This is a genomic window from Pollutibacter soli, from assembly GCA_029269725.1.
GTDB lineage: Bacteria > Bacteroidota > Bacteroidia > Chitinophagales > Chitinophagaceae > Pollutibacter > Pollutibacter soli.
This window is the reverse complement of the sequence record JARJHS010000006.1, coordinates 346,027-403,697: the sequence shown is the minus strand read 5'-3', so window position 1 is coordinate 403,697 and position 57,671 is coordinate 346,027. Positions and strand designations below refer to the sequence as shown.

General features: G+C 43.0%; 36 protein-coding genes (2 of these 36 only partly in view). 26 read left to right on the top strand and 10 right to left on the bottom strand.

The features are described from left to right. The 8 genes from nuoL to P2W82_RS16720 all read left to right on the top strand — a co-directional run. On the top strand, positions 1-1,858 hold the 3' portion of the coding sequence (gene nuoL, locus P2W82_RS16755; RefSeq protein ID WP_336517066.1) for an NADH-quinone oxidoreductase subunit L. 74 nt of this gene lie to the left of the window's left edge; only the last 1,858 of its 1,932 coding nucleotides appear in the window; its start codon lies beyond the left edge, outside the window; its stop codon occupies positions 1,856-1,858. A gap of 3 nt (positions 1,859-1,861) precedes the next feature. Then, positions 1,862-3,349: a complex I subunit 4 family protein gene (locus P2W82_RS16750; protein WP_336517065.1), complete on the top strand. Its 1,488-nt coding sequence runs from the start codon at positions 1,862-1,864 to the stop codon at positions 3,347-3,349. Between the two features lie 16 nt (positions 3,350-3,365). Beyond that, positions 3,366-4,766 carry an NADH-quinone oxidoreductase subunit N gene (locus P2W82_RS16745; protein WP_336517064.1) on the top strand — a complete coding sequence of 467 codons (1,401 nt, stop codon included), beginning with the start codon at positions 3,366-3,368 and terminating at the stop codon, positions 4,764-4,766. 13 nt (positions 4,767-4,779) lie between these two features. Then, positions 4,780-5,169, top strand: a complete 390-nt coding sequence (locus tag P2W82_RS16740; protein ID WP_336517063.1) for a hypothetical protein — start codon at positions 4,780-4,782, stop codon at positions 5,167-5,169. Positions 5,170-5,555: 386 nt separating this feature from the next. After that, entirely contained in the window at positions 5,556-5,807 is a 252-nt protein-coding gene (locus P2W82_RS16735; protein WP_336517062.1) for a hypothetical protein, read from the top strand. Between the two features lie 29 nt (positions 5,808-5,836). Next, positions 5,837-7,630, top strand: a complete 1,794-nt coding sequence (locus P2W82_RS16730) for a chloride channel protein (RefSeq protein ID WP_336517061.1) — start codon at positions 5,837-5,839, stop codon at positions 7,628-7,630. A 351-nt stretch (positions 7,631-7,981) separates the two neighbouring features. Continuing rightward, complete coding sequence (locus tag P2W82_RS16725) at positions 7,982-8,851, top strand: aldose 1-epimerase family protein (RefSeq protein ID WP_336517060.1); 870 nt, start codon at positions 7,982-7,984, stop codon at positions 8,849-8,851. A gap of 286 nt (positions 8,852-9,137) precedes the next feature. Continuing rightward, the gene (locus tag P2W82_RS16720) at positions 9,138-9,809 is read left to right on the top strand and encodes a hypothetical protein (protein ID WP_336517059.1); all 672 of its coding nucleotides are present in this window, start codon (positions 9,138-9,140) and stop codon (positions 9,807-9,809) included. A 30-nt stretch (positions 9,810-9,839) separates the two neighbouring features. Here the strand turns inward: P2W82_RS16720 and P2W82_RS16715 are convergent, their stop codons facing one another. From P2W82_RS16715 to P2W82_RS16700, 4 genes are all read right to left on the bottom strand, one after another. Then, entirely contained in the window at positions 9,840-10,784 is a 945-nt protein-coding gene (locus tag P2W82_RS16715; RefSeq protein ID WP_336517058.1) for a transglutaminase family protein, read from the bottom strand. 8 nt (positions 10,785-10,792) lie between these two features. Then, complete coding sequence (locus P2W82_RS16710; protein WP_336517057.1) at positions 10,793-11,734, bottom strand: alpha-E domain-containing protein; 942 nt, start codon at positions 11,732-11,734, stop codon at positions 10,793-10,795. Positions 11,735-11,757: 23 nt separating this feature from the next. Further along, positions 11,758-13,212: a circularly permuted type 2 ATP-grasp protein gene (locus P2W82_RS16705; RefSeq protein WP_336517056.1), complete on the bottom strand. Its 1,455-nt coding sequence runs from the start codon at positions 13,210-13,212 to the stop codon at positions 11,758-11,760. 258 nt (positions 13,213-13,470) lie between these two features. Further along, positions 13,471-14,121, bottom strand: coding sequence for a 3-keto-disaccharide hydrolase (locus P2W82_RS16700; protein ID WP_336517055.1), 651 nt, complete (start codon positions 14,119-14,121; stop codon positions 13,471-13,473). A gap of 165 nt (positions 14,122-14,286) precedes the next feature. Here P2W82_RS16700 and P2W82_RS16695 point away from each other — a divergent pair, with 165 nt between their 5' ends. From P2W82_RS16695 to P2W82_RS16655, 9 genes are all read left to right on the top strand, one after another. Further along, on the top strand, positions 14,287-14,814 hold the full coding sequence (locus P2W82_RS16695) for a hypothetical protein (RefSeq protein ID WP_336517054.1): 528 nt from the start codon (positions 14,287-14,289) through the stop codon (positions 14,812-14,814). Between the two features lie 143 nt (positions 14,815-14,957). Beyond that, the gene (locus P2W82_RS16690; protein ID WP_336517053.1) at positions 14,958-17,501 is read left to right on the top strand and encodes a phosphocholine-specific phospholipase C; all 2,544 of its coding nucleotides are present in this window, start codon (positions 14,958-14,960) and stop codon (positions 17,499-17,501) included. A gap of 1,478 nt (positions 17,502-18,979) precedes the next feature. Further along, a complete protein-coding gene (locus P2W82_RS16685; protein WP_336517052.1) occupies positions 18,980-20,005 on the top strand; it encodes a bestrophin family protein in 1,026 nt (341 codons plus the stop codon). Positions 20,006-20,119: 114 nt separating this feature from the next. Continuing rightward, a complete protein-coding gene (locus P2W82_RS16680; protein ID WP_336517051.1) occupies positions 20,120-20,545 on the top strand; it encodes a hypothetical protein in 426 nt (141 codons plus the stop codon). 244 nt (positions 20,546-20,789) lie between these two features. Next, on the top strand, positions 20,790-21,689 hold the full coding sequence (locus P2W82_RS16675; protein ID WP_336517050.1) for a TolB family protein: 900 nt from the start codon (positions 20,790-20,792) through the stop codon (positions 21,687-21,689). A gap of 469 nt (positions 21,690-22,158) precedes the next feature. After that, a complete protein-coding gene (locus P2W82_RS16670; protein ID WP_336517049.1) occupies positions 22,159-24,273 on the top strand; it encodes a M28 family peptidase in 2,115 nt (704 codons plus the stop codon). An 832-nt stretch (positions 24,274-25,105) separates the two neighbouring features. After that, positions 25,106-25,618: a transposase gene (locus tag P2W82_RS16665; protein ID WP_336517048.1), complete on the top strand. Its 513-nt coding sequence runs from the start codon at positions 25,106-25,108 to the stop codon at positions 25,616-25,618. A gap of 132 nt (positions 25,619-25,750) precedes the next feature. Next, on the top strand, positions 25,751-25,906 hold the full coding sequence (locus P2W82_RS16660; RefSeq protein WP_336517047.1) for a TMEM175 family protein: 156 nt from the start codon (positions 25,751-25,753) through the stop codon (positions 25,904-25,906). Continuing rightward, the gene (locus tag P2W82_RS16655; protein ID WP_419555722.1) at positions 25,884-26,246 is read left to right on the top strand and encodes a TMEM175 family protein; all 363 of its coding nucleotides are present in this window, start codon (positions 25,884-25,886) and stop codon (positions 26,244-26,246) included. The genes P2W82_RS16660 and P2W82_RS16655 overlap by 23 nt, the downstream gene beginning before the upstream one ends. Before the next feature lie 187 nt (positions 26,247-26,433). Here the strand turns inward: P2W82_RS16655 and aspS are convergent, their stop codons facing one another. The 3 genes from aspS to P2W82_RS16640 all read right to left on the bottom strand — a co-directional run bounded on the left by aspS (position 26,434) and on the right by P2W82_RS16640 (position 35,516). Beyond that, the gene (gene aspS, locus P2W82_RS16650; protein WP_336517045.1) at positions 26,434-28,260 is read right to left on the bottom strand and encodes an aspartate--tRNA ligase; all 1,827 of its coding nucleotides are present in this window, start codon (positions 28,258-28,260) and stop codon (positions 26,434-26,436) included. Positions 28,261-28,426: 166 nt separating this feature from the next. Next, positions 28,427-28,849: a hypothetical protein gene (locus P2W82_RS16645; RefSeq protein ID WP_336517044.1), complete on the bottom strand. Its 423-nt coding sequence runs from the start codon at positions 28,847-28,849 to the stop codon at positions 28,427-28,429. Between the two features lie 493 nt (positions 28,850-29,342). Further along, entirely contained in the window at positions 29,343-35,516 is a 6,174-nt protein-coding gene (locus P2W82_RS16640; RefSeq protein WP_336517043.1) for an alpha-2-macroglobulin family protein, read from the bottom strand. 443 nt (positions 35,517-35,959) lie between these two features. On the opposite strand from P2W82_RS16640, the gene P2W82_RS16635 reads away from it, so the two are divergent. The 3 genes from P2W82_RS16635 (at position 35,960) to P2W82_RS16625 (ending at position 40,912) form a co-directional block, all read left to right on the top strand. After that, a complete protein-coding gene (locus P2W82_RS16635) occupies positions 35,960-38,218 on the top strand; it encodes an ATP-binding protein (RefSeq protein WP_336517042.1) in 2,259 nt (752 codons plus the stop codon). Positions 38,219-38,251: 33 nt separating this feature from the next. Then, positions 38,252-40,363 carry an ATP-binding protein gene (locus P2W82_RS16630; protein ID WP_336517041.1) on the top strand — a complete coding sequence of 704 codons (2,112 nt, stop codon included), beginning with the start codon at positions 38,252-38,254 and terminating at the stop codon, positions 40,361-40,363. A 360-nt stretch (positions 40,364-40,723) separates the two neighbouring features. Beyond that, positions 40,724-40,912, top strand: a complete 189-nt coding sequence (locus tag P2W82_RS16625) for a hypothetical protein (RefSeq protein WP_336517040.1) — start codon at positions 40,724-40,726, stop codon at positions 40,910-40,912. 324 nt (positions 40,913-41,236) lie between these two features. On the opposite strand, the gene P2W82_RS16620 is transcribed toward P2W82_RS16625, so the two are convergent. Next, positions 41,237-44,662, bottom strand: coding sequence for a DUF7133 domain-containing protein (locus P2W82_RS16620; RefSeq protein WP_336517039.1), 3,426 nt, complete (start codon positions 44,660-44,662; stop codon positions 41,237-41,239). 424 nt (positions 44,663-45,086) lie between these two features. Next, a complete protein-coding gene (locus P2W82_RS16615; RefSeq protein WP_336517038.1) occupies positions 45,087-46,781 on the bottom strand; it encodes a ligand-binding sensor domain-containing protein in 1,695 nt (564 codons plus the stop codon). Positions 46,782-47,222: 441 nt separating this feature from the next. Between P2W82_RS16615 and P2W82_RS16610 the strand changes: the two genes are divergently transcribed. From P2W82_RS16610 to P2W82_RS16585, 6 genes are all read left to right on the top strand, one after another. Further along, entirely contained in the window at positions 47,223-48,080 is an 858-nt protein-coding gene (locus P2W82_RS16610) for a winged helix-turn-helix domain-containing protein (RefSeq protein ID WP_336517037.1), read from the top strand. 525 nt (positions 48,081-48,605) lie between these two features. Continuing rightward, the gene (locus P2W82_RS16605) at positions 48,606-50,579 is read left to right on the top strand and encodes a tetratricopeptide repeat-containing sensor histidine kinase (protein ID WP_336517036.1); all 1,974 of its coding nucleotides are present in this window, start codon (positions 48,606-48,608) and stop codon (positions 50,577-50,579) included. Positions 50,580-51,061: 482 nt separating this feature from the next. Beyond that, on the top strand, positions 51,062-53,626 hold the full coding sequence (uvrA, locus tag P2W82_RS16600; RefSeq protein ID WP_336517035.1) for an excinuclease ABC subunit UvrA: 2,565 nt from the start codon (positions 51,062-51,064) through the stop codon (positions 53,624-53,626). 103 nt (positions 53,627-53,729) lie between these two features. After that, positions 53,730-54,569, top strand: a complete 840-nt coding sequence (locus tag P2W82_RS16595) for a hypothetical protein (RefSeq protein WP_336517034.1) — start codon at positions 53,730-53,732, stop codon at positions 54,567-54,569. A gap of 316 nt (positions 54,570-54,885) precedes the next feature. After that, positions 54,886-55,086 (top strand): hypothetical protein, encoded by a 201-nt coding sequence (locus tag P2W82_RS16590; protein ID WP_336517033.1) that lies wholly within the window; start codon positions 54,886-54,888, stop codon positions 55,084-55,086. 16 nt (positions 55,087-55,102) lie between these two features. Beyond that, complete coding sequence (locus P2W82_RS16585) at positions 55,103-55,909, top strand: hypothetical protein (RefSeq protein WP_336517032.1); 807 nt, start codon at positions 55,103-55,105, stop codon at positions 55,907-55,909. A 697-nt stretch (positions 55,910-56,606) separates the two neighbouring features. Here the strand turns inward: P2W82_RS16585 and P2W82_RS16580 are convergent. Next, positions 56,607-57,671 carry the 3' portion of a glucosidase family protein gene (locus tag P2W82_RS16580; RefSeq protein ID WP_336517031.1) on the bottom strand. 966 nt of this gene lie beyond the right edge of the window, so 1,065 of the gene's 2,031 nt are visible here — the last part of the coding sequence; its start codon lies off the right edge, out of view; it ends in the stop codon at positions 56,607-56,609.

The window sequence follows — 57,671 nt, the reverse complement described above, 5'->3', positions numbered from 1 at the left end:
CGGAAACTTTATTAAACGATGGGCAGGGGCCATCGGCACCGGGGCGATACTTGTTTCTGCTGGAGCAGCTTTACTGACAGCGTACGACTATTTCTTTGTGTATGGCGGTAGTGGTGGCGCTTACAGGAAAATACTGGTTACAGAATATGAGTGGCTGCAATTCACGCCGGAAATTTCAATTAAAATGGGATTGCTGCTTGATCCGGTTGCGGTCATGATGATGGTGGTGATTAGTTTTATCTCCCTGATGGTGCACAGCTACAGTATCTGTTATCTGAAAGGGGAGCAACGATTTAATATATATTTTTCATACCTCGGTTTATTTACATTTTCCATGCTGGCGCTGGTGATGTCGTCAAATATTTTCCAGATGTATATTTTCTGGGAATTGGTCGGCGTCTCCTCATTCCTGCTGATTGGTTTTTATTATCAAAAACCTTCTGCAGTTGCAGCGGCAAAAAAAGCGTTTATCATTACACGATTTGCAGACCTTGGATTACTGATCGGAATTCTGATTCTTGCTTTCGAAGCGAAATCACTGGATTTTGAGGCGATCATCGGACAATTTGGTCATGGTAAATCAGCATCAGTTTCTACCTCATCTGCATGGCTCGGTATTTCTACCATTTCCTGGGCCATGCTGCTGGTTTTTATCGGAGGCGCCGGTAAGAGCGCGATGTTTCCATTGCATGTGTGGTTGCCCGATGCGATGGAAGGTCCGACACCTGTTTCAGCATTGATACATGCCGCAACGATGGTGGTGGCGGGCGTATTCCTGGTAGCAAGATTATTCCCCGTCTATTATTTTTCAGCTCCTGAAATACTAAACCTGATTGCATATGTCGGTGTGTTTTCTGCATTGATTGCTGCAATTATTGCATGTACTCAAACAGATATTAAAAGAGTATTGGCTTATTCCACGATGTCACAGATCGGGTTCATGATGTTTTCTCTTGGCGTTTCCGGTTTTGGCGAAGAAGGGCTTGGTTTTACAGCATCTCAATTTCATCTGTTTACACATGCATTCTTTAAAGCGCTTTTATTTCTTTGTGCAGGACTTGTGATTCACGAAGTGCACAGCAATGAAGTAAGTAAGATGGGTGGCTTGAGAAAAAGTATGCCACTGACACATATCAGTTTCCTGATTGCCTGTCTTGCAATTGCTGGCATTCCGCCGTTTGCAGGTTTTTTCAGTAAAGAAGAAATTTTGCTCGCAGCATGGGAGCGAAACAAACCGGTGTATTGGATCGCGCTTTTTACTTCTGCCCTGACTGCATTCTATATGTTCCGATTGTATTTCCTGATTTTCAGAAATAGCAATAAACATCTTCATCAACCTGAACACAGAGAAGGAAGCGCAGGACAAATGGTACCGCTTTTTGTACTTGCAGCCGGTTCTGTGGTGTTGGGGCTTATTCCTTTCGGAAGATTTGTTAGTTCTGACGGACGACCTTTAGCCACAGAACTTCACCTTGTGTTTTCGATAGCGCCTGTTCTGCTTGCAATATTAGGGGTGTCGACAGCTGCGTGGTTGTATAATGCACCAGGCAACAGACCGCAGGAAGTTTCACAACGCCTTGGAAATTTGTACAAAGCAGCATATCATAAATTTTATATCGATGAGGTGTGGTTGTTCCTGACGAAGAAAGTTATCATGAATGGTATCGGAAAACCCGCTGCATGGTTTGATAAAAACGTTGTTAATGCACTTGTGAATTTTTCCGGCAATTCAACAATAGGACTTGCCAGCAAAATAAAAAAATTGCAATCAGGGAAAGTGCAATTGTACGGGATGGTATACCTGTTCACCGTAATTGCATCTGTATTGATCATTATTTTTTTTATAAACAGAAACTAATAAATGTTGCCGCTCTGGTTATTACCTGCTCTACCGGTTATCACAGCATTGCTGGTAATTCTTTTGCCTGCAAAGCACACGAAGTTCGTGAGTTTGGCGGGTACAATATTGCAAATGATGGCGGTGGCTTTACTGACTGTTTCATTTGCGGAGCAACGAAGGGAGGGAAACAGCAGCTTATTTCTTTTTGATGAAAAAATAGAATGGTTCAGCAGCTGGAACGCGAGTCTGCATTTTGGAGTTGACGGCATCAGCGTTGCAATGATCCTGCTGACATCGCTCGTAGTGACTGCAGGTATTCTTGTTTCATGGAACATCGAAAAGCAGGGGAAAGAGTTTTTCATTTTGCTTCTACTACTTGCGTCGGGTGCATATGGATTTTTTATTTCGCTGGATCTTTTCACACTTTTTTGTTTCCTCGAAATTGCTGTTATTCCCAAATTCATGCTGATCGGTATATGGGGAAGTGGTAATAAAAATTACAGTGCAAATAAGCTAGCGTTGATGCTGATGGCAGGCTCTGCACTGATCCTGGTTGGCATTCTATTTATGTATTACCAGATGCCGATCGGAAAAAGGAGTTTTGACTTCGTAACCATTCTATCAAATCCACTTCCTCTACAATCACAATTGATTTTATTTCCGTTGGTATTTGTTGGCTTTGGCATTTTTACTGCCATTTTTCCATTTCATACCTGGGTGCCGGACGGTCACTCGTCTGCACCCACTGCAGGTTCCATGTTTCTTGCTGGAATCTCCATGAAGCTCGGAGGCTATGGTTGTCTGCGGGTTGCCACAACCTTAATGCCTGAAGCCGCACAGCATTACAGCATTGTGATTGTCATACTCGCTGCCATCGCTATTGTATATGGTGCATTTGCGACCATGATGCAGACCGATCTGAAATACATCAATGCCTATTCTTCCATCAGTCACTGCGGTTTTGTTTTACTGGGAATCGGAATGCTGACGAAATCGGGAATCAATGGTGCAGTATTTCAGATGGTATCTCACGGGTTGATGACGGCACTTTTCTTCGCAGTGATCGGGATGATGTACGCTCGTACGCATACGCGAAAGGTGAGTGAAATGGGGGGATTGCTGAAGACGATCCCATTCATTTCCGCAGCAATGTTTATTGCCGGGCTTTGTTCTCTTGGTTTACCTGGCTTAAGTGGATTCCCCGCGGAGATGACAGTGTTTATGGGCGGTTGGGAAAGACCCGAAACAATTTATCGTGTGGTAACTGTATTGGCCTGTATGTCCATTGTAATTACAGCTGTCTACATACTTCGCGCGATTGGCTCCACTGTTATGGGACCAGTTAAGAACAGAGAATTTGAAGAGTTGCCGAAAGCGATGTGGAATGAAAAGCTGGCAGCGGTTATTCTGATAGCAGGAATCGTGATCATGGGAGTTTTACCTTTTGTGTTGTACAAACTTGTAAATCCGGCGACGCAGGAAATTATAAAACAGATGGCCACCGGATAACAAACAATAGAGATCTATGCCCGATTTTTTAATATTGATGAAATCCGAGCTGCTGATCACTTTGATCATCTTCACTCTTTTACTCTTCAAATTGGGTAAAGGTTTGGCGAATGAAAAGATATTGTCGTTGGTGCAGGTCCTGCTGTTAATTAATGTTTTTGTTTCAGCGATAGGAAATACAAGAGGCTCAATTTTCGGTTCGCTATTTGTCAATAGTCCGCTCATAGGTTTTCAGAAAACCACCCTTAGCCTTGGGGTGTACCTGATCTCCCTTTCTTTCAGCGGTTGGTTCAGAAAACATGCACACCTTACGGAATTTTTTGTGTTGATTTTATCTTCATTGTTAGGTATGTATTTTCTTTTATCGTCTGGAAATCTGCTGATGTTGTATCTCTCATTGGAATTGTCAACATTACCTCTCACCGCGCTTGCCAATTTTGAACTGGAAAAAAAGAAGTCTTCGGAAGCTGCGATGAAGCTGATTTTATCATCTGCATTTTCTTCCGGCGTATTGTTATTTGGGATATCTCTTTTTTATGGTGCTACCGGAAGTCTGCAATTCGATATTGTCGGCACTTCAGACGTGATTACAGGATTTCCCATTCTCGCTCTGGTTTTTATATTCAGTGCTTTTGCATTCAAATTATCTGTTGTTCCTTTCCATTTGTGGACGGCCGATGTGTATGAAGGATCTCCTTTGCCAGTAACAGCTTTTCTTTCTGTCATATCCAAAGGAACCATGGCTTTTGTACTGCTGACACTTTTGTTTAAGGTGTTTTCCAGATATGAAGCAGTCTGGCACTGGTTGCTGGTCGCATTTTCACTGGCAACTATGATTATAGGAAATCTATTTGCAATTCGTCAGCATAATATCAAACGATTCCTTGCATTTTCCTCGATTGCTCAGGTAGGATTTATTTTAGTGGCGATGGTGGGTGTTCCGGTTACGGCAACCACGGCTGTGACTTATTTTATTCTTGTGTATCTTTTTTCCAATCTCGCTGCATTTGTTGTCGCTGGCGTTTTGTATGATCATGCGGGAATCGAGGATATTAAACGATTAAAGGGACTTCGCCAGTCAAATCCTTTTCTTGCATGGATGCTGGCATTGGCATTGTTTTCCCTCGCAGGTATTCCACCGGCCGCTGGATTTTTTGGTAAAATTTTTCTTATCGGAACAGGTGCATATTCGGGTCATGTCTGGTTTATCCTGATCGCTGCATTGAATATGGTGGTGTCGTTGTATTACTATTTGCAGATTGTGAAGCTGATGTTTATGGAAGATGCGGATCATGCAATGCCGGAATTAAAAACAGCGCGAAGCGACAGATTTACATTGATCGTTTGTACTGCGGGCATTTTACTTGGTGGTGTCTTTAGCTGGATCTATGATTATATACAAAGGATAAGTATCTGAAATATTTCTGCGCATGGCAATTAATCAGAATCATTTGTTTGAAGAGCTTGATGGTATCAAATGTGCCATAGTAGAAAAACTGGCGACACCGCAACGGGTGGCATTTTTGAAATCGCTTCTGGAGTTCAATAAATATACAGTTGTTGTCGTACCGTCTCCTCCCCCCAAAGCTCCTCCTCCTCCAAAAATTGCTGATCCTGCAGCGACACCACCAGAGCCGCCTCCGCTATTGCCTGAAACATTTACGATCGGTGTTACTGATGTTAGATTCAATCCCACCAATGCCATTTTTGGGAGGTTGCTTCGCGCGCCGGGTGGTCGCGTGGTAACGATGGAATACTGGCAACAGAAATCAAACGAATCAAGGGACGATGTGCCCTATTTTGAGAATACAGGAAACTGAATGCGGAACAGGAACGGGAAAAGTTTGGCATTTCAGCGCTAATATCCTGGTATTTTGTCGACCATTCTACAACAGCAACTGAATAATCTATCTTTGTTAACTATCTATAGGAAAAATCAGCCGAACCGTGTTTATAGTCGCCGGACAAATAAAGTTTGCACGGCGGTCTGGTCTTCAGGATAAGGAATTGATCAAAACAGATTTTTACTAAGTATGATTTTTTCATGTAAAAGTCTTCAAATTGTCGAATCCTGTTTCTCTGCAGCGAGTCTCATGGGCCCTCCCTACCCTCCCCCGCCTCCACCACCTTTTTGGGGGAGGATGATAATAGCAAGTGGTCCTGAGCGCGCCCAGGACGATCACCTGCATCATCATCTTCCGCAGAAGTGTTAGCTAACTTTTTCCAGCAACAGCTGCTGCTGGTCAGGATTAATACCGGTATCCATCAGAGCGAAGATACATGCTGGCAGGAGCCGGAAACAAGTGTGAAACAACAGATCCTGGCAGAAAAACACGCCGGCAATCTGGTGGGATCAGGTTTTAAAAACACAGGAGAATCTGATATTGTGAAGGATAGTAATATCATTTTGATAATTGTATTTCATTTCTGTTCTGCTGGTCAGCTTTTTGCAGCTTAGGATTTATTTTTGCGACTGAACATTTTGAGTTGAAAAAATTTCTGACAGAACCTTATCAGCATGTCATAAAGTATTTACGTATCAGGTTTAACCGGATCCAACTGATGATGCTGCTTGCGGCAATCACAGGGCTGGTTTCGGGGCTGGTTGCCGTACTTCTTAAAATAATCGTACATCGCTTCCAGGCTTTTGTTCTCAGAGATCCTGAATCTTATCAGTTTTTAATCTATCCTGTAGTCGGACTACTGACTACAGTTGTAGTTATTCAGCGCCTCTTTAAAGGAAAGCTGGAGAAAGGCATTGCGATGGTGTTACGCGCGATAGCGCGGAAGTCTTCTATTATTCCTTCGCAGAACAATTATTCCCATGTCTTAACCAGTTCACTCACGGTTGGTCTTGGTGGATCAGCAGGATTGGAATCGCCGATCGTGGCTACTGGTGCCTCCTGGGGTTCAACGGTTGGCAGACTCAGTGGCGTTAATTACCAGGAACGCACTTTATTGATTGCATGTGGCGCTGCTGCTGGTATTGCTTCCATTTTTAACGCACCCATTACCGGAATTATTTTTGCGATTGAAGTATTAATGGCTGAAACAATCGTAAGCTATTTTATACCACTGGTGGTAAGCGCCGTAGTAGGAGTATTGTGTTCAAAAATAATACTCGGTGAAGATGTGATGTTCAATTTTATCCTGGGCACCGATTTTAATTTCAGAAATATTCCCTGGTATAGCCTGCTTGGAATTTTATCGGGTTTTGTTGCTGTCTATTATGCACGCGTATTTAAGAAGGTTGAACTCGGGATAAAAGACTGGAAATCGAATGTGTATTTAAAAGCCATTATCGGTGGCGTAATCCTGATTGGTCTGTATGTTTTTTTGCCCCCCTTGTTTGGTGAAGGATACGATACCGTGAGATTTCTTGCAAATGGTACACCTGAACATATTCAGAACCGGACAGGTCTGTTGAAAAGTTTCGATGCGGAATGGCGGCTCCTGTTGCTGGCAGGATTTATCGTACTATTTAAACCAGTCGCAGCTGCTATAACCATTGGCAGCGGCGGAAATGGAGGGAACTTTGCACCTTCACTATTTACCGGTGCCTATCTGGGATTCTTTTTTTCGAGAATACTCAACAAAACAGGATGGTTTAGTTTACCTGAAAGCAATTTTGCGCTGGTAGGTATGGCAGGAATTCTGAGTGGCGTAATGTATGCACCATTAACAGCAATTTTTCTGATTGCTGAAATTACCAACGGCTACTGGTTGATCATTCCTTTAATGGTGGTATCCATCTTCTCCTATTTTATCGTAAAACATTTTGAGCCTCATTCGATGGAGTTGAAAAAGCTCGCTTCTGAAGGAGAGGTGTTTACACAAAATAAGGACAGTAATATTCTTTCAGCAATTACACTGGACCAGGTAATCGATAAGAATTTTATTGTATTGATGACAAACCAGCATCTCGGGGATCTGGTTGAGAAAATGAGAACAGGTAGCATTACCATTTTTGCAGTTGTCGACCAAAAAGAACGGTTTGAAGGATTAATTACGATGGATGAAGTAAGGCAATACCTTTTCAGAGAAGATTTATATAAATCGATGACTATAAAACAACTCATGAAAAAATCAGATACCGTTATTCATTCACAGGATTCCATCAGGATGGTGATGCAAAAAATGGACAGAACGGGAAAATGGTTTCTTCCTGTCGTCGATACAGAGTTGACAGTCATCGGGTTTGTTTCCAAATCCCGAATATTTGAGCAGTACAGGGAAGTGATGACGCAACAGCAGGATCTGTTTGAAGAGACAGCAAAGTGATTTTAGAGAATACAGGTAGCAGAATCCAGGTGTTGATAGCACAATCAGCCACCTATAGCAGCAATTCCCATTTGATGAAATACCGTTTATAATGTAAATCGTAGAATACGCGATGCAGTTCATTCCTACGATTTACAAACAATAACTTTTCAGTAATTGCATTTGGTTGTTCACCGTCTTCTGTATCCGTCTTCTGTACCCTGGTTCTCTGTTCTCTGTTTCTTATTTTTTCGCGGTGTGTACGGAATTGTTTTTCTTTGAATTGTATAGTAATTGCAGCTGATTAGAATCTGATTAGAGAATCACTTTGTATCCAGACGTAAATATCCCGCATAACCGAAAATTCTGATCATGGTTTCCATTTCAAATAAAATTCTTTCCGCGACCATAAATCCTTTGGGTGCGGAACTTACAACCCTCACAAAAAAAGACATTGGCCTCAATTATATCTGGAAAGGCGATGCCAGATGGTGGGGAAAACATTCTCCGGTACTGTTTCCGATAGTCGGTTCACTAAGGAATGACCAGTATACTTTTGAAGGGAATACTTACAAATTACCAAGGCATGGTTTTGCGCGGGAAAGAAATTTTACCGCAGTAAAAACAGGTGATAATGAAGCAAAGTTCGTTTTGAAATCGGACGATGAGAGTCTGCATGTTTTTCCTTTTGATTTTCAACTGGAATTGAAATATACATTAGTCGACTCAGCATTGATTGTAAATTATACAGTAGTAAATAGCGGGAGTAAAGAACTTTTATTTTGTATCGGCGCGCATCCTGCATTTGCAGTCCCATTGGAATCTCAGTTGGCTTACGAAGATTATTATCTGGAATTTGAACATCGTGAAACCAGCGGGCGATATAATTTGGCGAATGGATTGTTGTTGAAACAATATGAACCATTACTGATCGATGAGAATAAATTAAAACTATCCCCCGATTTATTTGTTAAAGATGCGGTTGTACTGAAGCATTTGAAATCAGACTGGGTGAGTTTGAAGACAACTAAATCCCAGCATGGCTTTCGCTTTACTATTGCGGGTTGGCCTTATCTCGGAATATGGGCCGCTGCCAATGCTGCTCCTTTTGTCTGCATAGAGCCATGGCAGGGCCATGCTGATGAGGTTGATGCAAGTGGTGAATTAAAAGACAAGCCCGGTGTGGTTTTATTGGATCCTTCACGGGTGTGGCAGAGAAGCTGGGTGGTAGAACTTTTCTGAATGAGGCGAGCAAAATTCCTAAACGCCAGATAAGAACTCACGTGTATCGGGTTGCTGAAAGTATTCGAGGTGTTCATTTTCCCGCAGATTGCGCGGATTGAAGACGCAGATTTGCGCTGAACGTCCTCTGCGAAAATCCGCGTGTATTTGATCCGCGGGATCGGCGGGAGATATTCACGTATATCGGATGCTGTCCCAAAAATGACTTACTCAGCAAGCGCTATTTGGTCCAGAAATAAATCCAAGGTCCTATAAAAGCCGGAACTGTACTTTTAAAATTGCCATTATGAAATACATTATTCTACTCTCTGTATTTTTTTTCGGAGGAAATCAAGCCCAGCTGAAAGGTGCCTGGGAATTCAAAGAAGGCTCCGTGACACATACGCTGGTGATCATTGATGATTATTTCAGTGTCAGCAGTTTTGATATTGCGGGAAAGAAATTCATTCAGACAAACGGAGGAACTGCAAAACCCCATGGAAATAAACTGGAGGGAAAGATTGAATTTAATTCTGCGGATAAATCTGTAGTTGGAAATGAAATCAGCTACACATATGCAATAGCCGGATCTGAATTGAAATTAACACGCGATGGTAAAACTGAGACATGGAAGAAAACGGATGATGGTACTGGTCCATTGGCAGGAAACTGGAAAATCATAAGACGTGATGGCAATGATATCAGTAATCGCGGTGCACGAAAAACGATAAAATTACTTTCAGGAAAACGATTCCATTGGGCCGCGATCAATACAGAAACCGGCGAGTTCTCCGGAACCGGTGGCGGTAGCTATACTTTCGAAAACGGCAAGTACACCGAGCATATCGAATTTTTCTCCCGCGATCCGCAACGTGTTGGAGCCTCTCTCAGTTTTGATGGAAAAGTGGAAGGAAAAGAATGGCATCACTCAGGAAAAAGTTCTGCAGGAAATCCGGTTAATGAAGTGTGGTCACGTTAAACGTCCAACGTTAAACGTTAAACGTAGAACCTACTGCTGCTGACTCGCGAAACTCTCCGGAAAAACCTCATCTGGTTCTCCCGATTCGGTAGTACTCATCTTCACCCTTGAGCGATCTTCGAAAACACGTCCATCTTCGTATCCAACGGAGACGAATACACTAAGTAGCTGTCTTGCCGGACCTTTGAAAGAACCTCGGACAGGGGAGCAGTCACTGAAGTTGCGACCAACTGCGAGTTTGATGTGTTTATGTGTAACCCACACGTTGTTTGTGGGATCAATTCCAGCCCAGCCATGCATAGGTATCCAGGCTTCCACCCACGCATGCGTTGCGCCCTCACCGCGAAGTCCGTCTTTGTTGGGGCAGATATACCCGCTTACGTATCTCGAAGGAATCTTCATGCTTCGCAAAACCTGCAACATCACATGCGCGAAATCCTGGCAAACACCTGCCTTATGCTGCAGAATTTCATCGACTGTAGATTCGATATTCGTAATGCCTTTGATGTACTGGAAATACTGGAAGATGTATTGACTGCAATCCTGTACAATACCCGCAATACTTTTCCAGGGCTGATCAATCTTTTCGATGATCTCGTTGATCTCTTCCTGCCGCTCGATATGATCCGCTTTTGTTAGCTCAAGCAACTGCAATTGGTTTCTGACATCAGTCTCCAATGCAGACTTACCTGTATTATAATTGAGATAGGGCTCGGTCGTGACTGTTGTTCTTACGATCAGTTTGTTTTCAATCAGCAAAAGCTGATGCGGCTCCTGTATATTGAATGTTGCTACCTTGTTTTTCCAGTAGTCCTGGAATACGTGAAGACTGGGCTGACCGGTGATGTTCAGCTCCTGGTGTAGCATTTCCTGTTCCGGGCATACATAAGGGAATATCCGGATTTCGTTTACACTTTCCCGTACCGGTCGGTCGTAATCGTATTGCGTAATATGGTGAATTTTGAAAATCGACATGGCTCACACTAAGAATAAGAAAAGAATACCTGGGCAAATAATTTGTTGAACTGTAAGAGCTGGCTACGGATCAGGTCAAGAAAATTTTCGGTGGAAACATTTTTCACCTGTTCTGAGTCAGCATATTCAATAAGACTCATCAACCGGCCGAATTCCTTGGTCAGTTTTTCTTTCTGTGGCGGATTATTCTTTGTGATCACATGCTTCAGGTAGTGATCCATCTTTGCGATGCTGTAATGTACTGAACGTGTGAACTCCCTGTTAAATAAAACCTGGTCGAGTACATTCAGCGTGTGCTTATTACTGCGATAAGTTTTTAAATGAAGCTCATATCCTGAAAGAGACAGGAGAAGATTTCTCCAGTACAGGATATCACGTGTATCTTCTAAATCATAATTGATATTGCTGAAATAGAGATTTGTCATTTCGATAGTAATCAGGCATCGCTCAATGAATTTTCCGATATTCATAAAATACCAGCCCATACTTCGTGGCATGGTGCTTCCTGCAACACCATTGTAAAGCGTGATCATATCCGTCATCCGATCCAGCGCTGGCAGTGCATCCTGTGATGTAAGTCTATTGACAAACTGTGGCGAATTCACGCTATGGTACATGTGGTTCACCTGTTCCCAAACTTCCTTTGTAATATGATCCTGGGCCCCACGGGCATTCTCACGTGCACGATTCAGCAAAACTTTCAGTGAATTATTGTTGGAAGTATCTGAGAAGACATATTGCAACACCATATTACCATTGTATTCTATAAGCTGCATTTTTTCTTCGTCAGCATGACTGAAAATTTCCAGGATAGATCTCCACGAAGTAATATTTTCCTGGCTTTTATCGAGCGACAATACATATTCAGTTCTGAGAATACGAATGATGCCCTCTGTTCTTTCCATGTACCGATCGAGCCAGTATAAAGAATCTGCAATTCTGCTCAGCATATGTCCGGGTTGATTGCTACTGATTAATCTTTTAAATCGATGATCCAGGTATCCTTGCTCCCACCACCCTGTGATGAGTTAACTACGAGTGAGCCTTCACGTAGGGCGACGCGAGTCAGTCCGCCAGGGACAATATGAATTCCATCAGCCCCCTGAAGTGCAAACGGACGCAGATCCACATGACGTGCCTTGAGTTCTCCATCAATAAAACAGGGCACTGTGGAAAGCTGGATGATCGGCTGAGCGATAAAATTCCTTGGATCATTATCAACTTCTTTTCTGAAAAGATCTACCTCTTCCTGTGTTGCTTTATTTCCCATCAGCATTCCATATCCACCGGATTGATTGGTACGTTTCAACACCATCGAATTGATGTTTTTGAAAACATATTCTTTTGCATCTACCTCACTCATCTGGTATGTAGGAACATTCGGAAGAATTGGATCTTCATTCAGATAATATTTGATCATTGCGGGCACATAGGCATAGGTTGCTTTATCATCAGCAACGCCGTTTCCAACAGCATTCACTAATGCCACATTTCCTTTGCGATATGCACTCATCAACCCGGGCACGCCTAATGCGCTTTCGGGTTTAAATACCAACGGATCAAGATAGTCATCATCAATCCTCCGATAAATCACGTCTACCTGTGTCAGACCCATGGTCGTTTTCATGTAAACTTTATGGTTATCTACCATCAGGTCCCGACCTTCCACCAGTGGGATACCCATCTGGCGTGCAAGGAATGTATGTTCGTAATAAGCGGAGTTATAAATGCCCGGCGTGAGCAAAACCACCACGGGGTTGGCAATCTGGCGGGTAGCCATAGACAAAAGGATCTGGTATAACAACAAGGGATAGTTGCTTACCATGCGTGCTTTATTAGTATAAAGCAGATCCGGAAAAAGTCTTTTAGTCACTTCGCGGTTTTCCAGCATATAGGAAACACCGGAAGGTGTACGCAGGTTATCTTCCAGCACATAGAATTCGCCATCAGCACCGCGAATCAGGTCGATCCCGGCAATATGAACGAAAATATCATGCGCGACTTTGATTCCATGAACTTCACGTGTGTACTGCGGACAGGATGCAATCAGTTCAGCCGGTACTATTCCATCTTTCAATATTTGCTGGTCGCCATAGATATCATTCAGGAAAAGATTCAGCGTTTTGAGACGCTGCTTGATACCGCGTTCAATTTTATCCCAATCGTCTTTGGTAATGATGCGGGGAATGATATCGAAAGGAAATATGCGCTCGATTCCGGCATTGTCGGAATACACAGTAAATGTGATACCCTGGTTCATGAAGAGTTCGCCCGCCAGTTTATCTTTCTGCAGGAGATGCTCAACTTCTGAGGATCTCAGGGTCTCAAATACATGCCGATACTCCGGGCGAAGGTTGCCATTCTGGAGCATCTCGTCCCACTTATGGGGGTCAGTCTTATAAGCCTGTAATAACGCTTCACCGGTCATATTCAAAAATTAAAATGACAGGCCGGTAACCGGCCATTCGGCGGCTTAAGTTGGTAGGATGAAGATAGGGGTTTTAGAATTACGAAGTGAACAGCCGGTTGAAAGTTTAAGGTTGAAGGCGGAAAGATGGCCTATGAACGCGGGGCAATCATTGAAGTTGAAAACAGAGACGTTAATTGCAGAGATTGGGCATACCTTATCTCTGCAATTAACGGGGATCAGCCTTAAATCCCGGCGCAAAAATGGCGATCCATTTGCCTACAATTCTTTCACCCTGATATTTCTGAATTCCAGCGGCGTATCATGACCCAGCAAGCCGATATGTCCTTTTTTATTTTTCAGACCAGGATGTTCCCTGTGATCAACAGTACCATTTTCAGATGCTTTTGCAATATCACCATCAAGAATAGTTGTGCCGTTTAGTATCACCGTGATGCGATTACCCTTTGCAATGATTCGTTCTTCATTCCAGCTGCCATTGGATTTGAGATGACCTCTCTTCGCAGGAATCACGCCATACACAGAACCATGATATTGATAATCTTTCAGATCCTTCCATTTTTCTGCATTATCATCCAGCACCTGTATTTCCATACCCACATAAGCAGCATCTCCTTCGGCAGGCGTTCTGATACCAATGCCGTTGTTAGCTCCATCTGTTAATTTGAATTCGAATCGCAGTTCAAAATCACCATACTCTTTGGAAGTATATAAATTACCCTTGCCTTTGTTTTCAGGACGCAGCACGAGAGTTTTTCCCTCGATGACATAATCTGTTTTGTTTCCAATCCATTTATCAAGATTGGTTCCGTTGAAGAGAATTTCAAATCCTTTTTCCTGCATTGATTTTGTGCCGGTTATACTGAGAAAAGTCTGCGCCAGGGCGATGATCAGAATAATCTTATACATAGGTTGAAATTAAACTAAATTGATCAGGTAATGAGGAATTTGCAGTTCTTTATAGCCTTCATAATCATCAACCGCGAATGGGGTACACTGTGAAAAAAAATTTCTTTTTGGCAACTGATGAATAAGTTTAAATGGTATTGAATTGAAAATTTAAAATAGAAAGGAATGAAACGGCATTTGATCTGTTTGCTGATCGTATCAGCAGGCCTGAGTTTACATCTGTTTTCTCAGAATAAACCCTGCAGCAGTCCCGAATTCAGGAAACTGGATTTTTGGATCGGCGACTGGAATGTCTACGATAAAAACAATAAAGCTGCGGGTACCAGTAAAATTTCGCTTATCCTCGATAGTTGTGTGATCCTGGAGGAATGGACCAGCGTTTCGGTACAACAGAATCTCTTATTTAAAGGCAAAAGCTTTAATAGCTATAATATTGCCAGCAAACAGTGGCAGCAAACCTGGACAGATAATACCGGGAACACAACGGAATTTTTAAGAGGAACTGGTACCAATGGCCAGGTAATTTATTATGCAGATAAAGTGGCTGATGGCTCTGGAAAATATTTTATGAGAAGACTAACTTTTACCAAACTGGCAGATGATAAAGTACGTCAGCTTGGAGAAAGGAGTGACGATGATGGTAAAACCTGGACCACCGAATACGACCTTGAATACCGGCGGAAGAAAAGCTGAATCCGGCAAAAGGGCAGTACTGTTTTACTTTCACTGGAAAATTAAAGCAGCCCGAATTTGAGCCGATCGGTACAGGTTTTTTTGCATAAACATAACAACCCGTTAATAATCGGGTTGTATTTTCACCCTTCGTACTTAACATCATGGATACACGAAGAGAGTTTCTGAAAAGAGCAGCGCAATTGTCAGCGGGTACAGGTCTGATCAATATATTGCCCGCTTCTATCGCAAAGGCAATGGCCATTGACCCGGCGCCAGGTTCTACTTTTATGGATGCCGAACATATTGTTTTCCTGATGCAGGAGAACAGATCCTTTGATCATACCTACGGCACATTGCAAGGCGTTCGCGGGTTCAACGATCCAAGAGCGATCAGGCTGCCCGATAATAACCCGGTCTGGCTGCAGACGAATGCGGAAGGAAAAACATTTGCACCCTTTCACTACGATATCCATAATTCGAAAATTACGTGGATGAGCTCACTGCCGCATTCGTGGAGTAACCAGGTGGATGCGAGGAACGATGGAAAATATGATAAATGGCTGCAGTCAAAACGTTCCGGGCATAAAGAGTATGCAGATATGCCGCTCACTATGGGATTTTTTACCCGTGAGGATATCCCGTTTTATTATTCTCTTGCGGATGCATTCACCGTTTGCGACCAGAATTTCTGCTCTGCATTAACAGGCACAACGCCCAACCGATTGTATTTCTGGACAGGTACTATCCGCGAAAAACCAGATGCAAATGCACTGGCGGCAGTTTGGAATGGCGATGCTGACTATGGAAATATGGTGGGCTGGAAAACATGTCCGGAGGTATTGGAGGAAAATAAAATTCCATGGAAAATTTATCAGAACGAATTGAGTGTTGGTGTTGGGTTTGAAGGTGAAGAGGATGCATGGCTGGCAAACTTTACTGACAATTCGATTGAGTTTTTCAAACAATACAATGTCAAGTTACATCCGGAGTACATCGCCGCCCTTCCGAAGATTTCCAGACAGCTCGATGCTGAATTGCTGAAAAGAGAAGAGAAGGCAAAAACGCTTGCTGCAGATTCTCCTGAAGCACAGCGGAATACAGACGAGATAGGATGGATTAAGCAAAAGAAAATTGAAATCGAAGAAGACAAAAAGAATTGTACCGCGGAGAAATTCAATACACTTTCTGAGTTTGACAAAAATATTCACAAAAAAGCATTTGATACGAATAGGGGTGATGCTGATTACCACAAACTGACGTCATTAAAATACAATGATAATGGTGTTGATAGAGAACTGCTGATTCCTAAAGGGGATATTCTTTATCAGTTCAGGAAAGATGTTGAATCAAACCAACTACCAACAGTATCCTGGCTGGTTGCTCCGGAAAATTTTTCTGATCATCCGGGAGCTGCCTGGTATGGCGCGTGGTATATCAGTGAAGTGATGGATATCCTCACTAAAAATCCGGAGATCTGGAAAAAAACGATTTTCATACTAACTTATGATGAAAACGACGGATACTTTGATCATATTCCGCCTTTTGTAGTACCGCATCCGTATAAAAAAGATACTGGTCTTGTCTCTGCAGGTATCAATACAGGAGTCGAATATGTAGCGAATGCAGACCAGCAGTCGGACAAAGAGCATATACGTGTGAGCCCGATCGGACTCGGGTATCGTGTGCCGTTAGTAATCGCTTCGCCCTGGAGCCGGGGTGGCTATGTGAATTCAGAAGTATTTGATCATACTTCTTCCTTGCAATTCCTGGAAAAGTTTCTGAGTCAGAAATTTAAGAGGAAAATAGTAGTGCCCGAGATCAGCGCATGGAGAAGAGCCATTTGTGGCGACCTGAGTTCCACTTTCCGACCTTATAACGGGGAGAAAATTAATCTTCCGAAGCCTGTAGAGAAAGAAGAATTTATTGAAAGCATTCATAAAGCGAAATTCAGGAATGTTCCTTCGAATTACAAGCAACTGACCAGCGAAGAAATTGCGCAGATCAATAAGGATCCGCTTTCATCTTCATTGATTCCTGACCAGGAAAAAGGTACCCGTCCTTCAAATAGTCTGCCTTATGTATTGAATGCCGATGCCAGGTACAGTGCCGATAAAAATTCAATCGAAATTATTCTTGGTGCTTCAAATACCGTATTCGGTTCGAAATCCGCGGGCGCCCCTTTTCATGTCTATACCCGTGGAAAATTCAGGAATGAAAATGCATCACCAAGAGCTTACGCAGTCAGTTCCGGCGATCAGTTAAAAGACAGCTGGACAATCAGGGATTTTGAAAATGGAAATTATCATTTGCTGGTCTACGGCCCGAACGGATTTTTCCGCGAGTTTTCAGGCAGTGAAAATGAAGTGTTGGTGAATGTATCTATGAAGTACGACACTGATTTAAAGCGCATTGATTTACTAACCGGCAGTATCACACTTGGGTTGGAAAATCTTGATAAAAAGGAATACAGGATTGAGCTGATTGATAACGCGTACGGAGCACCGAAAAAAGATCTGGTATTGCCTGCTGCCGGCACAGGAAAAGGAAAAGTAAAACTGGTGACCCTTTCATTTGAAAAATCACATAGATGGTATGATTTCAGTGTGCGCATTGCCGGAAATAATTCCTTCGAAAGAAGATATGCGGGACGTGTGGAAACAGGAAAAGACAGCATTACGGATCCGTTAATGGGAAGGGTTTTGTAATACGTCAGAAAAATACGTCCGGTCGGTATTGTTTTTCTGATTTTTCTGGAAAAGCAGTAGTATAATTTTAGGCCATTTCATGGAGTTCAAAATAAATGGCCTTTGAACAACCGTATGTCCAATCTCCATTCGCAATCCCGGGATTATCTTTCTCCTGCGGATTATTTCATCACCATTTGTACGAGAAATAAACAAAATTATTTTGGTGAAATACAAAATGGAAAAATGCAGTTATCGAACGTGGGGTTAATTGCTGACATTATGTGGTACGAAATTAAAAATCACGCCGATAACACCAAATTGAGCGAATTTATGGTAATGCCTAATCACATTCACGGGATTTTGAAAATTGTAGGTACAATGCATGCGTTGTCCCTACAAAACGATGATCCATTGACTGGTTCCCAATGATTTCAAAATCAGCGAAAGAACTCTCTTTCGTCAATAATCGGATCATACAAATCGGCAGTTTCAAAACATACTCATCGTCTGGGATTCGCATTTTAATAGCAACCCAGGTTTTATGATCATATAATGAGGGATGTTATTTCGTTGGAGAAGTTTTTAAATACATTAGAACAAATCCCTCCCGTGGGAAGGAGGATAAATTCTACAGATAAATGAATTTTTGCAGGGAAAACGCATGCGTTTTCCCTGCAAAAATTACTGCCGTTCTTCAAGTTCCTGGCCAAAAGACTATGATTTCATAAAAAAAGTTTTTACCTTGAATATCTGACTCCCACCACAGATCCTTCCTGTATTCTAAGAAATCCTTCAGTATCATTCCCATCGTAAGCGGAATGAACAGTTCAATGCCAATCCGGGAAAGCCCTTCATTTTAAAATTACCGGCCATGAACTATTATCTTAAATGTCTTTGCTGTTTTGTGATCGCTGTGATGATCGGGTATAGTTAACCTACCAATTTGATCGCAGCCCGGATCATTGACAGATTTCAAAATAAAACAAATCAGTTTAAAAGAAATTCTGAACGGTATAGGACTGCTGTATTCATCCGGCAAACTCCATTGTAAGTTTCAGTTCAAAAACTGACATTGCTGATTTTTGGTGAAAAGGAGAATGCATTTGCTGTGTGATATATAAGCGTCGGTTGTTGGACTGATCAGTTATATACCCTGGAAACTACGCTCTCATCAGCTCATGTATCGGCCAGCCTGATTTTACTCCTGATTTTTTCTTTGTCAGTTTTGAATTTACTATTTCCCGCAGAATTCGCAGATCGAAGACGCAGAATACGCTGACGTTTTTCTGCGTCTTCTGCGTGTATTTAATCTGCGCAGATCAGCTGGAAATTTTTGAATTATCTGAATCTAACCTAATAAACAGGCCTTGATTATGCAATGAGAAATGATCAATTCGAAAACATTCACCTGCCTCCCGTATAAATCTGCATAAAATCATATATTGGATTTAAATTGATCACGACAGCCATTCAGCTGTTTTTTTTATTTTGACTGCATGCTCATCCGAAAATCGATTACGTTAAGAACGATTTACCATTTCACCGGCCATCATTTGCTTTGGCTTGCTTCCTGGATGTTTCTTGTAACCATCGTTTACAACTACACTGGCTGGAAATGGATCGCATTGCCCTGGCTACCTGTTTCAGTTGTAGGTACTGCCGTTGCTTTTTATGTGGGTTTCAAAAACAATCAATCCTATGAACGTCTTTGGGAGGGGCGAAGGATCTGGGGCGCTGTAGTCAACAGCAGCAGGATGTGGGCGGCCATGGTTAAATCATATATCGTCAGTAATACGATGGATGAGGAAGAATTAAAGAATATTAAACGCAAATTGATTTTCCGCCATATCGGATGGGTATATACATTACGTTCCCAATTGTTGGTTCCAACTCCCTGGGAACATGTCAGCCTGAAATGGATCTGGGGTTCGTTTAGCCGTGGGCGTAGAGACCGATTCGGTGCGGGCGCCTTTGTTGACCAGGTGGATCCGGACTGGCCAAAGAAATATTTACCGGATGCTGATCTTTATCCTGCAAAACCTTTTGTCAACCTGGCAACGCAGATCATCGATAAACAAAGTCAGCAGCTCGCTTTCCATTGCAAAGAAGGTCAGCTTGAATTGCTGCGTCAACTGGAAATGCAGAAAGTGCTGAACGACTTTTATGAGCAACAGGGTATGGCCGAACGATTGAAAAGATTTCCTTTACCCCGACAATACGGGGGCTTCAGTTTTATTTTCGTCAGCATATTTATATTTCTATTGCCCTTCGGGCTGGTTGGCGAATTTCATAAGCTCGGCCCGATCGCCATGTGGCTGGCCATTCCCTTTGGAATGCTGATCGGTTGGGTGTACCTCGTGATGGAACTGATTGGTGATTATTCCGAAAATCCGTTTGAAGGCCTGGTGAATGATGTGCCGATGCTTTCTATATGCAGGACTATCGAAGTTGATCTTTTACAGATGATCGGAGAAACGGATGTGCCACCTGCTATACAACCAAAGAACGGGGTTCTGATGTGATGTTGCAGAAATCTAAACTTATGTGAAAGTAGCAGATCCAGGGACAACAAGTCTTCAATAATTCAGTTAACGCTTTTCAGACATCTTTTTTCAGTAGGGAATTGAATCAACAGCATGGACTTAAAATTATCTCGCGGATTTAAAATTTCGCTAACCATTATTTGCTTTGGAATTGCCATTGTTGGCTTTATCCTGAAACTGCCGTCGCAGTTCAGGCATTATGATAAAGAATTGCATGCTGCATTTTATTTTCTCGCCGCTGCTTTTCTGAATATTCTCTTCGCCGGAAGAAAACTCTGGAAGCATATCCTCGTATTCGGATTTCTCTACTTGTTTGGAATTGCGATCGAATATGGACAGGAATATTCAAAAAAGAAATTTCATATTGCTCATGGAAGGTTTGATCCCGAAGACGTACAATCAAATTTGTATGGGCTGATTGCTTTTTCTGCGGTATGGGTGGTGTTTGCATTGATTGCCCTGGTGGTCAAAGGAAGTGTAAATGATGGCCGGACCGAGAAGGCGAATCCTGAAAAGTAGCGTTCTTTAATGCAGAATCTATTTGTTGGTGTTCCAGTGGGAATGTTATTCCGCACTTAATGTACTTCGGAACACCCAAAATATTCGCAACAGGGAGCTTATTATCCAGGGCAATGCGGGTTTATTATCTATTGTTGTTCCATTTTTAACGTTGTGTCGAATTCGGGTCGTCAGGGAAACACCCACAAATGAATTGCCTTTCATGTATATTCATTTGAATTTTCGACAACGAAATAATGTTCATATGAGAATTCTTTTTTTCCTACTGATTTCAGTGTCCGGATTCGCTCAAAACCAAACAAACGTCGAAAGCACATTGATTCTTCTGAATATTAAAACCGGACAGGAAAAAGTTATCCTGAAAGAAGAGAGACATTTTGAAGCGCCCAACTGGTCAAGAGATGGCAAATTCCTGATCATTAATTCCAAAGGTTTCCTGGAGAAGATCAGTCTTGATGGAAAAAACCTGGGTAAAATCGCTCCCGATAAAATAACGGGTTGTAATAACGATCATGGTTTAAGTTTCGATGGATCTGTATTGCTGATGAGTCGCCGGGATGATACGGTAAGGTCAAACGTGTCCAGAATTTATGCCTACAATTTTGCCAGCGGTGATTTCACACTGGTAGCAAAAAATAATCCCAGTTACTGGCATGGTATCAGTCCTGATGGAAGAACCATCGTGTACTGTGCTTTGCGTAACGGAAAATGGGATGTCTACGGGAAAAATTTCATGGATACTTCGGAGACAAAACTGACTGACGCGGAAGGACTTGATGACGGACCTGAATACAGTTACGATGGTCAGTGGATTTATTTCAATTCCAACAGGACCGGAAGAATGCATTTGTACAGGATGAAACCAGATGGTTCCGGACAGACACAGTTAACCAGTGATGATTTTGACAACTGGTTTGCGCACCCTTCGCCGGACAATCAACATATTTATTACATCGCTTACCTGCAGGATCAAAAGGGTCAGCACCCCTTCGGAAAGGATGTAAAGCTGCGTTTGATGAATGTGGAAACAAAAGTGATAAAGGATCTGACGCCTGTATTCTTTGGTGGACAAGGTACAATCAATGTGCCTGCATGGTCGCCCGATGGAGAATGGATTGCGTATGTGAAATATCGGCGGTTGTAGGCTTTGTTTTAAATCACATCTCGAGCATAAAGCAAATTCATTGCGTACATACCGGAAGGAATTTGAAAATTATTTTTTCAGCTCTTTCACAATGACGAAAGCGGTTACCAGAAATGAAATGCACTCCATCAGTCATTGAAAAAAACGTTGCTGTTCCGATTTGAATTTAATTAACAGGTGTTTTCTGAATAAATAAGATTAAGCCGGGAGTCCGATATTTTCAAAAATTTCCCACAGATGGGCGCAGATCAGCATGAGCGCACCGGCTTCTTCAATCATTAATGATCCGCGGGAAAAAGACGTCGCCCCAGGCAGCTATTGAAAGACCCTCTTTATCCTGCTTTAAAACAGCAGCCGTGTTTGTCTATTGCCGGCCAGCTGATTTTGCTGGTAGTAATTTTGCTACATTCGGGAGTAATGAATAAAAAATCTCATCACATTTTTTGTATTTGACGGTTAAAAGTTTTGTATGAAAAAATTACGCAGGCTTTTGTTTTTGTTATTGGTGTACAGTTCTGCTTCTGCGCAGCAAACACCATTTTTATCTGATGCCGAAATCAGGATGCTGATCAATGAATTGTCCGGCGATCGCGCTTTCGAAGCGATCCGGATTCTTACACAATGGCATCGGGACTCCGGCATGGATGGATTTTTCCAGGCTTCGAATTATGTTGTTGAGCAGGCGAAAAAAGCAGGCCTGGAAGATGTAAGATTTATTGAGCAAAAACTGGAAGGACCTAACTATACTGCAAAATCTGCGGAACTCTGGATTACTGATCCGGTGGAATTAAAACTTGCTGATATAGGTGATCATGCGGTATATCTTTCTGATGGAAGTCATGATGCAGACCTCTCTGCTGAACTTGTTTACATCGGCAACGGAACAAAAGGGGAGCTGGAAAAAATGGATGTTGCAGGAAAAATTGTTCTTATCAATGGTAATCCGCAAGCCGCAGTTGCGAACGCCGTATGGGCGAAAGGTGCTGTCGGGGTAATTTCCTATACAACTTCCGAAAGTAAAAGTCAATTTGATTTTCCTGATCAGATCGCCTGGACGCGAATTGCGGTAACACCGCCGGAAGGCAAACAGGGAACTTTCGCATTTAATCTCCCACCACGAAAGGGAGATATATTAAGAAAAATGGTTACTTCTTCAACAACCGAAGATTTTTTTGCAACCGGTAAGAAAGTGCCGGGAGGAAAAGTTACTGTTCGCGTGAAGGTAGACACCGAAATTGGAAAGGCACCCGGACGTACGGGGTTTGTTGAGGGATGGATCAAAGGATCAAAATATCATGACCAGGCAATTGTAATTACAGCGCATTTGCAGGAGGAACAGGGATCTGCGAACGATGACGGAAGTGGTTGTGCAAATCTGCTGGAGATTGCGCGCACGCTGAATAAACTCATTGCAGAAGGGAAGATTCAGCGGCCACTGCGTGATATCCGTTTCTGGTGGACAGATGAAATTTATTCTGAGTACCGTTATTTCAGGGATTTTCCGGATCAACCATCAAAATTATTGCTGAACCTCCACCAGGATATGGTTGGTGCTAAGCAGTCGCTGGGAAGTCGCGTACAGAACCTGATCTATGCTCCGCATTCTATCACCAGTTATCTCGATGCGGTGTTTGAGAACATAGGAACATTCGTAATACAAACCAACAATTCGTTTATTACTGCCGGAAGGATGGGAGGATATCCGCGTCCGCATTCACGGCCTATTTATTCAACACGAGGAACGCGCGAATCATTCGGAGCGAGATTTGTGCCCTTCTTTGATGCATCGGATAACCTCAATTTTGTTGAAGGGGCGATTGGTGTACCATCGGTTGCGTTGATCAATTGGGATGACAACTGGATACATTCTTCTGAAGATGATCTCTGGCAGATTGATCAGACGCAGCTGGAGAGAAATGCGTTCATCATTGCGTCGATGGCTTATTATTTTGGTAAGGCTGAAAAAGATCAGACCAGTTTGTTGCTGTCTGAAACCTATGCGCAGGGAAGCAAAAGACTTGCGAATGACTTGCAGGCGGCATTCAATGAAATACAGACGGTAACGGATAAAGAAGAAGGATGGAAGAATGCAAATATTATTGTTGAACAGGGAATACTTAGGGAAATACGTGCGCTGCAGTCGGTTAGTAAGATCAGCGGAAATGATGCTGAATCGAATAAGGCGATTGCCAATGCTGTTGCGCAAATGAAATTAAAACAAACCGCGATGCAGAATGAAATTGCGGAGTTGTACAAACGAATGAATGGTGTCACAAAAGCACCATCGATCAAACTAAGCGAAGCAGAAACTGCTGCGTCAAAAAAGATTCCTGTAAACCATCCTGTACTTGATACTTATTTTGAAAAAAGGGTGCGCGGTGCTGCAGGAACGATTCTTCATCCCACGATGCGCACGGAACTTTTGAATTTTGTTGATGGCAAGCGCAGTTATTATGATATCAACAAAGCTTTGCAGGCGGAATGCCTTGCTGCCGGGAACTGGTATTATGGTGTGGTGAAACTGGATGATGTGGTGAAGGTGCTGGATGCGAATGTGGCTGCGGGGGCGATGACGTTGAAATGAATTGTGGATACAAACGCAAATATTTGTTGGTGTTCCCTGGCGACTTAGTCAGGCGATAACGTTCGGATAGGAACACCAACAAATAAGAGGTATGCATCTCCAAAATGATTTCGTGACTGTCTGCTTTGCCAATATTTGTTGGTGTTCGTGGCGGCTCCACCAGGCCATAGCGTTCGGATTGGAACACCAGCAAATAAGAGATATGCATCTCCAAAATGATTTCGTGGCTGTCGGCTTTGCCAATATTTGTTGGTGTTCCCTGGCGACTTAGTCAGGCGATAACGTTCGGCTAGGAACACCAACAAATAAAAGCTCTGCATCACCAACTAATGATTTCGTGACTGTCAGCTTTGCCAAAAGTTGTTGGTGTTTCCTGGCGACTTAGTCAGGCGCTAACATTCGGATAGGAACACCAACAAATAAGAGATAACACTTCCGAATATAGATTTCGTGACTGTCGGCTTTGCCAATATTTGTTGGTGTTCCCTGGCGACTTAATCAGGCGATAACGTTCAGATAGGAACACCAACAAATAAGAGCTCTGCATCAGCAACTGATGATTTCGCTGTTGGTGTTCCCTGGCGGCTCCACCAGGACATAACGTACGGCTAGGAACACCAACAAATAAGAGATAAAACTTCCGAATATAGATTTCGTGACTGTCGGCTTTGCTAATATTTGTTGGTGTTCTTTGGCGGCTGCAACTGGCGATGACATTCGGTTGGGAACACCAGCAAATGTTGTAGCCCACCACGAAAATCGAAGAGAAAAATCTGATTATATAGTGATGTTCTTCCCTTGTCCCGGCCTGTTATGCGGCGTAGATTACTGAATGGTCGAAATTATTACCGAATTCCCTCAATTCTTTACTGCTTCGAATTTTAAAAAACAGCACCTGCTAAAACCAGATAAGTATAAAGATATAGTTGCCGAAAGTCTTCGGTTCCTTGTTGAAGATCGAAGAATCCATTTGTTTGCTTTTGCAATTATGGTCAATCATATCCATCTGATCTGGCAAATGAGAGCAGGAAGAAAGAAATCAGACGTACAGCGGGATTTTATGAAGTATACCGCCCAGCGGATTAAAGCCGACCTGGAAATTAACCACCCTCTGGTTCTCGATTATTTTAAGGTAGAAGCGGCTGACAGAAACTTTCAGTTTTGGCGACGTAATCCTTTGTATATCGAAATGATCAATGAAAATATGATGAAACAAAAAATTGACTATGTGCATTTGAATCCGGTCAGAGCAGGGTTGTGTATTTTACCGGAAGAGTATAAATATTCTTCCGCTGCATTTTATCAGTCTGGTTTTGATAACTGGGGATTTCTGACTCATTGCTGATATTTGTTGGTGTTCCAGGTAATTCTTTATGGAAAAACTTCATCGCAGGAACACCAACAAATATTCGAAAAACGAATTACTGCCATTATGCCTGTTCATTAGATTTGCCCACTCCCTGAACATACAGGAGCGATGTCCGAACAAAAAAATCTTGATCTTGAACGCCTCGTATTCTTTACCGATACCGTAGTTGCTATTGCAATTACATTACTGGCCCTGGAATTGAAAATCCATAAAAATGCAGATGGCATCCTGAGGTTTAGCGATCTGGCAGATAGGAGACCATAAATTCCTGGCCTTCTTTCTTTCGTTTTTTAATATTGCTGCCTTCTGGAAAGTACACCACCAGTTTTTTCAATTTATCTCGAGAGTCGACTATAAAATGTTCCGGTACAATAATACCTGGCTTCTTTTTATTGTATTGCTGCCATTCACCACTTCACTGATCGGTACTTATTTCAGAGATGTGCCTGCAATGTTTTGTTATTCTGCAAATACGTTTTTAATCACCGTGTTTCAGAATCAGATATGGAACTATGTGACTTCAAAACCGGAGTTTCTGAAAAAGGAGCTCGATGCAAAAACAAATTATGCAAACAAGATGGCCTGTAACGTAGCTATGTTTTAACGGTCTGTCTGCCACACTGATTTCATTTCTGAGTCCGGTGGCCGCTTTTATCATTTTATGCTGCCGGTTTCCGATGAACCTTATTTCCAGCAGAATCTTTAAACACAAAGCTGTCAGCAAACAAATGACTAAAAGCTGATGGATCAGGTTTCATACCTTCCGGCTTTCGTAACCTGTCGTTCGGACTCTATTCAACATCGATCTTCAGACTCAATTCCACCAGTTGCTTATCATCTATAGTCGAAGGCGCGTCCAGCATCACATCGCGACCGCTGTTGTTTTTCGGGAATGCGATAAAGTCACGGATACTTTCAGACCCACCGAGAATGGCGCAGAGACGATCGAAACCAAATGCAATTCCACCATGTGGCGGTGCACCGTATTCGAATGCACCCAGCAGGAACCCGAATTTATGTCTCGATTCTTCCGGACTCATACCTAATGCAGCAAACATCTTTTCCTGCAATTCTCTCTGGTAAATACGAATGGAACCACCGCCAATCTCGTTTCCGTTCAGCACCATATCGTATGCATTTGCCTTGATGCCGGCATAAGGGTGTTGCAGGTACTCGGCAGCGTTAGTGATCTCAGGTGCATTGTTGATCATCGTTTCAATCTGCGAAGGTTTCGGAGAGGTAAACGGATGATGACGCGCCACCCAGCGATTATCATCTTCGCTATATTCGAACAAGGGGAAGTCAAGTACCCAGAGTAATTTGAATTCATCTTTCTTTCTTAAGCCCAGACGTTCACCCATTTCCAGACGCAATTCACTGATCGCTTTTCTTGTGCGCTCTTCTGCGCCGGCAAGGATTAACACGAGATCACCTTTCTGAGCGCCTGCCGCATCGGCAATGGCCTTCAGTTTTTCTTCGCTGTAAAATTTATCGACACTACTTTTATAAGTGCCATCAGTATTGCACTTGATATACACCAAACCCTTCATGCCGATCTGTGGGCGCTTAACCCATTCCGTGAGTTCATCGGTTTGTTTGCGTGTATATTCTGATATTCCCGGAACAGCAATTGCCAGTACCGTTTCTGCCTGGTCAAATACATTGAAATTTGCCCCGTTGATCAAAGATGAACGATCTTCTTTCTCGCCACGAACAACGTCCGGCGATTTCAGGTTGCAGAGTTGCATCCCGAAACGAATATCCGGTTTGTCGTTACCAAACTGCCACATCGCATCTTCCCAGGTCATTCGTTCCACCACTTCGGTATAGTCGATTCCTTTTACATCTTTAAAGATCCTTTTGATTAAGCCTTCAAACATGTTCAGAATATCTTCCTGCTCAACAAAACTCATTTCACAGTCGATCTGCGTGAACTCAGGCTGACGATCGGCGCGTAAGTCCTCATCACGGAAACATTTCACCACCTGGTAATATCGATCGTAACCACTCACCATCAGCAATTGCTTGAATGTTTGCGGTGATTGCGGAAGCGCATAAAACTGACCCGGGTTCATACGTGAAGGCACAACGAAATCGCGTGCACCTTCGGGTGTAGACTTAATCAGGAATGGCGTCTCGATATCCATGAATTTGTTTTCATGCAGATAATTTCTTGCGGAACGATTCACCGAGTAGCGCAATTCAAGATTTTTTTTGACTGCATTACGACGCAGATCCAGGTACCTGAATTTCATTCTCAGATCATCACCTCCATCAGTTTCATCCTGTATAGTAAATGGAGGAACAACAGATTTATTAAGAATAGAAAAGCTGCTCACCGCAACTTCAATTTCACCAGTGGGTATATTCAGATTCTTACTGCTGCGTTCGATCACTTTTCCTTTTACCTGCAACACAAACTCACGCCCCAGCGGCTGATCATCGAGTTGTTTATTGAGATTTTCGTTGAATACGATCTGTGTGATACCATAACGATCACGAAGGTCAACAAAAGTAATTGCCCCAAATTTTCTGACGGTCTGCACCCAGCCCGCCAATGTTACATCCTTTCCGATATGCTCTTTGCGTAATTCACCGCAGTCATTTGTCCGGTACATAGGCTTAAACCTGATTTTTTCAGGACGGCAAATATACGAACGTTGGACGTAGAACGTAAAACGTTAAACGCTGCCCTAAGCGGTGGCAGTTATGTACCAGGACTTGTAAGATCCGGATAGTGCAGGAAATCAGCAGTGTCAACGACCCGCGTTCAACGTTCTACGTTCAACGTTGAACCTCATCAGTTAGTTCCTGTGTTCTCTCAGTCATCTTCTCCCTGAATTTCTTACTGGGAGCGAGGAAGATATAGTAATAAAACAATATGATCAGGCCCAGGGAGAAGGGGATCACTGCAATATGGCGTAGTCCGATTCCGCCGCTGATCTGTTCATCCCAGCCGTAGAATTCTCCCGTCATCCAGGTACAGTTGGCGACGATCCAGAATACAACGGCCAGGTTATGGATGAGCTCCGAAGTAATGCTTCGCGTCTGCCAGGTGATATAAATGGCTACCGCCAGGGTAGGAACGATCATGATCATCCCCGCCACTTTAAAGTTCAGCGCCCAGCAGGAATCTTTTATCAGCCAGAGCAGGATATGCAGATTTTCGATTCTCCGGAAACGGGAAGGGATGGAGTAGACGCTCATTGGTTTGGTTTTTTTGCTAAGATACAAAGGCAGGTAAAACGTAGAACGTAAGCCTAAGCGGTTTCGGAATCGTTTACTGATTTCAACTACCACAAGATTGAATAAGGAGAATGAAAATGGTAAAATCCTCTGTTTACTATGTGCCTATGTGGTTCAGATTTTTTTGCACCGCATAGGCACATAGTACACAAAGAATTCTCATGATAAAAGGCTCAGTTACAGGAGAAGCCCTGAGTGTTCGCGCAAGAGCCAACCTATAACTTCTGACTTAAAACCTGTACTTTTAAGAGGAGCGTGCCTATGTTTACTATGTGCCTATGTGGTTCAGATTTTTTTGCACCACATAGACTCATAGGAACAAAGAAATCTCACAAAAAAGAGCTTACTTATAGCAGAAGCCTGAATGTTCGCGCAAGACCTAACTTATAACCTACAACTTAAAACCTGCAACCACCATCCGCAACCGCTGCGTTCAACGTTCAACGTTCTACTTTTAACGTTGAACCTTGATCCTCACTCCTTCACTATGCGCCGAAAACTCCGGCGCATACATGCACTGCGCAACCGCTGGTCCGGCAGAGAAATTTCCTTGCTGATTTACAAACAATGCATACTCGAATACATAGGTTCCTTTTGGCAGATAAGAAATAAAGAAGTTCGTTGAAGCATCACGTGTGGATTGATAATATCCAAGTCCGCCCTGGTAATGATAGCCACTGATCACATCCACCGGTTCTGTACCTGATGCACGCTGATCTTTGACATGGATGTATTCCATCGCGCGATCACTGCGAAGTTCAAGTCTTACTTTCAGTTTATCACCAGGCCTCAATGAAGTATTGTCTTCCACTAATGCAAGCACCGGTCCGCGGTCACTTGTTCTTTCCACATACCAGGTTTTTTTGATCGATAATGGTGTTGCAGCTGACGTGATTTTGTCGAGGTTTTCAAAATACTGCCAGTACACAGCACCCCAGCTCAGCTGCGCTTTCTCACCTGCCGGAGTATTGCTTACTTCAACTTTAATTTTTCCCAATTCCGGAGTTACCTCACCTGCACCAATAACCGATTTAAAATATCCGGTACCTGTTTCCTTTGCTGCTGAATTATCAAATACGAATGCATTGCTTTCACCCAGGCTGATCTTCACATCCGGATCGGTAGCGAGCCAGTCGGATCCGCGTAACAACAAAGCATAACAAGCATCGGCAGTTGCTTTGGTTGTTGACCAGTTCTGTGTCTGTTTCTGCAACAGCAGCCATTGTTTCAGACCTGAAACCATCAACGCATCTGCATTGATCTCATCAAAAGCTTCTATCATCAATGCCTGCGTTTCAATCGGCGCCTGGTACCAGTAGTATCCATATTGCGGCGCTTTCCAGTAACGCCCCAATGTTTCACTGTTTACAGATTGTTCTTTCAAGGCTTTCAGGGTGGATTTTGCAAGTGTGGCATCTTTTGCACGGTGAGCACTGAGCGCCAGCATCGCCTGGGTCTGACGATCTTTTTTCACCCAGTTTTTCTTTGCCTGGCTGCGGAAATACTGAATGGCGGTTGCTGTTTTTGTATCAGCTTTAAATTCAGGGAAGAAGCTGATCGCATATAAATATTGTATGCTTAAATCGCCGGGCACATAAGCGGCGACTTTCTTGTTATTTTTCTGCACTTCGTCATAGTCTTTCCGAATCTGTTGCGCCAGGTATTTCAAGCCTTTGCTGGCGATTTCGGTTACAGTAGACTGTTGTGCTGCAGGAATGGCGCCCAGTTTTTTCAGGCGACCAATACCGGTGATGATGTACTGGGTGATATAGCGATCTTCCGGGCCGCCGGGGAACCACACAAAACCACCGTTGCTGGTTTGCGATTGCGCAAGTTTTGCAAGGCTTGCTTGCAGGTCAGCAGAGATCCTGATCATATCGAACAGTGTTGCAATTTGTTTCTGCTGCGCAGTTTCTGATTCTGCATCCAGTACCCATGGCGTTTCTTCCAGCAGGATATTTTTCAGCTCAGGATTTTTTTCCAGATTACTGATGAGTTGTACCGGTTTTCCTTTCGCACTGTCCTGCATTCTTTTTTCAAACCATGCTTTGATTTTCGGATGCTTGCTGGCGATCATCGATGCCAGCGTATTTGCATAAAAGCGATTGAATTCCTGTTCTGCACATGCATAAGGATATTGCGTCAGATATGGAAGTGCCTGAACGGCATACCACGCGGGATTGCTGCTGTATTCAACAGTAATGCCATGATTACTCAGTGATGGGCTTTTACCTGATTGCAACAGTTTTTCAAATGAGAATGTTTTCGTACCGGTGCCGGTCATGCGAACCGGAAGCGATTCCGTAATCAGCATTCGATTAGTTAACACCGGCAACGCAATCTCTTCTCCATCGGTATGATTGCCAGCCTTGGCAGTGATGCGACAGATCAGCGGCCGGTTGAAACTGTAAGGCATCGTCATGGTGAATTCTACCGGAACAGAACCTTTTGCCGGGGCAGTAAAGTACTGTGTTGGAAAAACATTGGTGAATAGCCCGTCCACAACTTGTCCGGATGCAGCATCGATCAGTTGCAGAACGGATTGACCGGTCATCTCCACATCAGTGAGATTGACTACCTTAACCGCCACCGTTAGTTTATCGCCTTCGCGTAAAAATCTTGGGAGATTCGGTTGTACCATCAGTTCTTTCTGCGTAATCACCGTTTTTGTTCCGAGGCCCATCGCCAGGTCTTTAGTATGAGCAAAAACCTGCCATTTCCATTCGGTTAACGCTTCGGGCATTGTGAATGAAAAGTTCACATTTCCGTTAGCGTCGGTTTTGAGATCAGGGAAGAAGAATGCGGTTTCGCGGAAATCGGTACGCATTTTCGTTGGCTGATTTTCATTTGCTGGCTGTTCAGATCCTTCTTTCCTGACGATAATTGTTTTCATAAGTCCCTTCGATCCAGTAGGGTCTTTTTCCAGGTCTGGCACTGCAACGGTATCCGCTAATGAATTCATTGCTTGTGGAGGTGCCATTTCCTGCAAGACAGCTTCATCTTTCACCACGACACCTTTCGCCATACGTTGCATCGCATATCCGACATTTACCAGCTCATCCTTAACCCACAACAATTCATCTGGAATCGCAGAGTTAATCTCCGTTGTTTTTTCGTTTATATAACGAATATCGCCATGGCTCACCGCGAAATAGGAGTTTTTGCTCCACAAGCCTGCCTGTCGGTGAAAGGTTGAAAATATTGCAGGCTTGTACCAGTTATGCACCATAAACTGATCCAATGATGCATCATACATCGATGTCAGGATTTCAGCCGCCAGTTTCTCACCTTTCCATCCACTCACCTGTACAGCCCATTCTTCTTTTGACCCGGGCAATGTTTTATCACGGAAAGTGGTGAACCGGAAATCCAGCTCTTTATTGGTCCAGGGGACTGCAATTACGGATTCATCGATAAATAACCTGTTGTGTTTTACAAAAACATGCGATATACCAAAACCTCCACGATCTTTTTCCACTACCGGATAATCTGTGTTTTTTGATTCTTTATTCAACCGTTGGATATCGTAAACAAAATCACGATTCTCACGATTAAAATAGTATTGCTCGCTTTCAGTCGCGGAGATGAGTTGCCGAATGATGAATAACTGATCAGCATCAGTCTGTTGATGGAGGCGGGCAATTTCTCCCGGCTCAAATGTATTTTTATTCACAGCTGCCTGGTAGTAAGAAGGGACCATGCTTTTGCTGTTGATTGAAGCTTTCAGCTCAGTATATACAACAGTCTTTACTTCCCTGCCGGATTTATCCGTACCTGATATCTCAATTGCATATACTCCCGGCTTCAAGGCAGATTTTGGAATAGTAACCGACTGATTATTTCCGCTGACCGTGTCCGTTATTTCCCACACTTTCGCCTTCCTTTTCCAGCTTTCTTTTTTTGACTCATCAGCATATTCATCGTTTGGAAAATATTTAATGTACTCCTCGTTACTGAAAATAAATGTGTCGGACTGATTCCAGTAACGTTCACGTATCAATCGATCCGGTGTTTCCAGCAGATATGCTGTGATTTTTACAGTTGCTTTTTGAGGTTCACCAGAAAGATTGGTTGCCGAAACAGAAATTTTATTTGTGCTGTCAGCATATAATACTTCCGCAACCGACCCCGAGATCTGCAAAGAATGATAACCGATGGACACCATCGTTTCTGCAGAACGTGTCTCGCCGTTGATGTCAGTTACATCGGCACTAATGGAATAATGAAATACCGGCAATGATTTTGGATCGGAATTCTTATCGGGTACAGCGGGAAAAGAGATATTAAATTTTCCATCGACACCCGTTTCTGTAATTCCATTCGCAATCTCCACCGGCTCACTGTAAGGCATGATCCTGTACCTGCTATAAAACGGATATGGATAAAACACCGATCTGGTTACACGGTAACGCACTTTCGATCCGCCTATAGCGATTCCTGCATAAGCAACAGCATTCCCTTCCACTGTAACCGTATCATTCAATTTAAATTCCTTTTTAGGTTTTTCCAATGTAACCTGGAACTTCGGTCTCTTGTACTCTTCAACATTGAATTGCTGTGTTGCATTCGTATAAGCTTCTCTGATACTAAAAGACCCGGTTAGTCCGCTGAGAGGTAATCTGAATTTCCCTGATACAGATCCAAATTCGTTTGATTCCAATTGCAGGGAGTCAATTATTTCTCCGTTCGCGTTGTTAAGGTAGACGGTTGATCTCAGGCCGGAGATCACAGCATGCGTATTCTCATTTTTGTTTTTACGTATATAGATTGTCTTAAAAAATACTTCCTGCCCCGGACGATAAATACTACGATCTAAAAAAATAAATGCATGACTTCGTGCTTTTTCTTCATCCGGAATTTCACCAGTTGCATTTCTATAGATCGGGTATGGACGAATTTGTTCATCCGAACTGAAAAGGTGATCCTTCTGCCAGTTAATTTCAAATGTCAACTGACCATCTAATTTTTCAGGTGCAGAAATGAAGGCGTAGCCATTTTTGTTTGCAGACAGACTCTGAAGTTTGGTAAAGTTGTATTTGTTCGTTTTGTAGTCGTATTTTTTACTCCACAGCTGCACTTGCGCGTCTGTTAATGGCTGGCCGTTATCGCGATGCAGAAAGAAATAATGATTGCCATTGTTCGCCCATGAAATATCCGAGACATCGAAGTATTGAACCGCCAATGGATTCTGATCAAGACTGAAATTCTCATTCACTCCTGCCAGCAAAGCATAACGACCTACCGGCAATGCATCAATTTTAATTTCAGTTGAATGAGTTCTGTAATCCGGTGCAAGTGGCAATTCCTGTCTTACCTGGTCGATTGGTTTTAATGAAACAAGCTTCTGCCAGTACTTATCATCCCAGCGGTTATTCTCATCAGGAAAATGATCGTCCACTTTGATGATCCTGTAATACATCAGGTTTGTATTTGCAAAACTCACTCTCGTTCTGAAAGGCTGATCCGGAAGATTCACTCTCTCCGTTTCCAGTTGTACTGATTTCTTCAGTATCTGTTGCAGAAGATTTGATGCATTTGCTGCAGCTTCAGTCAATGGGTATTTTTTTTGTATTTGTTCCAGTTGCTGTTTTACATCAACCAATAAAAAGCGTAGTCGCTGATCTGGGTTCTCATCTGAATAGTTCATTGCCTCCTGGTACACCTGTGCAGTAGCGAGATAGAATGCCTTACCTGCTTCCGGCCTGTCCGGATAATTCAAAAAAATACTCAATAGTCCGGCCCTGTAGAATTCATTTTTATCCGGGGTGACAGCGATGCGATGTACAAATTGTAAACGTTCAATATCGACGTCCAGCAGGGCAGTGAGATTTTTATCCGAAAGATGTAACCGGATGAGTTGCTGATAGATCAGTATGGCCTGGTAATAGAGTGAGGTGGAATCTTTTGTTTCGGGTTTCCACTGTACAAACTGTGCTGCATGACCGAATGCACGGGTGTCTGAAATTTCAAAATCGTTTACTGCTTTCCGTAACGTTCTTTCTCCGCTGACAAAATATTGTAGTGCGGCCTGCGCCAGAAGATCATAAAGCGTGGGTCGCAATTCAGGATTATTTCCTTTGATAATGATGGGTTGCCACTGGTTAAGTTTTATTCCGGAAAGCGTTTTGTAATCCTTCAGCGATGCAGTAAAATGTTTTGTGATCAGCTGATGCAGTTCCTCAGCATCCATAGACTCCAGATCTTTCTTCTTTTCTTCCAGTTTTCCGTTTTCAGTATTCGGTTCACGGTATAGCTTGTATCTGTTGCGTTGAAAATAATTCCAATATAATTTTCCGAGCATACTGTTCAACAATGATGATACAGGTTCATGGGAAGTCTTCAGCAAAGAGTTCCATCGATCTGAAATTTTTTGTGTCGCATCTTCTTCATTTGTGTCGGTCAACCTCCCTTCATACACCAATGCCCTGATTTGCTGTGCATCATTTTTCTCTTTAACCGCAAGAGAATAAATATTCTTTACTTCTGTCAGGGCAGAAGCTGTGAGTCCTTTTTTCTCAATCAGATCATCAACTTTTTTCCAAAGCTTGGTATAGTCAGTCATTTTCTGTTGTGCAAATGCGTGTAATTGGGTGATAATCAATGCCGTAACGATCAATATTTCTCTCATGGTGAAAATCTGTTTTGCCAGTCTGAATTTCAGATGTAAGATTATCGGTTATTGCATAAATAAAAAAGGGTATTAACATTTTATATGCCTGGCGGACTGAAGAAAACAGACTACAGGATACAGAATACGGGTGAAACTATACACTGGCTGTTCAAACGAACAACGAATAACGAACAACGAACAGCAAGATTACCTGCCCTCAAAAGATCCAATAGCTTGCCCGATACTACACTATGACTACCAAATCTCCTGCCTCCCTTTCCTGCCTGCTGCCTGTTGCCTGACTAAAACTTTTGTCCGTTTCCTTGTTTTGAAATAAATTAAAGATCTCTCTTCGGTTATTCCTTCCCTTTGCACACTGTTTTTCGTTCATACGTTGCCAATCCACCCTGCGCTGATAAATCATTTTTAGAAAATTAACACCTGATCTAAATTTCTCAGGAATGTCAACCCGGAACGTCATATTTCTGCTGCTGGGGATTATTGTCCTGGCTGTTGCTGCTGCGAGTATTCCCGGCCACCTGGACGTACCCGGCGTTGCTCTTGAGAAAGGATGGAAATATAAAGAAGGTGATGATAAAGCATGGGCAGCTTCGTCATATGATGATCGTGACTGGAAAGCGATTGTACCGTCAAGAGATATTCATGACAGTCTATCAGAATTGGAAAATGTAGCCAGGATATGGTTGCGATATACAATCGATGGAAATGATGTTAAAGCCAATGAAAATTATTCATTAAATATTCGTCAGTCAGTAGCTTCAGAAATTTATCTCAATGGAAAAATGATTCGACGATTTGGAGTTTTGGGTAATGATACACAATCGGTCAGGGCCTACGATCCGGGTTGGAAGCCTATCCCGGTATTTTTTTCTCCGGGCGCAAAGCAGGTTATTGCTGTACGGGCTGCGATGCAGCCTGGTGTCTTGTACACTAAAACATTTAATACCCTAAACCCATTACTGACAGTTGAGTTGGTGCCAACAAATGAAGCGATATCATTTTTCAATTATACCGAAAATACAGCCCTCAATTATGGGTTTCTTTTAAATGGCACTCTGCTGATGCTGCTCATATTGCATGCCGCTTTATTTTTTCTTTACCCGGCACAGAGAGCTAACTTATATTTTGCTTTGTATGCTTTGGTAGTTATTATAGGGAATATATCTCAGGGTGTGCATTTATACTACAATCACAAAGTTGATTTGAAATTCTTCTTCGGCAACTTTGCATTCCTGGGGTATAATATCGGCATGTTGTTTCTGAATTATTCATTGCAGATATTTCTATTGCGCAAAAACGACATTTTTTTCCGGCTATTGATTTTTTTGGGTGTGGTGGCAACCTTCCTGGATGCTTTTATATATGAAGGAGGATGGCTAATAGGCGCTGTCTTTTTTCAGATAATCGTGTATGTAAATATCGCGCGCCTTGCGATACAGGCGGTTCGGTCCAGAGTAAAAGGCTCCTGGATCATTGCTGTGGGAGTTATGATAACATCCGTGTTCTTTGCCACTTTCATTATGCTGGTAAGAAATCATGATGAATCACGGACTATTTTTAGCACTCCGGCTATTCTGATTACCAACCTCGTTAACGCGATGGGAATAGTCGTCGCCATTTCTCTTTTTCTCGCGTTGGATTTTGCATACACCAACAAATCATTGCAGGAAACGATTCGTAAGAACAATGATCTTGCTGAGGCTAATCGGAGACAACAACAGGAAAAACAGGAGATCCTGGTTTCCATGAACCAGGAACTTGAAAAGAAAGTGGAAGAACGAACGGCCGAACTGACCCATTCACTTGAACATCTGCGATCTGCACAGGCGCAGCTGATACAATCCGAAAAAATGGCTTCGCTGGGAGAGTTGACTGCCGGAGTCGCACATGAAATACAAAACCCATTGAATTTCGTCAATAATTTCTCAGACCTGAATCGTGAACTGATTGCGGAACTGCAGGACGAATTAAAGAAGGGCGAAGTGAAAGAAGCCATTTCGATTAGCGAAAGCCTGAAAGAAAATGAAGAGAAAATCAATCATCATGGAAAAAGAGCGGACGGGATAGTGAAGAGCATGCTGCAACATTCGCGCAGCAGCAGCGGACAGAAGGAGCTCACCGATGTAAACAAGCTGGTGGATGAATATGTACGGCTTGCCTATCATGGTTATCGTGCAAAGCAGAAAGATTTTAATGCCGCGATTGATATTGATCTTGATCCCAACGCCGGAGTAGTACCGATGGTTGCTCAGGATATTGGTCGTGTATTGCTGAACGTTCTCAACAATGCATTCTATGCCTGTATGGAGCGAAGTTCGGCTGCTGTCAATCGTAGAGACAGGCATGGCGTCTCTACGATTGACAAAGCAGTCGGCGAAACGATCAGCAGCGATGGTAATGAATCAGCCAGAAACGAAGTCGCCGTATCCACTAAGCGCACAGGTGATACCATCGTAATAACGGTGAAGGATAACGGCAGCGGCATACCCAGACATATCCGGGAAAAGATCTTTCAGCCCTTTTTCACTACGAAACCGACAGGACACGGGACGGGGTTGGGATTGAGTCTGAGTTACGATATCATAAAAACGCATGGCGGACGGATGTACATTGATGACAATGGCGGAGGCGGAACGATAATGAACATCGAGCTACCTGTTGAAAAGCAGCAAACATCATCATCACCTATACTCACCTGAGCAATGCGTTTTATAACTGTATCTATATTTTGTATGTTACCTTTTTTCCTGCAGTCGCAGGAAATAATCATCCTGGACGACCCTGGAAAATCGTTCATCTTGTTGAACAATGGCTGGAGGTATAGTATGACTGATCAGCCGGAAGCGGTGATGCCAGGCTTTGATGACAGTCGCTGGAAACCGATCAGGCCGGCAGCTGATATACACGATTCGATACCAGAAGATGCAAAAAAAGGAGTAGGCTGGATGCGGTTACGTATACGCCTGCCCGAAGAGGCAGGTCGGCGGAAGATGTCGATGTTGGTCAAACAGTCAGTAGCTTCTGAAATTTACCTGAACGGAATATTAATTGCAACATATGGTACCATTAATAGTAAGAATGGATTGATCAAGGCAGAAGATCCGCATTGGGCACCAGTATACCTGCCACTCAGCAACGATAGTGTGCAAACTTTTTCGGTTCGCTTTGCTGCCCAGCCAGGCATAAAGTACATCACATTCTATGGCACTACCAACCCATTTTTGAACATGATGATTATGCGTGAGTCGGACGCGATTGGTAAGTACCGTGGAATTTTTACGCGGCCCTGGCTGGATATGTTTATGCAGGGTATCATGTTTATGGCTTTTATCCTGCACATGGCTTTCTATATCATGTATCCTGCCAGGAAGGCAAATTTATACTTCTCGTTGGCATTACTCTTTACTGTAACCGGCGGAATAGTACACAATTATTATTACTATGGGGCGGACCAGGATAAGAAATTTCAATTTGGTATGCTTGCCAGCTCGATTCATTTCGTTGGTCAGATATTAATGCTTGCTTCCATTCAGAATTACCTGAATGTTCAGAAGAAATTATTATTATGGCTAACAGGAGTTTTTTGTATCGCAAGTCTTATCACGGCGTCTTTGTGGTATAAGAAAGGATTCGAGATAACGCTATCAAATGTTCCTTTTTTTATTTACATAATGATCATCATCATTTCCATCATTGCATGGAGGAGGAATATGAAGGAGGCAAGAATATTAACGATTGGATTTGTAATTGCATTGATTTGCTTTTTCCTTTTTTTGACCAATGCAATCGGCTCAGTTACTGATCATTTACTAAATCCACCGCTGAATATATTTTCATTCTTCTTTTTGGGTTATATCGTTGCTCCACCTGCTGCCGTGTCGATATTTCTCGCTAATGATTTTGCACGTACAAGCAAACGTCTGCAACAAAAGCTGAACGAGGTGGCGACACTGTCGGAGAAAAACCTGGCAGTTGAAAAAGAAAAACAGGAGATACTGGCCTCGCAAAATCTGAAACTCGAGACTTTGGTAACTGAGCGCACCTCAGAGCTTCATCGATCCCTGACTGAGTTAAAAACAACTCAGGCGCAGTTGATCCAGGCAGAAAAGATGGCTTCGCTTGGAGAGCTCACCGCGGGAATAGCACATGAAATTCAGAACCCGCTCAATTTTATCAATAACTTCTCGGATGTAAATGCTGAACTTATTGTTGAGTTGCAGGAAGAATTGAATAAAGGTAAAATCAGTGAAGCTTCCCTTATAGCGAACAGCCTTAAAGAGAATGAAGTAAAAATAAATAATCATGGAAAGCGAGCGGATGGAATAGTAAAAAGCATGCTTCAACATACAGGTAGTACCAGCGGACATAAAGAAATGACCGATGTAAACAAGCTGGTGGAAGAGTATGCACGATTGGCATATCATGGCTATCGGGCAAAGCAGAAAGATTTTCAGGCAACGATGGAATTCAACTTCGATAAGGAAGATTCAACCGCATCGATCGTTTCGCAGGATATCGGACGTGTGGTTGTTAACATTCTGAACAATGCATTTTATGCGGTGAGTGAGAGATCAAAGAAGGAGAACGGATTGTATTCTCCAACAGTGAAGATCAGTACCCGGGCTGAAAATGGAAAAACATTGATTGAGGTAGAGGATAATGCTGACGGTGTACCTGAGCGTATAAGAGAAAAGATATTTCAACCCTTCTTCACTACTAAGCCGACAGGACAAGCTACAGGACTTGGACTCAGTTTGAGTTATGATATAGTGAAAGCGCATGGCGGTGAGATCCGGGTGAGCAGTATGGAAGGAAAGGGATCGAAATTTGTGGTTGTTATTTAAAGAGGCGTCTGAAGAAATCCGGCAAATATGATAAATGCTTTTTTGCTCCAGTTTAAAGTCAAATCACAGAGCCAACAGCCGGGGTAACAGCCCACAGAGGAAAGACAGAGAAAATCCTGCGAAAAGTAAGGACATATTCTGCGCAGCTGGCTATTACTACTGCCTGCTACCTTCTTACTGTCACCTGTATCAATTCTACAAAACCTGCATTTATTTCACCCGTTTTTTAATCTGAAATACATTGGCCGGATTATTTGCCGCTCAGTAAACGAAATTTATGAAACGGATCTTGGCATTCATAAATATCACGCCTGAATCAATCGAAAAAATAAAGCAATACCAGATCTTTCTCGGAGAGAAATGGAGTTTATAAACCAATGGCAGCAGGAAGCTATCCTGGAGATTTTTTTTCTTTCGGTGTCAAAGACAGGTGCAGTATTAATTTTTAAAGATATCGATGAAGCAAAAGCAAAAGAACTGATTGAAATATTACCATACTTCCCTTTTATGGAAAAGGTGGAATATTTAAATCTTGATAAGCATTTTTGATTGTCGGGTTGTTCAGATGCCTCCTCTCTAACATCAAACCGCAAAGAAACAGCCAAGTAAAACAGCCCGCAAAGGAAAGGCAAAGAAATCCTTCGAAAAAAAATTGCATCAGTAATCCACCAGGTATTGCTGACTGTTGCCTTCTTGCTATTGTCTGGCTTTTTCTCCTGCTTATTCCGGCCTCCTGCCTGAATTCAAAACACAAAGCTGACAACCGAGAAACTACACACAGAGGAAAGGCAGAGAAAATCCAGCGAAAATATGTAAGCTCATATTTTGCAGCAGCTGGCTGTTTTCTCCTGCCTGCATACTCCTGCCTGTTGCCTATTCTCCTGTTTGCCCTGCCAGAAACGCCACCACATCCCTGATCTCTCTCTTGGACAAAATCGTCTTCATATCCGGCATACTGCTCATCGCGTTTGTTCTCTTAGCTACATCACTAACTTTAATTGTCTTATCCGCTTCATTACCTGACGCAACCACCAGTTCTGTTTTCGACTCACGTTTCAGCGTACCCGAAACTGTCTGACCGTTTTTTAGTTCAAGTGTAACTATTCCAAAACCGGGAGCTAATCTTGCGCTCGGACTGATCAGTGCTTCAAGGATCTGTTCTCGTGAAAGTCTTTTGCCAACGCCATTTAATCTCGGTCCGGCATTTCCTCCGCGATCGTCGTAGGAATGACAACGAAGACACTGTGCACTCTGGTTCCAGAAAAATACGCCGCTGCCACGGTAGGCATCGCCCCCTTTCAGTGCACTGGCATATGCAGCATATACATCATCAGTAGAGTTTTTGCTGCTGATATTTTTGTATTTCGCTGCAAGGTCGGCTGACTTTGTACTGTCGATCGCTTCCCCAAGTTCCAGGTACAATTCAGGGTTGAGTGAGCCCTTTTCCATTTTTGTCAGCAGGGTTTCTATCGGAACAGAGGAGTATTGCAGAGGAATCAAACCCAGGGTCAGAATCGCTGCCTGCTTTTCTTCCACCGAACGGGTGGCTATAACATTGTTCAACAGATTTATTTCAAGCTCTTTTGGTATATCGAGTTTGTTGACAATGGATAATCCAGCTACCCGGACGGTTTTGTCTTTGTCATTAAGTGCCATCTCAATCGCCTTATCCATTTTTTTATCTTTCAGCGCAGCGAGAGTTTTTAATGCAGCAACACGGATGGCCGGATAACGATCGCCTTTCAGAATAGCAAAAAGTTCATCGGATGTATTTTGTGCTCCGATTATTTCAATTCCTTTTACCGTCGCCATGCGAACGGCTGAATCAGGAGCATTCAGTAAAGCTTTGAAAGGTTCAGCTACTGAGCCGAGCAATCCTGGGGCATCCCGTTTCACTTCGCCACGGTATCTTCCATCCACTCGATCAACAACCGACGGGTTTGCCCAGCCACTCAACGCTGCAATGGCTTCGGCGCGCATCAGTGCAGGTGCAGTTGTCTTTTGAGCATAGCTGACCAGGTTCTGCATCGCGGCGGCTGTGCCTGTACGTAAGTTGGCACTGATCGCCCGACGGATCAGCGCTTCGTTTTTGAATGGAGTGGTATTCAGAATATCACCTAAAGCAGGTAGCGCTTTTTCGATGGATAAATCATCATTGATCGCTCTTGCTGTTTCAGTCACTACAAATTCATCACTGTCTTTCAGGAATACGGTAATGCCCGGATCAGCCATTCTCCTGAGTGCAACTACTGCTGCAATGCGCAAGGCTTTTGAGCTATCACCAGCGAGCGCAAGTATCGGCTCACGCTTCCCTATCCTCGCAAGTGCAAGCGCACCGGCATGACGGAGATAAACATCGCTTTCATTATTGGCACGCAGCATCGAGACGATGCCTGGTACGGCAGGCTGATACCCAATTCTTCCCAAAGCTTCCGCAGCAAAAAAGCGGACACGCGCTGCAGTATCCTGCAGCAAAGCAATCAGTTGATTACCCGCAGCTGTGTATTTGATATCACCCAGCCACTTTGCAGCCTGTGCCCTGATTTCTGCATCGCTGTCTTTTAAATAGGGAATCAATGCTGCAGCATAAGTTTCTTTCCGGCGACCCAGCTGCGCAATTCCCCATACTGCGTGTACCCTTGCCAGTTGGCTTGATTTCTGTTGCAGGCTTTTATCGAAAATTGCTGCGCCTTTGTCACCTCGTTTAACAAGTTCAAACTGCGCTTTGAGTCGCACACGCATATCCGGATTTTTCAGGATCTCTCCCAGATCTTCCGGAGTCTTTGATTTGAAATCAGCCTGTAATAATTCTTTTGTCAGCTTACGTTCAGGGTAAGCATCCGCTGCATTCACGTCCAGCTTCCAAATCCTTCCGAAAGGACGGGTTCCCCAACCATCGATCCAGTCGGCCACGTACATCGCACCATCAGGTCCGAAATCGATTCCTGTTGGTAACACACCGCTCAATATTTTTTTGGTTTCTCCGAGAGAAAAACCAGCACCGGATGGATTCAATTTAAAACTGTGTAATGCAGATGCAGAAGGACTTCCTACAAATTCAACAATGAAGAAAGTGTTTGCATATTCCGGTCCCAGTGCGGTTCCGGGATTGTACAACATGCCCGTGGGTCCGCTCACAAAATTGCTGATCGGCGGAACAATGTAGGCAGCCTGGCCTTCCCAGCGCGGCAAATACATTTTCTCATCCATCCAAACTTTATAAGAATTGTTTTTCGGATCGCGGTACTTGCCGTACTGCCAGTTGCTACGCCATCCTGCATCTGAACCATTCACGATGTACACCAGTCTTTCTCTTTCTCCTGCATGATCACCATCATTATCTTCACTGATCAGGTTCGCATATTCATCAAAAACAAACTCATGTGTATTTCGGATGCCTGATGCAAAAATTTCAAAATCACTTCCATCGGGATTGGATCGAGCGATCACACCACTGTTCGGATACTCCCATTTCTTTCCTGTTTTATCTGTTCCGTTAAAACCGATGTCACCGATCTGCCAGTAGATACGACCATCGGGTCCCATCTCGACGCCAGACATACCATGTCCACTGAAACCAATATGAATTCCATAGCCGTGTGAGAGTGAAGTTTTTTCATCAGCAATTCCATCACCATTTTTATCGCGCAACTTCCAGAGATCAGGACCCACGGCAACGTATAAGTCTTCTTCATTACTGAGCACGCCGCCCGCAACATCAGTCACTTCATCATTAAAATCATCCACCACAAGTTGTGACTTATCAGCAATGCCATCACCATTGGTATCTTCCAGGCGATACACATTTTCTTTTTCAATAGTCATATCTCTCCAGTCGTGAGAGCTGTCGCCATTCAGATCAGCGAGCCATTGTTTGTTTTTATTACTGTTTTCCGGGGATAATGTTTTGCGAAGAAAAGCGCGCTTGTCTTCGATCGTCTGCAGCGCAATGGATTCAATTTCCCAATCCCGGTGTCCGCGGATATCAAATTCAGAATTTTTCTGACGATTGGTTGTCGTGTAATACAAACGACCCATGTCATCAATATCGATGGCGATTGGGGATATGACGAGTGAGTCAGTCGCCCAGAGCTGCATCGTTAATCCCGAATCCAGTACGGGTTTCACCAGATTTTCGACTGAGGAAACCAACGCAGCATTCGCTGCAGAATCAACGGTTTTTATCCGCAGATCGGTTGCTTCTTTTTTATCCGAAGAACAAGCGTTGAAAAGAGTTGCAATCATGGTGGCTAATGCCAATACACCTTGAGTACGGAGTGTGAAATTCACTTTTGACATGGTTGAGTGGTGGATGGAATGCTGGTTTCGCTGTAAATAAACGGGAACGAATTTATTCAAAAAAGGGGAGACTCGGGTGGTACAAAGTTTTCTAATGTAGGTGTTCCATCGAAAATCTTCAAGGAAGCATAAGAATTAATGATGAAGTATAAAACGCAATTTTCTTTTCTCATGAAAGAATAATCTGTCGGATAAAAGTATTTTTCACTTGTTTTTTCTGAATTCGCTTTCGAAATTGCTGAAAGCTCCCAGGTATCCGATACTTGCAAGTATCGGATACCTGGCGACTTTTGCCAAACAACGCGAAAATCCGTAAAAATTTATTTGCTGGTTATCGAACTGCTGAATACGTCAATACCGGGCTCTTTTAATCATCACGACGCTGAGCGGTTTTTAATGCATTCTTTTATCGGTCATGTATTTGCTACCACGGCCCTTTTTGTTTCACCTGGTAAAATCGTTTCCCATCAAACCTGTAAAGTCCGGCGCCCGCACCCCACCACATATTTCCCGCCTTGTCCTGGTACATGCTCTGAACGCAACAGTTTAATCCGTCAGCTTCAGTAAAAACAGTAAATGCTTTTGGATCTGACAGCGGAATCGAAGGATCGAATCGCGTAGTGCTGCCTCTTGCAGTGATCCAGATGATGCCGGATTTTTCAAGATAGATACCCCAGATTTCAGTACCACCCAGCCCGTCTTTTGAAGTAAAATTGGTGAAGGTTTTACCATCATATTTGCATATACCACCCTTCATCGTAAACCAGAAATTACCTGATTTGTCCTGTATAATACCGCCGGCATAGTTATCCCCAAGGCGATCATTCTCCTTAATATTCCTGATTGCACCCGGGCCCGACAATTTGGGATCATATCGAAAGACACCATTATTGCCTGTGCCAAACCAGATGTTTCCATCCTGATCTTCCATGATATCTTTGATTTGTACTGAAGGAATTAACTCAAATGGTGTAAAGCATTTGCCTCCGGCACTATCGGCGGATGGATCATAAATGAAAACACCGCCTCCGGTGCCAATCCATACTTTGCCGGATTTAGCTGCGAGAATACTTTTACGACCGATATAGAGATTACTCAGCCCTTCTTTTTCAGCATATCTTTTAAATGACTTTCCTTGTTCTGCTGAATCCTTGAGCAAGCCATCGTATTTCACAACACCTTTATCCGTTCCGAACCATAAGTTGCCATTCTGATCCTCAGCGATAGCGTGTACGCTCATTTTATCACCAACCACTACAGTATCGTTATTGAAAAACTCTGCTTCACTGAAGTATCGCAAAGTTTTTCCATCGTACCTGACTACACTCTGACCTGCCGGACCGAACCAGTAATTCCCCCTTGAGTCCTGGAATATACTTCGGATGTACTGGCTTACAAGACCAGGGTCATTTATTGCGCTGGGTTTACCAATTATTAGAGGCGCTGGTTTTGATGCAGAAACTGTTCTCGCAATCGTTCCGCAGGGAATTTGTGTTTCATCAAGCTCGGGAGTTATGCCTGTAACCCTGTAAAAAAGGCCTCGTTTGTTTAAAGCAAATCCGGTTCGTACGACACCACCTGGCTCAGAAGACAATACTGCAACATACAAAGCGCAGAATTCTTTTGGTTGAATTGTTTGATTTAAATGCGTTGGTTTATAAAAACCGCTGTCAAGAAATGATTTTAATCCTTTGATACCATAGTCGAACATTGATAATTTTTCAGAAGTCATCGTATCCGGAAGCAGGAATAATTTTAAATAAGTGCCTGGTAAAGGGAATGAGTCGGCAGGAAAATCAATCGTTATTTCGAGTGGAGTATTTGTAATATTAGTTATACGGCTCCAGTATATAACGTAAGGAAATCTTTTATTGCTGGTATTGGTATACCGCATTCCACCCTTTGGAAGGCTGTTCTGTATTATTACACCCATACTACTGGAATCGGTGTATCTGATTTCATTGTAGACATAGTTGTAAGATTTATCCGGTAGTTGTTTTCTATTCCTGTCTGTAAACAAAGTGTCTTCCTGGTATCCACCCGATTTTTTTATCGGCGCAGTCTGGCATGCAGTGATGAAACCAAGGGCTAAAAAAGTAAGAATATTCAGTAGTCGCATGTGCTTGTTAACTTTCGCGTTTAGATGAGGTTTTGAGATTATCTTCCACCGGGATCAATTGGAAAACATTGTTACTTAATACTCTTTTGCCAGTGATTTTTTGGTATATCCGGAAAAGTCCGGGACAGAAATTTTTTCATCGCCCGGAAAATCGAGCAGTTTTTGAATATGGAACAGTTCCCACCTGTATGAGAGAATTATCCAGCCTGAAATATCCGACTTATTCATCCCGTTTCCGCTCAACACCTGAGAACCATATATTTTACCATTTTTTAAGGGCAATCTAAGCCATGACCTGCCAGGGTTGGTAAACTGCTTGTAAATTATATGTAACCGACTGTAAATTTATATGAATGATACGCTGGGGCCGGACAGTTTACATAGTTTTACATGATTGAAAAATTGCGCCGAGCAGTGCATTTTAAACTTCATAACTGAGTGATGAAAAGAAGGTGGTTTATATTGATTGTACCATGCGCACTCTTCCTGTTTTTTGCAGTCAGGGGAAGCGACAAAATTGATGCTTCATATTCAGATCAGAAAGAACTGAATATGTTGAGGAATATCGGTCACATGGTGCTGCTGAGCAACCGGGATAGCGTTTCAAGAGTTCTGCCGGTGAAGATTCAAAAACCTGGCGTTTACCGGATCAGTTTTGAAAATGCATTGGCCCTCGTACCGGATTCTTTAGTCAACATCATGAAAAGGAATTTTGATTTCCGTTCCGAATGGCTGATTGAAGTCCATGAAAATCGCAGCGATGAAATCGTATACAGTTTTAGTTTAAATAAAGACAGTGCGAAAGAAGTAATAGCATGCCGCGGCCGCAACCTTCCCGAAAATCAATATTCAATTTTGCTTCGTGTTGCGCCTGCGCAGTCAGGCAACCTCTTCTTATGGATTCCATTAACCGCCCTGGCCGTTATTGGTGTTGGGGCTGTATTTGTTATTCGTAAAAGAAAAAGTCAACCTCAGATTATTGAACCGCCGATCAAAGATGACGGAGCGATTCCTGTTGGGCGGTTCCGGTTTTATGCTGATCTGCAACAATTACAGCTGGATGATGAAGTGATCGAACTCACCGGAAAGGAAAATCACATTTTATCTATTCTTATCAAATCTCCGAATGAAGTCATTGACCGGGCAAGGATACAAAAGGAAGTATGGGAAGATGAAGGCGTCGTTGTTACCCGCAGCCTGGATATGTTTATTTCCAAGCTCCGCAAAAAACTGCAGGGTGATCCGGCGGTGAATATTGTAAATGTTCATGGAAAGGGATATCGGTTAGAAATAGCATGAGTGCAACCATGCCTTTCAATTCAGTTTTCTTTGCTGCCATCTCTTTTGAGGATTTTTGTATTTACTGAACATTCCTTACAGAACCTCGTGTAAAACCACAGAAATAAATAGAATAATCTGTCGGTGTAAAGTTTTTTTCCCTTGTTTTTTTCAGAAACGCTTTCGAAATTGCTGAAAGCTGCCAGGTATCCGATCCGCCGCGGCGGATCGGATACCTGGCGGTTTTGACCGAAAATCAAAAATGGCCAGCCGATCCTGAAAATTTTTCCTCGCAAGTCTCCGCTAAATTTCCGGCACCAGTTTTAAATGCCGAATGATTAACTTAATTGCGGGAAGTACAGTATTTTATTTTTAAACTATAGTTCTTACCAGGTCCCGTCCCCGGTGTTTTATTTGAGGATTGAAAATTGGTAAAGAGTTGGAAAGTTGAATTATGATTGCTCCATGTAACTGCAACACCTAAAAATTATCAGGAAGAATGCTATCTCTTATACGGGATTGTGTATCCAAAAGTTTAGATCACAAATGAAGAACTTCTACATTGCAATTACTGGATTGGTCATCTCCTGTGCGGCATATGCTCAGAATAAAGATGTATTGCAGAAAGACCGACTTACCTACGCGTTGCAAACAGCGAAGGACGATAGTACAAGAGCCCTGGTGATGACGCAGCTTGCTGAATCTTACCGTGACGATGATCTTGTAAGGGATTCAACATTTTTCTATGGGCAGAAAGCGCTTGAGCTGTCCAGGAAAATCGGTTATGCTTCCGGTGAAGCAAAGAGCCTGCTCGCTTTGAGTTATTATTTTTTTTCAAGAGGAAATTTTACCAATGCCCTTGAACTGGGTTTGAAGGCGCTCGAGATTGCAAGAGCTAATCACCAGCAGTTTGACCAGGCTTTTGCCATGATACGCATAGGTAATGTGTACATGAGTCTGAAAAATTATCGTGAGGCGCTGAAATACTTCCAGGAGACGCGGGAGCTTACCTACAATAGCAAGGATTCTTTTTTTTATGCAGTTACTTTCTGGCGTTCTGCAGATGCTTACAATCAGCTGGGTCTTCCGGATTCGGCGTTGATTTCTGCTAAAAAGGCTGAAGATACAGCGATCGGAATGGGCAACAGATTCATCCAGGTCGGTATATCCTCTATAATGGCAGATGCATATGCTATGAAGGGTCTTGACAGTCTTGCTTTGATGTATTATCGCAAGGATCCCAGTATTGAACTGGCAAAATTTTTCAAGGACCGCGGACGAAGAGATTCAGCGATCGCATATGCAAAGCGATCTTATGATTTTGGTGTGAGAAATTCTTTTCGTGATATGGAATTCAACTCTGCTTTGCTGCTTTCGGAATTATATTCAGATACCGATCCTGGAATGGCACTACAGTTCCATAAAATTGCCATGGAGGTAAAAGATAGTTTGTATGGCGCGGAAAAAGTTGCAGCTGCTACATCGCTGGGGTTTCAACAGAGGGAGAGACAAAGCGAATTGGAGATGGCGCAGCTTGCTTATCGTAACCGGATAAAGTTGTTGTCAACGCTGAGCGGTTTTGCAATTGCAATGATTGTGGCGATCATTTTATATCGTAACAGCAGGAAAGAAAAACAGGCGAACATCCTGTTACAGCAACAAAAAAATGAAATCGCGCAGACATTAGCCGATCTGAAAACTACGCAGGCGCAATTGATTCAATCGGAAAAAATGGCCTCGCTGGGTCAGCTCACTGCGGGTATCGCCCATGAAATTCAGAATCCGTTGAATTTTGTAAACAATTTCGCTGATCTCAATTCAGAGATGATTGACGAATTGACGAGTGAATTAAAAGAGGGAAATATTCCGGAAGCCATTTCGAATGCAGGAAATCTCAAAGCCAATGAAGAGAAAATAAATTTCCATGGTAAACGCGCGGATGAAATTGTGAAAGCGATGTTGCAGCATTCGTCCACTGGCAACGGCCATTATGAGCTGTCAGATGTGAATAGGCTTGTGGGGGATTACAGCAGGCTTGCGTACCAAAGTTATCGTTCGAGGCAAAAAAATTTGCAGGCTGAGTTGATCATTGATACAGATCCTAATGCGGGAACAGCATTGATGATCCCGGAGGATATTGCAAGGGTCATTGTAAACTTACTCAATAATGCTTTTGACGCCGTTGACGAGAAGCAGAAAGCGGATGGAGAAAGATATCATGCCATCGTAAAAGTTTCGACAAAAAGAGAAGGCGGGAAGTTACTTATAAAAGTGAAGGATAACGGCAATGGAATTTCCGAAAATATCCGCGATAAAATTTTTCAGCCATTCTTCACCACCAAGCCAACAGGTCATGGGATAGGGTTGGGATTGAGTCTGAGCTATAATATGGTAAAGGCGCATAAAGGGGAGATTGAGGTTAACTCAATAAATGGGGAGGGAAGTGAGTTTACGGTGTGGTGGCTCACCCCCGGCCCCACTTTCGCGAAGCGTGAGAGTGGAGAAGGGGTCAGTGATTAGTTGTTGAGTATTTGCACTAAATCAAAGATTCTGCACTTCATCCGGCAACGTCGTTATTTTTTGCATTTTCGTTATGCCGTGAATAAATGAATGAGTTATTGTTCTCAATCGCTTCATACGCAAGTTTAATTTTCGTTGAATGCTGGTTAGATATTTCAGGTATACTTTCCGTTGCAAAAGCTATGGTTGTCCTTTTTTGACCCCTCTATCTCGCATTGAGACAGGGGCAGGGTGAATGCAAACACGGAACCCGCAACAACATTGACACTACTCAAGTGCTCTCAGCACCACGATAAATTTTAATAAATGCTTCAGGCAACCTATCGCCAAGCATAAAAAAAATTGTATTTCCTGACAATGGACAATTTATAATTGTTTAATATCGGTTGCGAAGCTATAGTAGTCCTTTATTCATCCTTCAATCGCGAAGCGAGAGGGGAGGGAGGGGTGAGTCAGGGCACAATATTTTCATGCTCCAACATATGCCCCAACACAATCCCGACAAACTCCACGACGGTTTCGTTCACATCAGCGGAGCGCGTGAACATAACCTGAAAAATATCTCACTCCAGGTACCACGCGATGCGCTCGTCGTTTTTACTGGTGTGTCGGGATCCGGAAAATCTTCGCTGGCATTTGGCACTTTATATGCCGAGGCCCAGCGTCGTTATCTCGAATCGGTTTCTCCATATGCGCGACGTTTATTTCACCAGATGCCTGTTCCGGTGGTGGACAGCATCGATGGGCTCCCTCCTGCTGTGGCACTGCAACAACAACGGGGATCGCCGACAACAAGGTCGTCCGTAGGGTCTGTGACCACACTGTCTAACTTATTGCGTATGCTTTATTCGCGTGCGGGCGATTATCCGAAAGGACAACAGTTGCTGTATGCTGAATCATTTTCACCAAATACGCCCGAGGGCGCATGCCCGCAATGTCACGGGCTTGGACGTGTATATGAGGTCACGGAAGAATCAATGGTACTTGATGACAACCTCACTATCCGCGAACGCGCAATTGCGGCATGGCCCAGCGCATGGCAGGGGCAGAACCTGCGCGATATTTTAACCACCCTGGGCTATGATGTAGATGTCCCATGGAAAAAAATGCCAAAAAAAGATCGTGACTGGATTTTGTTTACGGATGAACAACCCACTGTTCCTGTATATGCAGGATTCAATCGAGAGGAAGTGAAGGATGCTATCCGCAGAAAAATGGAACCGAGTTATATGGGCACGTTTACCGGAGCAAGAAAATATGTGCTGCACACATTTGCAAATACGCAGAGTGCATTGATGAAGAAACGTGTGTCGCAATACATGATCGGAAGTGAGTGCCCGACGTGTAAGGGTAAACGACTTCGTCAGGAATCATTATCGGTGAAATTTGATGAACATGATATCACGGAACTTTCCCGTCTGCCATTGAAACGACTGATGACAGTTTTCAAACCATTCGCAGATGGATCAGCGACGAAGAAATTCCGTCAGTCGTCGCAGGAGAAAATGATCGTCACACAGCGAATTGCAGAAGATCTTGTTGCCAGAATAAATGTATTGCTGGATCTTGGTCTTGGTTATCTATCCCTTGAAAGAAGTACACCGACTTTATCGCCTGGGGAATTGCAGCGCCTGCGTCTTGCTACACAGGTGCATTCCAATCTTTTTGGTGTTGTGTATGTGCTGGATGAACCTTCTGCTGGATTGCATCCCGCAGATACCGAAGCTTTGATCAAAGTGCTTGATCTGTTAAAAGCTTCGGGAAACAGTTTGTTTGTTGTGGAACATGAACCTGATGTGATACGTCATGCGGACTGGATCGTTGACATTGGTCCGGACGCGGGCGAAAAAGGCGGAGAGATATTGTATAGTGGTCCGGCAGATGGCTTAAAAAATATTTCAGAATCAAAAACAGCGAAATATCTATTTCACGAAAATCTATTTACAGAACCAAAGGATCGTGAACCAAAAGGCTGGCTAACACTGGAAGGCGTCACCAGAAATAATCTTTACAACCTGGACGTATCTTTCCCTCTTGGAGTATTCACTAGTGTAACGGGAGTTTCAGGTTCGGGTAAATCCAGCCTCGTGAGCCAGGTGTTGGTCGAACTGGTAGCTGAACACCTGGGTCATGTATTGCAGCCTGCAGAAGAAGAATCAGATAAGTTGCAGGAGGAAACCGTTCAGACGCTGGGAGGAAAAATTGTTTCAGGTATTGAATCCATAAAACGGCTCGTGCAGGTTGATCAGAAGCCGATCGGGCGAACACCGCGTTCAAACCTTGCAACGTATACTGGATTGTTTGATCATGTGAGGAAACTTTTTGCATCCACGAAAGCGGCTAAGGCCCGCCGTTATGATGCCGGCCGGTTTTCTTTCAACGTCGGAAAAGGCAGATGCGAAAATTGCGAAGGCGAAGGATTTGTGATGGTGGAATTGTTGTTTCTTCCAAGTGTTTATGCGCCATGCCCGGTTTGTAACGGAACGAGATACAATTCAAAAACACTCGAGATAAAATATAAAGAGAAAAACATTGCTGAAGTTCTTGGCTTGACAGTTGATGAAGCGCTTGCATTTTTTTCAGAAGATCAGCAGGTCAGTCGTTCGCTGAATGTGTTGCATGAAGTGGGATTGGGATATGTTCGCCTTGGGCAGCCTGCAACAGAATTATCCGGTGGTGAAGCACAGAGAATCAAACTAGCAACAGAATTGCAGCGTGCCGGTCGCGGTGACACGCTGTATATATTAGATGAACCGACTACCGGTCTTCATCCGTCAGATACAGAAAAACTTGCAGCGCAATTGAATCGCCTTGTTGATGCAGGGGATACTGTGATCGTTGTCGAACACGATATGCAGATCGTGGCCGGTAGCGATTGGGTAATCGATATTGGTCCCGGCGCGGGGGAAGAGGGAGGAAAGGTTATTGCGCAGGGAACGCCTGTTGAAGTTGCTGGAAATAAAGCCAGTAAAACAGCTATCTATCTTCATCGGGTTCTCTCACCCCAGACCCCTCTCTTGCGAAGCAACGAGAGGGGCCGGGGGTGAGTTAGGCAATACCTCTACGTTCTGTTTCGTTTAAAATGACTATTTTGCTTTTGGCAATCAATATTGCCGGGATTTAATTGCTAACCAAATCCACTATCGTACCATGAGAGCCGGAGTATTCAGAAAAGTTCAACGAAAGAATATTTTCCTTTCAACTGATTTTTTTGCATTATGCATTGTTGTTATATGCGTAATATCCTGTAGTAAAAGTCCGGTTAGAGAAGCAGATGTCCAGGTCAAGCCCTGCGGACCCGATTCCATGTATTTCACCATAACTCCTTCTGCGCCACCGAATATGTACTATTATGAATATGATGATAAAGGAAGAACCACCACCATCAGTGTTTACGGTCCCTTATACAAATTGTATAGCTATCATTACAACTTCAATGCCGAAGGAAATGTGATTTCCTGGATTGAGCGAAATACAACCGGTGATCTGCTCCGTGATAGAAAAGCCATTTATGATGTACAGGGTCGTATGACTGGATACACACAGGAGGGGTGGGGCGTAGGGGGTTTTGCAGAACGACTTGCCAGTTTCGGTTATGCGTCACAGAAATTTACAACCGCCAACATCGATGATGGCGATACTGCCTATCATAGCATTCATTTTTATGAAGATGAAGACCTGGTTCGCAGCGAGCATTATCTCAGTGGGCAGTTGCAATTCATTGACTCGATAGCTTATTCGTCACAACTGAATATTCCTATCCTGGAAAAATCGGCTGATCAGTTGATGAATAAAGTTTTGCCTTCGAAACATTATCCATCGCGGAAAATTGTTTATGATGTCTTCTCGCAGAACAGAATGATAGACGATAGTTACGGGTATGAATTCGATACAGATGGCCGGCCAACAAAGATTACGCTTAAAAGTAATATCACGCACATCACGCCGCCGGAAGATCGAACCTATCGGTATTGGTATAGCTGCAAATAATCTGATCACATAAGAAATAACAGGAAATACCATGCTTTGCCTACGGACTTTTGCAAGTCAAATCATCCCGCTGATTTTATTCTGCAGTCTGTTGTATGCATGTACAAACAAAGGCGGTGAACCGCTCGTTGACACTTCTGATTGCAGTCTCGATTCCTTGATCGGAACCTCAGCTTCCGGTGGTCAGACAAGTGAACAATAATAGATTTTTCAGTATGATGACCAGCGCAGGCATAATGAAACAAAATTTTTCGAAAACGGTGTACACTCAACTACTGAGGAATATACTTACGGTGCGGGTGAAAACCCAACCGGTATGCTGCGCAAACTTGCTGATGAAAGATCGTCTGAAGGGTTCAAATTTATTTACGGAGCCGATTGGATGGCCCAGGGCTATGATCACAAGAACTACGATGTAATCAACGACAGGGTTTACTGTGATGACTCTTGTATTTTCACAACAGATCATATGGATCTTCCTGTGATGTATACAACTCGCAAAAATTTCAATATTTAACGTCAATAGAATTATTATGCTGAATTTAAAGTTTAATGTGTTTATCTCTGTTTTATTTTCAGGTATCTTTTTTTTGTCCTGCAGTAAGCCTTCCGAAAATAATCCCGATGATACTCCAAAATTTTGCGGAATTGATTCGATGCTAGGTCAAACCAATCCAACAGCAAGTATTTATACCATGCGTTATAACTACGATTCTAAAGGTCAGATGACAAGAGAATCAAACTTCACAGGTAATATCGCTGGCTTTGCCTTTGAATATAAATACCGTGCTGATGGTAAACTTGCATCGTGGACTTATCTTCAATCCGGGGTATATAAAAAGCTTGAACGAACAGGTGTTTATGATAGCCAGGGAAAACTAACTGCAATGGGAGTTGAAGAGTTTCCGGTTAACTATGGTGAATCTGATACCTTGCATTTTATTTACGGAAGTGATGCGCTGACTACCATCCGGATCGTAAGAGGCGACACGATTGCTAAAACCAATTTTTACAATAAAGGTGGAAATTTATCTCATAGCGAATACTTTCAAAATGGAATCCTGACTTATACTGACACACTCGAATATACGGGGATACCTTTTACCAACAGACTGAATAGCGATGCATTATTGCTGACTACCTCGAGATTCCCCAGTAAAAACTTTCCATCGAAGCAGGTTACATGGGATAAAGTTCAAGGTAAAAAAGTTCTGGACGATACAATCACATATGAACAGGATAGTAAAGGCAGGGTAACTAAAGTGACAACAACGAGTAACCTTCCTGTAACACCTGCATATCCGGTAAGATGGGAGCAATATTATTATGGGTGCGATTAACACAATAACTTTTAGGGAACCACAGGATGTGATGTAGTGGTTCCTTTTTTTCCAGTTATGTCTGATAACGGGAACGATTTTACATTTTGAATGAATGCGTAAGATGCGAAACTAAGGGTTCTCCAACTTACCAATTTTTCGGGCTGCGATGAGATGAGCCGGAGGGGAGTCGGTGCTCACACCTGCAGGATCTTTCCCATAACATAATATCTTTTGGTTTTTTCTTTTCACGAATTATAAGGGAATTAAATTTTCATTCTCAGCCCACAGGTTTTCTATAATTTGATTCGCAAGGAAGCAACCTCTAATCGTGGGTGCTCATGTTCATTAAATACTTGTTGGTGTTCCTGGGAAACATTTTCGAATTGAAGATTTTTTGCGGGGAACACCAACAAGCGTGACAGAGTTTAAAAGCGTATGATTTTCGGTTTAAGTAGCGCCAACGAAAGTAAGAAACTGTTATCGTGAGATTCCAATACTTGTTGGTGTTCCTTGGAAATATTTTTGAGTTGAGGGAAATTTGATGGGAACACCAACAAGTGTGATTAAGTTAAGAAAATACTTGTTGGTGTTACCGAAAAACTTTTGAAGTGAAGGATTTTCACGGGAACACCAACAAGTGAGACAGAGTTAAAAGAAATTTTAAGTAGCGTTCCAACGAAAGTTGTCATATAAAAAATTTGAACGCATGAGCGACCTATTCCGGAATCACAAACTTCACTTTCGTCCCCGCTTTAAAACTACCCGACTTTATTAGTTTACCATCCGCAAAAATCTTGGTCTCAATCTTATCCTCCACCAATCTCAATTCAAAGCTGAGCACATCTTTCCCAACATGCATATTTCTTAGTTTTAATTCGTGAAGCTGTTGATTTAAATTCGGTGTAATACTGAATGCGGCAAATCCGTCTTGTTCAAGACCCAGCAATCCTTCAATAAATATTCTGCAGTACAGTGCACTTTCAGCAGAGAGATGCTGCATATCATTTTCAGGATAGGCTTCGATGACATAAGGCACATGATCGCCCAGCAATCTTTTTTCTGAGAATGTAATAAGTTTTGGAATGGATTTATCCAGGTAACCTGCTTTTAAAACACCGCGAAGTACATACAGCGTACCGCGATCCCAGAATGTCTGCTGATCTGGTTTTTTATTGGGATCCAGTTCGACGAGTACACCATTTTCTGTCCAGAGTTTTTCCAGCAACGCATCGGCTGTTGCTGTTGCTCTTGTGTTGATGCCCATCGCCAGCGGAAGAGATATCCAATGACGCAAACGTTCGTTGCCGTCGAAATAGCGATACGTATCATAACCGTCGATGCGATAACCGAAATGCGCTTCAATATTTTTTTCGAGGGCAATTTTTCGGGCCGTATATGTTTGGGAAAGCCTGTTAAGGCCGAGCTCTGAAGCAAGCACAGCTCCGGAAGTCAGTCCGCCATAGTACAAGGAACTTGTCGCGAGATTTGCATCGCCCGTGGCAATTCTTCCTTCCATTTCATCAGTCTTTGACATTACAACACCTTTGCTGTTCAGTTTGCGGTTGCAGTAATCGAGGCACCATTCGATCAGCGGCCAGATTTCCTTCGCGAGTTGACGATCACCTAAGCGCAGCAGGTACTGCGAAGCGCCATAAGCAATCATGGCAGCATCACCGCGGTCTTTGTTTGATGCAATAACATCACCTTCGATCTCGAATGAATATTGTATCGGCTTATCATCTTTGGGAATGTGTTTTAAGAATTTGATATAAGCATTCTT

Bases quoted from the DNA above. Each gene is read 5' to 3' on its own strand.
- P2W82_RS16750 (WP_336517065.1), top strand. From the start codon at position 1,862: ATGTTGCCGCTCTGGTTATTACCTGCTCTACCGGTTATCACAGCATTG.
- P2W82_RS16745 (WP_336517064.1), top strand. From the start codon at position 3,366: ATGCCCGATTTTTTAATATTGATGAAATCCGAGCTGCTGATCACTTTG.
- P2W82_RS16740 (WP_336517063.1), top strand. From the start codon at position 4,780: ATGGCAATTAATCAGAATCATTTGTTTGAAGAGCTTGATGGTATCAAA.
- P2W82_RS16725 (WP_336517060.1), top strand. From the start codon at position 7,982: ATGGTTTCCATTTCAAATAAAATTCTTTCCGCGACCATAAATCCTTTG.
- P2W82_RS16720 (WP_336517059.1), top strand. From the start codon at position 9,138: ATGAAATACATTATTCTACTCTCTGTATTTTTTTTCGGAGGAAATCAA.
- P2W82_RS16715 (WP_336517058.1), bottom strand. From the start codon at position 10,784: ATGTCGATTTTCAAAATTCACCATATTACGCAATACGATTACGACCGA.
- P2W82_RS16710 (WP_336517057.1), bottom strand. From the start codon at position 11,734: ATGCTGAGCAGAATTGCAGATTCTTTATACTGGCTCGATCGGTACATG.
- P2W82_RS16705 (WP_336517056.1), bottom strand. From the start codon at position 13,212: ATGACCGGTGAAGCGTTATTACAGGCTTATAAGACTGACCCCCATAAG.
- P2W82_RS16700 (WP_336517055.1), bottom strand. From the start codon at position 14,121: ATGTATAAGATTATTCTGATCATCGCCCTGGCGCAGACTTTTCTCAGT.
- P2W82_RS16695 (WP_336517054.1), top strand. From the start codon at position 14,287: ATGAAACGGCATTTGATCTGTTTGCTGATCGTATCAGCAGGCCTGAGT.
- P2W82_RS16690 (WP_336517053.1), top strand. From the start codon at position 14,958: ATGGATACACGAAGAGAGTTTCTGAAAAGAGCAGCGCAATTGTCAGCG.
- P2W82_RS16685 (WP_336517052.1), top strand. From the start codon at position 18,980: ATGCTCATCCGAAAATCGATTACGTTAAGAACGATTTACCATTTCACC.
- P2W82_RS16680 (WP_336517051.1), top strand. From the start codon at position 20,120: ATGGACTTAAAATTATCTCGCGGATTTAAAATTTCGCTAACCATTATT.
- P2W82_RS16675 (WP_336517050.1), top strand. From the start codon at position 20,790: ATGAGAATTCTTTTTTTCCTACTGATTTCAGTGTCCGGATTCGCTCAA.
- P2W82_RS16670 (WP_336517049.1), top strand. From the start codon at position 22,159: ATGAAAAAATTACGCAGGCTTTTGTTTTTGTTATTGGTGTACAGTTCT.
- P2W82_RS16665 (WP_336517048.1), top strand. From the start codon at position 25,106: ATGGTCGAAATTATTACCGAATTCCCTCAATTCTTTACTGCTTCGAAT.
- P2W82_RS16660 (WP_336517047.1), top strand. From the start codon at position 25,751: ATGTCCGAACAAAAAAATCTTGATCTTGAACGCCTCGTATTCTTTACC.
- aspS (WP_336517045.1), bottom strand. From the start codon at position 28,260: ATGTACCGGACAAATGACTGCGGTGAATTACGCAAAGAGCATATCGGA.
- P2W82_RS16645 (WP_336517044.1), bottom strand. From the start codon at position 28,849: ATGAGCGTCTACTCCATCCCTTCCCGTTTCCGGAGAATCGAAAATCTG.
- P2W82_RS16640 (WP_336517043.1), bottom strand. From the start codon at position 35,516: ATGAGAGAAATATTGATCGTTACGGCATTGATTATCACCCAATTACAC.
- P2W82_RS16635 (WP_336517042.1), top strand. From the start codon at position 35,960: ATGTCAACCCGGAACGTCATATTTCTGCTGCTGGGGATTATTGTCCTG.
- P2W82_RS16630 (WP_336517041.1), top strand. From the start codon at position 38,252: ATGTTACCTTTTTTCCTGCAGTCGCAGGAAATAATCATCCTGGACGAC.
- P2W82_RS16625 (WP_336517040.1), top strand. From the start codon at position 40,724: ATGGAGTTTATAAACCAATGGCAGCAGGAAGCTATCCTGGAGATTTTT.
- P2W82_RS16620 (WP_336517039.1), bottom strand. From the start codon at position 44,662: ATGTCAAAAGTGAATTTCACACTCCGTACTCAAGGTGTATTGGCATTA.
- P2W82_RS16615 (WP_336517038.1), bottom strand. From the start codon at position 46,781: ATGCGACTACTGAATATTCTTACTTTTTTAGCCCTTGGTTTCATCACT.
- P2W82_RS16610 (WP_336517037.1), top strand. From the start codon at position 47,223: ATGAAAAGAAGGTGGTTTATATTGATTGTACCATGCGCACTCTTCCTG.
- P2W82_RS16605 (WP_336517036.1), top strand. From the start codon at position 48,606: ATGAAGAACTTCTACATTGCAATTACTGGATTGGTCATCTCCTGTGCG.
- uvrA (WP_336517035.1), top strand. From the start codon at position 51,062: ATGCCCCAACACAATCCCGACAAACTCCACGACGGTTTCGTTCACATC.
- P2W82_RS16595 (WP_336517034.1), top strand. From the start codon at position 53,730: ATGAGAGCCGGAGTATTCAGAAAAGTTCAACGAAAGAATATTTTCCTT.
- P2W82_RS16590 (WP_336517033.1), top strand. From the start codon at position 54,886: ATGCTGCGCAAACTTGCTGATGAAAGATCGTCTGAAGGGTTCAAATTT.
- P2W82_RS16585 (WP_336517032.1), top strand. From the start codon at position 55,103: ATGCTGAATTTAAAGTTTAATGTGTTTATCTCTGTTTTATTTTCAGGT.